Raw genomic sequence first — 56,705 nt, forward strand, 5'->3', positions numbered from 1 at the left:
AGCGCCTCGAAGAGCGCCTTGTAGAGCAGCGTGCCGATGCCGCGCCGGCCGGCGTCGGGAGCGACGTAGACCGTCACCTCCACGGACGTGGAGTAGGCCGCCTTGGGCCGGTAGGGACTGGATGTCGCGTAACCCAGGATCGTCTGTGGGACGCCGTGGATGTCCTGTGAGTCCGTTTCCGTGGCAACCATCAGGCGGTACGGCCCGTCTTCAGGGTGGGAGAGCAGCCAAGGACGTCGCTCTTCCGGACTGAAGACCGCGGTGTCGAATGTGATGGGCGTCTCACGTACGTAGTGGTTGTAGAGGCTGGTGAGGGCTTTGAGGTCACCCTCGACTCCTGGCCTGACCTGCACCTCTGTACGTTCCGACGACATCGGCCCTCCTCGCGTGGTCGGACAGGGTACTGCAAGATCATCAAATTCGGGGTGCGGGTTGGGAATTCTGTCCTGATTCCAGTCGTTGTTTCCATCAGATGCCGGGCACCCGAGGAGAGTCGCAAGTTCCGAGAGTGACCGGGCGTCTGAAGGGCCACCCGCCGAACCTCCATCGCAAGGGAGCACGCATGGCAACCCGTGCCGTCGCCCGCCGCAAGTCCGCCACCGGCGAGACGAGCAGCGCGGCCCGCAGTGTTCGCGCCCATGGCGGCGAGATCGCCGACCGCGACCTGGTCGGCATGTACCTCGACGAGATCGCGCGCACACCCCTGCTCGACGCCGCGAAGGAAGTCGAGCTGTCCCAGATCATCGAGGCCGGCGTGTTCGCGCAGCAGGTCCTCGACGGCGAGGAGGAGTCCAGGGCGGACGCCTCCCGCGAGGAGCTCGAGGCTCTGGTCGCGGACAGCGAGCGGGCCAAGGACATCTTCATCCGTTCGAACCTCCGGCTGGTGGTGGCGGTCGCCCGCCGCTACCCCCGAAGCGGTCTCCCCCTCCTCGACCTCATCCAGGAGGGCAACGCAGGCCTGGTGCGCGCGGTCGAGAAGTTCGACTACCGCAAGGGCTTCAAGTTCTCCACGTACGCCACCTGGTGGATCCGTCAGGCCATCACCCGCTCGATAGCGGACCAGTCGCGCACGATCCGGCTGCCCGTGCACCTGGTGGAGGAGCTCGGCCGGATCCGCCGCGTACAGCGCGAGTTCAACCGTGAGAACGGCCGGGACCCGGAGCCCGCCGAGATCGCCGCCGAGCTGGGCTCGACGCCGGAGCGCGTGACCGACGTGCTGGACTGGGCCCGCGACCCCGTCTCGCTGAACATGTCGGTCGACGACCAGGGCGAGACGCAGTTCGGCGACCTGCTGGAGGACACCTCCGCGGTCTCGCCCGAGCAGTCCGTCCTCACCCTGCTGCGCAGCGAGGAGTTGGACGGCCTGATCGACCGTCTCGACCCGCGCACCGCCTCCATCATCAAGATGCGTTACGGCATCGACGACGGCCGGGAGCGCACCCTGACCGAGGTCGGCAAGGAGCACGGCCTGACGAGGGAGCGCATCCGTCAGATCGAGAAGCACGCCCTGCTGGAACTGAAGAAGCTGGCCCGCGACACGGGCTTCGAGGCGGCGGCGTAGCAGGCCGGATGCAGTAGATCATCCGGTACTGCACGGCAGGGGTGGCCGGCGTCGGCGACGCGGGCACCCCGCCGTCCGCCGACGCGGAAGCCTGCCCCGCCGCGGCAAGTCGGCCGCCGGTGCCGGGCGTTGCGGTGTGGCCGCTGCGCCGACGCGACGTCGTCCTGACGGAAGGCGCTGCGGACGCGGGCCGGCTGGGGGCCGGTTCGTCCCGTCGCCGGTGCGAGGCGTCAGGCGGGTCGGGGCCGGCTCGCATCGGAAACGGGCGAGGACGCAGGCCGGCCGGCTCGCCTCGTATCGGCAAGTGGCGGCGGTGTAGGCCGGTTTGCTTCGGTCGCGCGAGGGGGCCCGAGCTCTGTGAACATGCTGTGGGCGTGCTGTGGTGTGGGGTTTCCGCCCGCGTGCGCCGGGTGGGCGCGGCCCGCGCAAACATGGCGCGGGAACGCCGCTTCAACCGACGGGAGCGGGGAAAAAGACTTCTGAGCACGGGAGTTCGGGCGATCTGGACCCTGTAGCTCTTCCCGAGATCTTCGCACCACGCGAGTGAGCCAAGTCCCGACGCACATCCCCCCGGTGCCGGGACTGTCCAGAGCCGGGCTTCGGCGTCTCTCCCCCCAGGCGCCGGGGCCCGGCTCCTTTGCGACGTGCGGGAGTTGCGGGCGCACACGACCGGCGCCCGATCCCGATGCGCGCGGGCACGTCGAGAGGCGGGGCACCCCGTACCTGAACCACGGGGTGGCCCGCCCGAATGGCAGATTGTGCCACATGGGCATAGCCTGCCGACGTGATCAGCTCGACCCCCTCCGCCGGCTCGGCTTCGCTGACCGAGCGGCGCAAAGCGGCGACCCGGATGGAGATCGCCCGGGCGGCGGCCGGCCTCTTCGTCAGCCGGGGCCTGAAGGCCACCCGCGCCGAGGACATCGCCCAAGCCGCGGGCATCGCTCCGCGCACGTTCTACCGGTACTTCGCGACGAAGGAGGAGGCGGTCGCCCCCCTCTACTCGGCCGGCGCCGAGCGCTGGGCGGAGGCGCTGCGCGAGGCCCCGGCCGAACTGCCGGTGCCGCAGGCTCTCGAACACGCCGTGCGGCACACCCTCGTCACCGGCAGGGGAGTGTCGGCGGCGTCCTGGGAATGGGTCCGCACCCTGATCCGGTTGGCCGGCGCCAGCCCCGCTCTCGGCAAGGTGTGGGCGGAGGTCTGTCACACCTCGGAGACCACGATCGCGGAGGTGCTGGCGGAACGGGCGGCGGCCGCCGAGGCCGGGAGGTCCTCCCCGTCGGCCCCGCCCTCGACCGCCGCGGACACCGCCGACTCCCCTGACACGCCCGGCAGTTCCGACGGGTCCGGTGCTTCGGACGGGTCCGGTGCTTCAGAAGGGTCCGGTGCTTCAGAAGGGGGCGGTGCCTCGGACCGGGCCGACGCCTCCGAGCCGCCCGTGCTTTCCGAAGCGCCCCTCGCCTCCTCGCGCCGGCGCTTCACAGCCGCCGTGGCCAGTGCCGCCGTCCGGGTCGCGGTGGAGAGCTGGGCGGCGACCGACGCCGCGCCGACCGGCCCGCAGGGCCCGGCCGAGCTGGCCCTGCACAACCTGCGGGCTCTGCACGGGTTCGCGTGGGATGCGGGACCGGCGAAGCGGACGTGACGCCGGGGCGGGGGCGACCGGTCGGCCTCTCTGGTCCTGGTCGGCCCCGCAGGGCCCGGCCGGTCCCGCCGGTCCTGCTCCATTCCCCGCCAGACCCCCGGCCCGCCTCCCCCTGACCGGCCCTTCCGGGCCCCCGGCTCGGCTCACCGCCCGTGGCCGGGCTCACCGTCCGCGGCTCGGCTCGCCGGGTCCGCTTCTTCCCTTCCCGCTTCCGCGTCGCTCGGTGGACCGGCTTGTGCCGCACGCCCCAGGCGTCCACTCAACTCCCTTGCGCAGTCCACCAGTTCTTGTGGTTCACGGACCGAGAACTCGTACCCCAGCATCGCGAACCGGACCGCCACCCACTCCACCGGATCGCTCGTGGTCCCCCGCAGCCGGCATCGGCGCGTCCCGCCGTCCGTCCCGCCGTCCGTGCCGCCGTCGTCCCCGTCTCCCGTCCCGGACGGTTCCGGTGCGACCGACGTGCTCAGCCAGGACGGCAGCCGGGACGCCACCAGCTCGGCGGGTGCGTCGAAGGTGACGTCGTACGCGTACTCGTCCGTGTCGGGACGCCGCTGGATGGACCGCCGGAGGTATTCCGCCGCACTGCCCGTGGGCAGCTCGCGCGGCGCGAAACGGGAGCCGGTCGCGAAGGGGTCCCGGACCCGGTCCACGCGGAAGGTCCGCCAGTCCTCGCGGTCGAGGTCGTACGCCACGAGGTACCAGCGCCGGCCCGTCGACACCAGCCGGTAGGGCTCGGTCAGCCGCCGCGACTCCGTGCCGTCCTTCGCACGGTAGGCGAACCGCAGCCGCTCCTGCCCGGCGACCGTCGAGGCCATGACTGTCAGCGTCTCGGGTGCGATGCTCGCGCCGTCCCCGCTGGTCAACGGCGTGGTCGCGGCCTGGAGTGTGGAGACGCGGTGCCGGAGCCTGGCCGGCAGCACCTGTTCGAGTTTGGCGAGGGCCCGTACGGAGGCCTCGTCGACGCCCTCCAGCGCGTGCCCCGCGCCGGCCCGCAGGCCGACGGCGATCGCGACGGCCTCCTCGTCGTCGAGCACGAGCGGTGGCATCGCCTTGCCCGCGACCAGCCGGTATCCGCCGTCCGAGCCCTTGCTGGCCTCGACGGGATATCCGAGTTCGCGCAGCCGGTCGATGTCCCGCCGGACCGTGCGTCGGGAGACCCCGAGCCGGTCCGCGAGCTCGCCGCCTGGCCATTCGCGGGGCGTCTGGAGGATGGAGAGGAGTTGCAGCAACCGAGCCGGAGTGTCCGTCGTCATGCTTCGAGAATGCCGCACCACTAGGACATGATCTGACCTAATGCCGTCCTACAGTCGCACTATGAACGACACGGACACCTCCATCGGGAACGAGAACGAGGCCGCGCCCGCCGCTCGGGCCACCGGCACCGGGACCGCCGCCATGACATCGGACGCGCCGGCGCCGGGCGACCGCCGCCGCTGGTTCGCGCTCGCGATCGTGATGACCGCGGCCTTCATGGACCTCGTCGACGTCACCATCGTCAACATCGCGATCCCCTCCATCCGGGAGGACGCGGGAGCGTCCTGGAGCCACATCCAGTGGATCACCGCCGGTTACGCGCTCGCCTTCGCCGCCGGCCTCATCACGGGCGGCCGGCTCGGCGACATCCACGGCCGTAAGAGGCTGTTCCTCATCGGCATCGGCGGCTTCACCATCGCCTCCGCGCTCTGCGGCTTCGCGGTGAACCCGGACATGCTGGTCGCCTCCCGCATCCTGCAGGGCGGCATGGCGGCGATGATGGTCCCGCAGGTGCTGTCGATCGTGCACGCCACCTTCCCGGCCCACGAGCGGGGGAAGGTGTTCGGGCTCTTCGGCGCGATCGTGGGGCTGGGGGCCGTCTCCGGTCCGCTGCTCGGCGCGCTGCTGACGGAGTGGAACCTGTTCGGGCTGGAGTGGCGGCCGATCTTCCTGATCAACCTGCCGGTCGGCATCGCGGGACTGATCCTCGGCAGCCGGTTCATCACGGAGTCCAAGGCCCCGAAGGCGCTGAAGCTGGACCTGGTGGGCGTCGTCCTGGTGACCCTCGGCCTGCTCATGCTCCTCTACCCGCTCACCCGCGGCCGTGAGCTGGGCTGGCCGGTGTGGGGGTACGTGTCGATGGCGGGTGCGCTGGGCGTGTTCGCGGCGCTGGTCGCCTACGAGCGGCGCAAGGCCGCGCGGGACGGCTCGCCGCTGATCGAGCTCTCCCTCTTCCGGGTGCGGAGCTTCGCGGCGGGCGTCGCCGTGCAGACGGTCTTCGGGATCGGCCTCGGCGTCTTCTTCCTGGTGTGGACGCTGTACATGCAGACCGGCCTCGGCTGGAGCCCGCTCAAGGCGGGGCTGACCGGAGTCCCGTTCTCGATCGCGGTGTCGGTGGCCGCCGGGATGTCCGTCCAGAAGCTGACCCCGCGCTTCGGGCGCAAGGTTCTCCAGGCGGGCGCCCTGACGATGACCGTCGGCGTGCTCCTCTACATCTGGGAGTCCGAGCGCTACGGCCTCGCCATCGCACCCTGGCAGATGGCGCTGCCGCTGGTCGTGATGGGCGCGGGCATGGGCCTGATCTTCGCCCCGCTGACCGACGCGGTGCTGTCGGAGGTGCCGCGCGAGCACGCGGGCTCGGCGTCGGGACTCATCAACACCGTGCAGCAGATGGGCAACGCGCTCGGTCTCGGACTGGTCGCCGTGGTCTTCTTCAGCGAGATCGGCGACCGGCTGGCCCCGGCCGAGGTCGGCCCCACCTTCGTGAACGCCTTCCAGCACGCGCTGGGCTGGGTGGCGCTGGTGATGTTCGGGATCTTCCTGCTGATGTTCGCTCTGCCGAAGCGGTCGGCGCAGCACCTGGAGGGCTTCGAGGACTTCCCGGAGGCGGGCTCCTCCGAGGCGCTGGAGCGGGACAAGGAGCGCGAGTTCGCCGGCTGAGCAGGAATCGCCGGCCGGGTTCGGCCCCGTGGACCGGGTTCGACTCGGTGGACCGGGTTCGGCCCGGTGGGCCGGGCGCGCGTTCCCGGCGAGGGGCCCGTCACCACAACGGTGACGGGCCCCTCCTTCGCGTCGGCGCACCGGAGGCATCGGGCCCGGCGCTGATCGATGCCTGCCCCTGCCCGTTCATGCCCGAATCGCGCCCGAACTTGTTTACTTCTCGGAAATCCGGGCGTAGTCTCCGTGACGAAACCACAAGTTCGGGCATAAACGTGGTAGCGGTCGGAGGAGAACGGACATGTACGCACCGGAGCGGCAGCAGGAGATCCTGCGGCTCGCCCGCGACGCCGGCCGGGTGGACGTCCTGTCACTGGCCGAGGAGTTCCAGGTCACCGCGGAGACTGTCCGCCGCGACCTGAAGGCCCTCGACCGTGCCGGCCTGGTGCGCCGCGTCCACGGCGGCGCCATACCGGTCGGACGCCTCGACTTCGAGCCGGACCTCGCCGAACGCGAGGGCACCTCCATCGACGAGAAGGACCGTATCGCCAAGGCGGCCCTCGCCGAACTGCCGGCCGAGGGCACGATGATCCTCGACGCCGGCACCACGGTGGCCCGGCTGGCCGCGGCCCTGCCGCTGGAGGCCGAGCTCACCGTCGTCACGCACAGCCTGCCCATCGCGGCCCGTCTCGCGGACCACCCCGGGATGCAGCTCCACCTCATCGGGGGGCGCGTACGGCACCGGACGCGCGCCGCCGTGGACGCCTGGGCGCTGCGTGCGTACGGGGAGATCCGCGCCGACGTCCTGTTCCTCGCCGCCAACGGCTTCTCCGCCGAGCACGGGCTGACCACGCCCGACCTCGCCGAGGCCGCGGTGAAGCGGGCGGCCGTCGCCGCGGCACGCCGCGTGGTGCTGCTCGCCGACTCCGCCAAGCACGGCCAGGAGCATTTCGCCCGCTTCGGCGACCTGGGCGACGTGGACCTGCTGATCACCGACGGCGGGCTCAGCGACGACGACACGGCCGCCCTCGAGCGCGGCGGCACGGAAGTGATACGAGCATGAGCGGCACCAGCGGCACCAGCGGCACCAGCGGCAACGTCGGCAGCGCGGGCCCCCGTGGGACCGACGGCAGCGCCGGCCCTCGCCGCGCCGACGCCGGTGCGGGCGTGATCCTCACCGTCACCCCCAACCCCTCCCTCGACCGTACCTACGAGGTTCCGGCCCTCGACCGCGGCGAGGTCATCCGCGCCACCGGGGAGCGGATGGACCCCGGCGGCAAGGGCGTGAACGTGTCGCGCGCGGTCGCGGCCACCGGGCGGCGCACGGTCGCCGTGCTGCCCCTGGGCGGCGCGCCCGGCGCGCTCGTCGCCGAGCTGCTCGCCACGCAGGGCATCGAGGTCGCGCCGGTCCCGGTCGCCGGAGCCACCCGCTCCAACATCGCCCTCGCCGAGTCGGACGGCGTCCTGACGAAGATCAACGCGCCCGGCCCCGAGCTGTCCGCAGAGGAACAGGAACGGCTGCTGGAGACCGTGCGCCGGCAGTCGCGCGGCGCGGACTGGATCGCCTGCTGCGGAAGCCTGCCCCGCGGGCTCACGCCGTCCTGGTACGCCGAGGTGGTCGCACGGGCGCACGCCGCAGGCACGCGCATCGCGCTGGACACCTCGGGACGTGCCCTGCTCGAGGCGCTGCGCGAGCGGCCCGACGTGGTGAAGCCGAACGCCGAGGAGCTCGCGGAAGCCGTCGGACGTCCCCTGGCGACCGTCGGCGACGCGGTGAAGGCGGCGGAGGAACTGCGCGCGATGGGCGCCCGCGCCGTGCTCGCCAGCCTGGGCGCCGACGGGCAGTTGCTCGTGGAGGACACGGGCACCTGGTTCGCGAGCGCCCGCGTGGACGTCGTGCGCAGCAACGTCGGAGCCGGCGACTCCTCCCTTGCCGGCTTCCTCGTCGCCGGCGGCAGGGGCCCGGCGGCGCTCGCCTCCGCCGTCGCGCACGGCGCGGCCGCCGTCCAGCTGCCCGGCAGCGTGATGCCGACCCCGTCCGACCTGGACCCGGCGGCGGTGACGGTCTCGGCGGAAGTGCCGGTGGACCGCCGACTCGAGGAGCCGGTGTCATGACGACGACTCACGCGCGCCCCGCGCCGCGCGGCGGACCGGCGCGTGAACGGCGAGGCGTCCCCTCCCTCGCCGCCTCCCACGGCCGGCAGGGCATCCCGAGCCGCCCTGCCGACCACCGGGGGAAGCAGGACCTCAGCCCTCCTGCGACCCCCCGGAGGCGGGGTTTCCCCGGCCCCGCCTCCGGCCTCCCCGAGCTGCCCGACGCAGCGCACCGAACCCCTGCCCCCACCCGCCTCCCCGTCCCCCCTCCCGCCCACCGCACCACTCCCCGGGCGATACGCGTGCGAAGGAGCCCGCGATGAGCGACATGATCACCGCGGACCTGGTCGATCTCGACCTGTCCGCCGAAACGAAGGAAGCGGCGGCGCGGTCCCTCGCCGAGCGCATGGTGGCCCAGGGCCGGGTGACCGACCTCGAGGGCTTCCTCGCCGACGTGGCCGCCCGCGAGGCGCAGATGCCGACCGGCCTCGACGGCGGCATCGGCATCCCGCACTGCCGCAGCGCCCACGTCACCGAGCCCACCCTCGCCTTCGGCCGCAGCCCGGCGGGCGTCGACTTCGGCGCCGCTGACGGCCCCGCCGACCTGATCTTCCTCATCGCCGCCCCGGCCGGCGCCGACGACGCCCATCTGACGATCCTGTCGTCCCTCGCCCGTCAGCTGATGAACGCGGAGTTCACCGACGCGTTGCGCGCGGCGGGAGACCCGGCGGCCGCGGCGGCGCTGATCCGCGGTGACGAGGCCCCGGCGTCCACGCCGTCCGAGGCAGCCGGCCCCACCTCCGAGGAATCCGGAACCTCTGCGACCCCGCCCGGGGGCCCCGCGACTGAGGCCGCGGACGCCTCCGCAGACTCCGTGCCGGCGTCGGCGGCGGCCTCCGCCGACGCCGGCACGGCCCCCGACGCCGACCAGATCGCCCCCGCTCCGGGGAGCGCCCGCCCCTTCCGGATCGTCGCCGTCACCTCCTGCCCCACCGGCATCGCCCACACCTACATGGCGGCGGAGTCCCTGGAGAACGCGGGCCGTGAGGCGGGTGTCGAACTCGTCGTCGAGACGCAGGGCTCCGCCGGGTTCACCCGGCTCGACCCCTCGGTCATCGCCGACGCGGACGGCGTGATCTTCGCCCACGACGTGCCCGTACGGGAGAAGGAACGGTTCGCCGGCAAGCCGACCGTCGACGTCGGTGTGAAGGCCGGCATCAACAAGCCCGCCCAGCTGATCGCCGACGTGCGCGGCAAGGCCGAGCGCGGCGAGGTCACCGGGAGCGCCAAGGGCGGAACGCCCGTCGAGCGGGCCGGCGAGTCCGGCGACGGCTACGGCACCAAGCTGCGCAAGTGGCTGATGACCGGCGTCAGTTACATGGTCCCGTTCGTCGCCGCGGGCGGCCTGCTGATCGCTCTGGGCTTCGCCGTCGGCGGCTGGGAGATCAACAAGGCGCCGTCCGTCATGGAGCACTTCAGCTGGACCCAGGTCGACAGCTGGGGCGCCCTGCTGTTCCAGATCGGCGGGGTCGCCTTCGGCTTCCTCATCCCGGTCCTCGCCGGCTACATCGCCTACGGCATGGCCGACCGCCCCGGACTCGTCCCCGGCTTCGTCGGCGGAATGATCGCCTCCAACATCGCGGCCGGCTTCCTCGGCGGCCTGGTCGCCGGTCTGCTGGCGGGCGGCGTCGTCCTCACGATCCAGCGCGTCAGGATCCCGCCGGTGCTGCGCGGCATCATGCCGGTGGTGGTGATCCCGCTGATCTCGTCGCTGGTCGTCGGCTTCCTGATGTTCGTGGTGGTCGGCAAGCCCATCGCCGAGGCCCAGAAGGGCATGACGGACTGGCTGGCCGGGCTCTCCGGCGCCAACGCCGTCCTGCTGGGCGTCCTGCTCGGCCTGATGATGTGCTTCGACCTCGGCGGCCCCGTCAACAAGGTCGCGTACGCGTTCGCCACGGCCGGCATCGCCGTCCAGGACCCCAGCGACTCCGCGATGAAGGTCATGGCGGCCGTGATGGCGGCGGGCATGGTCCCGCCGCTGGGCATGGCGCTGGCGACCGTCGTCCGCAAGAAGCTCTTCACGCCGACCGAACGTGAGAACGGCAAGGCCGCCTGGGTCCTGGGCGCGTCCTTCATCTCCGAGGGCGCGATCCCGTTCGCGGCCGCCGACCCGCTGCGCGTCATCCCCGCCTCGATGGCGGGCGGCGCGGTCACCGGCGCTCTGTCGATGGCCTTCGGCGCCACCCTGCGCGCCCCGCACGGCGGCATCTTCGTCGTGCCGCTGATCGGCAGTCCGTTCCTGTACCTGTTCGCCGTCGCGGCGGGCGTGTGCGTGACGACGGCCGTGGTCGTCGTCCTCAAGGGACTGCGCAAGCCGCTCTCCGACGCGGGAACGGCTGAACCCGGGACGCCGGCCGCAGCCGCAACGGAAACCGAGCCGAAGCAACCGGTAGCCGCATAACCCCCGGCCCAGGGCCCCTGCCCCCCGGGGCCCTCGTCCCGGCCCGGCCGCCGGCCTGTGCTCCGTGGCAGAGCCCGGCGGCTTGCGGCCTCGGGCGGGAGGCGCCGGCCCCCTGCCCCGGCCTCCGGCCCCCGAAGCCCTCGCCCCCGGCCTCCGGCCCCCGAAGCCCTCGCCCCCGGCCGCCGGTACCGTCCCCTCAGGAGCGGCCCGGCCGCCGGTGGCCCGCCCCCGGGCTGGCCCCCACGCCCTCGGGTCCTGGGCTACGCGCCCGGTGGCCTGCGGTGGTGGACCGGGGCGGCGTGAGCTTCACGGCCTGTCTGCGGTTCGCCCGTGCATATCCACCGATGTGCGTGACCTGCGAGATACGTCACGGTCCGGGGCCGAAGTCCCGGACCGTGGTGTGTACTGGCGGTATGCCCGTGCATCTCACGCCCGCACAGTTGACGGCCCTGACCGTGCTCGCCGTGGCGTCCGTCGTCTGGCTGCTCGTCCTGACCCGGATCCTGCGCCGTATGCGGGCACGCGCCGCGGCTCACGCGGCGCTGTACGCCGTTCCCGTCCTCCCTGTCCGCCCCGCCGCCCTTCCCGTCCCCCGGAACCGGGAGCGGACCGGCCCCCACCGGGAGAACGTCGAACTGACCGTGGCGGAGGAGGACGCGTTCGCGGGCCTCGTGCGCCGGCTCGGCGACGGACGGTGATCCCCGGCCGGAGGCCCCCCGCTCCTCAGGAGAACTGGGCCGCCCGGCGCTCCATCGCGTCGCGTGCCGCGTCCTCCGACGCGTAGACCTCGCACATGTGACGACCGTCGGGCGTGGCCGTGTGCTCGACCTCCCACAGGGAGATCTCCCGGCCGTCGCGCAGCAGGAAGGCGTGCTCGTAGAGCGAGTAGCCGAGGCCGATCCGGCCCGCACGGCAGGGACGCCCGAACGCCTGGGTGATCTGGTGCGCGAACGCCGACTTCAGCAGGGCGGTCGTGTCCGCGCCGGGCTGATCGGGGTTCTCCGCGCGGCGCAGCAGTCTGCGCGCGTGGTCCGCCGAGTCGTCCGGCACGTACATGTGCCGGGGCGCGGGCACCGGAGACAGCTGTACCAGCACCGGCAGTTCGAAGTCCGGGGTGTCCGACGGCAGCGGCAGCCGGGCCGTGGCGGCGCGCAGCTCCTCCTCGTCGACGTACACCTCGTGCTGCGGCTCGCTGCCCGGCGCCGTGTTGTGCACCAGCTCCCACAGCGTGAGCGCGCAGCCGTCGGCCAGCAGCCAGGTGTGCCGGTAGGTCTCCCGGTGCAGGCCCGCACTGTGGTGCGCCGAGTGCAGGGAACTGTCGTGGGCCAGCGCGCAGTCGAGCCGGCGCAGGGCCTCGTCGGGCAGTTCGAAGGAGTTCAGGGCGCGACCCAGCAGTCGCGCGAGGTGCTCCTCCGGAGACTCGGGCGACTCGGCTGGTTCGTACGCTGTGGTCTCGTACGGAACGCTCAAGGTTTCTCCCGGCGTTGCTGCATGTCACCTTGTGGGTGCATACCGTAGCCCCTCGGTCGGACATCATGTCCGGGAACCGAGAAAACGTACGTCGGGGAAAACGCTCGGGCCGCGCGATCGGTTCCCGCTCGGCCCGACGTACCCTCAAAAACCGCCGGTCATACGGTCAGACCGCACTTCCGGCCGTCCACTCGGCCCACGACATGTTCCATCCGTTGAGCCCGTTGTCCGGGGCCACCGTCTTGTCGGGGGAGTGCTCGACGACCACCACGTCGCCGACCAGCGACTGGTCGTAGAACCACTTGGCGGGCGTGTCGCCCCGCGCGCCCTGCACATCGGCGAGCCCCACGCAGCCGTGGCTGGTGCCCGTGCGTCCGAAGGGCGGATTCCCTTTCCTGTACCAGTAGTTGCCGTGGAGGAAGGTGCCGGACGCGGTCAGCCGCATCGCGTGCGGAACATCCGGGATGTCGTACTCGGAGCCCAGATCGACCGTCCGGCTGTTCATGCGCGTCTGCGTGAACTTCTCGGAGATCACCATCCGGCCGTTGTACGTGGTGTGCTCGGCGTCGCCCGACGAGATCGGGATCGTCTTCAGCGTCCGGCCGTCCCGCACCACCGTCATGGTCTGCGTGTTCACGTCGACCGTGGAGACCTGCGAACGCCCGACCGTGAACGTGACCGTCTTCTTCTGCACACCGTGCAGACCGTTCGCGCCCTCCACCCCGTCCAGGTCGATCTTCATCGTGACCTTGGAGCCGGCCTTCCAGTACTCCTCGGGCCGGAAGTCCAGCCGCTGCGCGCCGAACCAGTGCCCCACCACCTGCTGTCCGCTGCTGGAGGTGACCGTGATGTGCGACTGCACGGCCTTCCTGTCGCCGATGGCCTTGTCGAAGGTGAACGACACCGGCATCCCCACGCCCACCGTCGTGCCGTCGTCCGGCGTGTACGTGCCGATGAAGCTGTCGGCCGAGGAGACCGTGGTGAAGATGGAGTTGGCGGCGGCCGTCCTGCCGTCCGCGTCCTTCGCGGTCGCCGATATCTGATACTTCGTCCCGCGCTCCAGCTGCTCCTTCGGCTTCCAGTCGGCGCCGTCCGTCGACAGGACGCCCTCGACGGCCTGTCCCGACCCCGCCACCGTCATCCGCACCTCGGTGAGCCGGCCGTCGCCGACCTTCACCCCGGTCGTGTTGATGGACGCGCCCGTCGAGCCGTCCTTCGCCGAGATGACGATCTTCGCGGTGGACGTCCGGACGGCGCTCGTGCCGCTCGTGCCGTTCTTGCCGCCCTTGGCGTTCTCGTCCTCGGCGCTGGCGCTGTCCCCGCAGGCGGTCAGGGTCAGGGCGCCGACGATCAGGGCCGCACAGGCTCCCACTGCGCGCCGCGCTGCTTTGTCCGCCGTTGTCACGGGCTGCTCCAACTTCGTCTGGGGTGAGTGATCCGATCCGGTATCCGCGCCGGTACGTGGACAAGGAGGGACCCGGCGCCCGACGGGGTTCCCCCCGGTCACGGTTGACGCCGTCGCGTGACAGAACCCGGACAATCTGCCGGCCGGAACCCGCCCGTGCCGCTCGGCCGACGGGTCCGCAGGCCGAGGCGCCCCGGGCCGACGCGCTCAGGCGTCGCCGTACAACTCCCCGTAGGACGGCCAGGTCCCACCCGGCACGTCCACCGACTCGGCGGCGCGCACGGCCCGCACGATCGCCCGCGTCACCACGTCCGCGCCCGCCGCGAGCACCTCGTTCAAAGCGAGCGGATTGCCGGGGGCGAGCGGACGCGTGCCCGTCGCCAGCGTGAAGACCGTGTCGCCGTCGTGCAGCAGGTGCACCGGCCGCACTGCGCGCGCGATGCCGTCGTGCGCCGTCCCCGCCAGCTTCTGCGCCTGCGCCTTCGACAGGTCCGCGTCGGTGCCCACCACCGCGAGCGTCGTGTTGAGCGGCGCGGGGGCGTTCCTCGCCGCGCTCTCGGCCAGCCGGCGGCGCGCGGTCTCGTGCATCCGCGCAGTCGGGTACGTCACGCGTCCCTGGAACAACTCCCCGTAGAGCACCCCCGTCTCCGGATCCAGTACCGACCCCACCGCGTTGGCCACCACCAGCGCCCCCACCGTGATCCCCGACGCGAGGACGACGGCGGCGGTGCCCACCCCGCCCTTCATCGCCCCGACGGCCGCGCCCGTGCCCGCGCCGACGCAGCCCTGCGGCACCGGCGCTCCGGGCTCGCACGCCGCGGCCGCCTCCACCGCCGCCCGGCCGGTGGCCGCGTCCGGGCGGGCCCGGAAGTCGCCGCCGCGCCCGAGGTCGAACACGCAGGCGGCCGGCACCACCGGCACGACGTGCCGCGGGTCCGGGCCGACCGGGATGCCACGGCCCTGCTCCTCCAGCCAGGCCATCACCCCGGACGCCGCGTCCAGCCCGTAGGCGCTGCCGCCGGTCAGCACGATCGCCTCGACCCGCTGGACCAGGTTGCGCGGATCGAGGGCGTCGGTCTCCTTGGTGCCGGGTCCGCCGCCGCGCACGTCGACGGCGGCCACGGCGCCGCCCTCCGGCGCGAGGACGACCGTGGCGCCGGTGAGCCAACCGTCGCCCGTCCGCGTGGCGTGCCCCACCCGCAACCCGGCGACGTCCGTCAGAGCGTCAACTGTCATGAGGGCAGTCTCGCCCAGCACGCCGCTCTCCCGACCGCACTCAGCTCCCCCGCCTGCCCGACGCCTCCCCGTCCGGCGCCTCCCGGTCTTCCGGCGCCTCCCCGTCGGGCGCCTCCTGGTCCTCCGGCGCCGCGCCGCCGGGCGCTCCCCGGCCGTCCGTCGCCTCCCGGCTCTCCTGCGCCTCCACGCCCTCCCGGGACGCCTCGCTCTGCCCCGCTTTCCGAGGCTCCCGTGCCGGCGTGCGGGCCGTCAGCGTCGTCCCGGTCGCGACGGCCAGCGCCGCCACCAGGCCGGCCGCCAGGACCGCCCACTCGCCGAGGAAGGTGCAGCAGATCACCAGCAACGCGGTGACGGGCAGCACCGACTGCTGGGCGAGGCCCACCTTGAAGTGCCGTGCGTGCAGGACCCAGACCGTCGACAGGAACAGTGCCGTCGGCAGGGTCACGGCGGACGACGCGGCCGTCGTCGAGAGGTGGGCCTCGCCGGTCGCCTGCTCCACGGCGACCTCCAGACCCGCGCCGATCGCGGCGGCGGAGGCGAAGACGAAATAGTGTCCGTACCCCCACAGGAACGCCTGCCCGCTGGTGCGCAGATGGCCGTGGATCGGCACCACGAAGTAGATCCACCAGGCGGCGAAGACGATCAGCAGTCCGCCCACCGCGATCGGCAGCAGCTCGCCCAGCGCGTCGTTCTCGTCGATGCCGGACTTCACCGCGACCGTCGCCGCCGCGATCGTCTCGCCCAGCACGATGATCGTGAACAGCCCGTACCGCTCCGCGATGTGATGCGGATGCCAGGATGTCGCCCGGTCCTTCTCGGCGTAGAGCGGCACGCACATCTCCACCACCGCCATCGCCAGGAACAGCCCGATCCTGCCGCCCTCGGGCAGGATCAGCAGCCCCACCCAGCCGACCTGGCAGACCAGCACGCCGACCGCGTACCGCAGCGCGGCCGTCCGCTCCGCGCCCTCCGTCGACAGCGCCACGCGCAGCCACTGGGAGGACATGGCCACACGCATGATGGCGTAGCCCAGCCAGACGGCCAGGAACTCGTGCTCCTGGAACGCCCGGGACACCCCCGCGGCGAGCACCAGCACCCCGGCGACCTGAACCAACGTGACGATCCGGTAGAGGACGTCGTCGTTGTCGTACGCCGAGGCGAACCAGGTGAAGTTCATCCACGCCCACCAGATGGCAAAGAAGACCATGGCGTAGCTGAGGAGTCCCTCGCCCACGTGCGACTCTGCCAGGGAGTGCACCAGTTGGACGCCCGCCTGGGCGATGGCGACGACGAAGCAGAGATCGAAGAAGAGCTCGAGCGGCGAAGCCACTCGATGCGCCTCGGCCCTCCCACGCGAGGTGAGCCTGCGCACAGGCCTCCTGCCGGCGGGGGTGGGGGCGGGGGCGCCGGAGGGGGAGGCCGGCGGAGTCGTACGGGACGTCATGGTCCCCAGCACAGCAGATGACGGCGGGAAAATCCTCTGCGCGAGCCCCCCGCAGCCGGTCCTCGACGACCGCGCGGCGGAGTCCGCGTGGGACGGCCCGGCCCCGGAGCGGCCCGCTGCCGGGGCCGTACCCTGGACGCATGAGCACCCCCTCCGCCCCCGAGCCGCGCGACCCGAAGACCGCGCTGAACTTCGACGACCCGCTGGACCGGCAGTCCTCCGACGACACCGACCGGGGGTGGGGCGAGCGCCCCTCCGCCGACGGCGACAGCGCCGCCGATCTCAGGCGTTTCCTCGACGAGAAGCCGCCCCACCACATCTGAGGCCGCACCGGTCGCACCGCTGGTGCCGGTCGCACCGGCGGCACCGTCCGCACCGTTGGCCGCCGAGCCTGCCGGACACCCTCTCGCACGGCCCCCGGCAGCGCCGTAGCCGCCGCTGCTGCTACTCCTTGTGGCCGGTGCCCCGCTGAGCGACCAGGGCGTCGCGGATCTCCTTGAGCACCTCCAGCTCGGTCACCTCGATGATCTCCCGCGTGCCCTCCTTGGCCTTCCTGCGGGCCTCGACCCTCGCCAGGTACTTCGCCATGGGCAGGACCATCAGGAAGTAGACGACCGCCGCGGTGATCACGAACGTGAGGGTCGCACCGAGCACGGACCCCCACAGGATCGAGACACCGGTCGCACTGTCTCCCGTCCCGGTGCAGCTGCCCTTGATGCAGGAGCTGTAGGTGTCGAGGTTCTTGGTGCCGACGGCTCCGACGACCGGGTTGATGATGCCCTTCACGATCGAGTTGACGATGTTCGAGAAAGCCGCGCCGATCACCACGGCTACGGCCAGATCGACGACATTGCCTCGCATCAGGAAGGCCTTGAAACCCTGCAGGACGCTTGCCTTCTTTTCGCTCACCTCGGGGACACTCCTCGCATGTACAGGTTGTGGAACAAACAGCTCCGCAACCTACGTCAACGCTCGGCGGGCGTGTCCAACGAGGTCCCTCGAAGGGGGGACTTGACGTCATCCCACGGTCACCGACAGCCGCGCGGCGGCGCTCGCGCCGGCCAGGCGCGCCGCGGTGGACCTGGGCACCGACAGCACGACCAGCGCACCCGCGTCACCGCCCGCCCCAGGGTCCCCGGCCAGGGCGTCCAGCGGCTCGGGCACCTTGGTCACGAACGCTCCGCGGGCCACCACCCGGGCCGTGGTGCCCCGGACCGTCTGTTCGGCGGCGATGACGTCCACCCGGTCACCTGGGCGCAGCAGCCGGACGACTGCGGCGTCGGCGATCCGCACCGGGGCCGACACCTTTCGGACGGCGCGCGGGCCGACGGAGGGGGCGCGCGCTGCCGACTGCGCGCGGTCCGGCGGGTGGGCGCCGCCTTGCTCCGACGGATGCCCGCGCACGGGATCGCCGAGCCGAGGCCCGACCGCCACCAGCGCGACGGCGGTGACGGCGAGACCGACGGCCAGGGCCCGCCTGCGACCTGGGCCCAGTCGGCTCACCGGGCTCAGCCGGTATCGCCCGCCGCGGACGCGGACCGGAGGAAAGGGCGGCACCTCCCGGTTGGCCGGCGCCTCCGCACCCGGCGGTCGCGTGGAGGAGGACGGGGACGGGGACGGGGACGGCCCCGCGGAGCGGGCCGGGGAGGACGCAGGGAAGGGAGCCGAGGGGAAGAAGGGGCGGGCGGGCGACGGATACGAGGGGGAAGCCGTGGGACGGGCCCGCCCGCCGGGAAACGGTGCGGAGGACACGGGTACGGAGGACACGGGAGCGGAGGGAGGCGTAAGGGACATGACGGGGTCACCACCTGCGACGAGGGACGGACTTGCGACGAAGGACGGGCTTGCACAGCCACGATGGCCCTTCGCGCCGCCCCCCGCCGGAGCCGGTGGACGATCCACGGGTTGTGGACAACCCCCTCACCCGAACGAGGAGTTCCGCCCCCGCGCCCCCAGCCCCCGCGCCCCCAGCCCCCCCCGCGCCCCCAGCCCCCGCGCCCCCAGCCTTCCCCAGCCCCCAGCCTTCCCCCCGCCTCCAGCCCTCCGGCCCGCCTACGGCAGCTCGAACCCCGGGTTCATTCCGCCCAGTGCGTTCCCGCACGCGCAGTCGCGGTCCTGTGTCGACGGCAGCGCCGCCACCGCGTCGAACAGCACGCCCCGCAGCCGGTCCACGTTCGCCGCGAACACGCGCAGCACCTCCTCGTGGGAGACGCCCTCGCCGCTTTCGGCGCCCGCGTCCAGATCGGTGACCAGGGTCAACGTGGTGTAGCAGAGCTCGAGTTCACGGGCCAGCGCGGCTTCCGGGTGGCCCGTCATGCCCACCACCGACCAGCCCTGCGCCTGGTGCCACAACGATTCGGCACGGGTGGAGAACCTCGGCCCCTCGATGACGACGAGGGTTCCCGCGTCCACCGGTTCCCACTCGCGGCCGCGCGCAGCCTTGAGCGCCGCCGCCCGTCCGGCTGGGCAGTACGGGTCGGCCAGCGACACGTGCACCACCTGGGGCACCGTGCCGTCGGGCAGCGGCAGTCCGTCGAAGTAGGTCCCGGTCCGCGACTTGGTGCGGTCGACCAGCTGGTCGGGCACGAGGAGCGTGCCGGGCCCGTACTCGGGGCGCAGGCCGCCCACCGCGCACGGGCCGAGGACCTGACGCACACCGACCGAGCGCAGCGCCCACAGGTTGGCCCGGTAGTTGATGCGGTGGGGCGGCAGATGGTGGCCGCGCCCGTGCCGGGGCAGGAAGGCGACCCGCCGGCCGGCCACCTCGCCGAGGAAGAGGGAGTCGCTGGGGGGCCCGTAGGGGGTGTCGACCTGGAGCTCGGTCACGTCGTCCAGGAACGAGTAGAGACCGGAGCCGCCGATCACGCCGATCTCTGCGTTCGCCTTGTTCGCCATGCACGGCACCCTAACCGCACGGGGGAACGCCGAAGACCCCGCCGTCGGACGACGACAGGGTCCTGTAAGAAAGGCGTCCTACGCGGCCGAGCTGCTGCCGGCGGAGGTGCCGCTGCTCGACGACTTGGAGTCCGAGGAGGACGAGGAGCTCGTGCTCGACGACTTCGTGTCGGAACCGGACGTCGACGGCTTCGAGGACGACGACGGCGAGCTGCTCGACGAGGAGCCGCGGCTGTCGTTGCGGTAGAAACCGGAGCCCTTGAAGACGATGCCGACGGCGGAGAACACCTTCTTGAGGCGGCCACCGCAGTTGGGGCACTCGGTCAGGGCGTCGTCGGTGAACTTCTGCACCGCCTCGAGGCCCTCGCCGCACTCGGTGCACTGGTACTGGTAGGTCGGCACTGTCTTCCTCCTGGCACTCTCACTCAGTGAGTGCTAACGACGGTCTATCTTGACGCATTCCCCGGGATCAGTCCACTGTCACCGGCACGCGGTGACCGACGCCACGTGCGACGGTGCGTTCGCGGGGGCGCGTCGCGAGCCGCGAGCGCAGGGCCAGCAGGGTGATCAGGGCCAGCACCGTGCCGCCCATCGGCACCAGGAAGCCGGAGCCGCCCCACAGGCGGTCCTCGAGCTGCCCGGCGATCGTGACGGCGGCCGCCTGGCCGAGCGCCACCGCGCCGGTCAGCCAGGTGAACGCCTCGGTGCGGGCGCCGGCCGGGACCAGTCCCTCCACCAGGGTGTAGCCGGTGATCAGCGCGGGCGCGATGCACATGCCGACCAGCAGCCCGAGACCCGCCAGCACGAGCACCGAGTGCGCCGCCCACAGCCCGGAGGCGACGAGCGCCAGCGCGGCATAGGCGACGACCAGGCGCCGCTGCGGCGCGGCCTTCCAGGCGACGGCGCCGCACACCAGGCCGGAGAGCATGTTGCCCGCGGCGAAGGTGCCGTACAGGACGCCGTTCAGGCCGGGCTCGCCGATCGACTCGGTGAACGCGGCCAGCGAGACCTGCATGCCGCCGAAGACCGAGCCGATGCCGAGGAAGGTCGCGATCAGCACGCGCACCCCGGGGGCGCGCAGCGCCGAGGAGTGCTCCACGCGCGCGTGCCCGGTGGCGGCGACCCCCGGCTGCGTGCTGCGCTGCGCGGCGAACAGCAGCCCGCCGAGCAGGGTCAGCGAGGCCTCGGTGAGCAGACCGGCGGCCGGGTGCACGGCGGTGCACAGGGCGGTCGCCAGCAGTGGGCCGAAGACGAAGGTGAGCTCGTCGGTGACGGACTCGAAGGCCGCCGCGGTGGTCAGCAGGGGCGAGCCCTTCAGCCGCACGCCCCAGCGGGCCCGCACCATGGGGCCGATCTGCGGCACCGAGGCGCCGGTGGGCACGGCCGCGGCGAACACCGCCCACAGCGGCGCGTGGGCGAGGGCGAGGGCGGTGAGCGCGAGGCCGGACACGGTGTGCACGAGGACGCCGGGGACCAGCACGGCGCGCTGCCCGTAACGGTCGGCGAGACGGCCGCTCCAGGGGGCGAACAGCGCCATGGAGACACCGGTGACGGCGGCCGCGGCGCCGGCCGCGCCGTACGAGCCGGTGGTGTGCTGCACCAGCAGCACGATGGAGAGCGTGAGCATCGCGAACGGCTGACGGGCGGCGAAGCCGGGCAGCAGGAACGTCCAGGCGCCGCGGGTGCGCAGCAGTCGCCCGTATCCCGGGCGGGCGGAGGCCGACGAGTCCTTCGACGGCTCGGTGGTGACCGTGGATGCCACGGCCCGTGCCTTTCTGCCGCCTGGTAGCGCGCCCGTGCGGGGGCGCCGAGAGCTGTCCTCTTGCGCGTGCTGCGGTAGATGCCGGTCCGCTGCAAGGGTGTTCCGGCCGCCATACGGTCGCGCCAGCTCTGCGTCAGGCAGAGTTGGTTCGATCAAAGTGCGCCTTCATCGTACAGGGATCAAGACGCTCCTCACCTGTGAAAAGGAGCACCGCCGGGTCGGCTGCCCTCGGAATGCAGGGGGTGTGAACGGTGCGAAACACGCACTTAACGGGTCTCGCCGCCGGTGCCCAGCCATCCGGCGAGCTTGCCGCCGTGCCCGACGGCACGCAACCGCTTCTCCGCCGCGTCCCGCACCGGGTCGGTGGCGACGACGAGGAGTTCGTCGCCGTGCCGCAGGACGGTCGCCGGCAGCGGCACGAACGACGTCCCGTCGCGGACGACGAGGGTGACGGCGGCCCCGGCCGGCAGCCGCAGTTCGTCGACCTCGACGCCGTGCATCTTGGACCCCTCGGGGATCGCCACGGACAGCAGGTGCCCGCGCAGCCGCTCCAGGGGCGCCGACTCGACGCCGAGGTCGGCGGCCTCGGGGTCGCCGCCCAGCCGCAGCTTGCGCGCCAGCCAGGGCAGGGTCGGCCCCTGGACCAGGGTGTAGACGACGACCAGGACGAAGACGATGTTGAAGATGCGGCGGCTGGCGTCGACGCCGTTCACCATGGGGATCGTCGCCAGGATGATGGGCACGGCGCCGCGCAGCCCCGCCCAGGACATCAGCGTCTGCTCCGGCCAGGGCACCCGGAACGGCGTCAGGCACAGCGTGACGCTGAGCGGGCGGGCGATCATGGTCAGCACCAGGCCGATGACGAGCGCGGGCAGCACGTCGTCGCCGAGCTCGTGCGGGGTGACCAGCAGGCCGAGGAGCACGAACATCCCGATCTGGGCGATCCAGCCGAGGCCGTCGGCGAACCCGCGCGTGGCGGGCCAGTGGGGCAGCTTGGCGTTGCCCATCACCATCGACGCGAGGTAGACGCCGAGGAAGCCGCTGCCGTGCGCCAGCGAGCCGGCCGCGTACGCGGTCACCGCGATCGCCATGACGGCGATCGGGTAGAGGCCGGAGGCGGGCAGCGCCACGTGCCGCAGGCCCCAGGAGCCCAGCCAGCCGACCGCGAGACCGATGGCGGCGCCGATCGCCAGCTCCAGCAGTATCTCGGCCAGGAGCAGGTACCAGTGCTCGACGGGACCGGCCGTGGAGAAGGCGACGACCAGGATGACGACCGGGGCGTCGTTGAAGCCGGACTCGGCCTCCAGGGTGCCCGTCACGCGCGCGGGCAGGGGGATCTTGCGCAGGACGGAGAAGACCGCCGCCGCGTCCGTCGAGGACACCACCGCGCCGATGATCAGCGCCTGCCGCCATTCCAGCCCCGTCACGAAGTGCGCGGCCGTGGCCGTGACGCCCACGCTCACCGCGACGCCCGCCAGCGCCAGCACCGTGGCGGAGGGCAGGACCGGATGGATCTCCTTCCACTTCGTGCCCAGGCCGCCCTCGGCGAGGATCACGACCAGGGCGGCGTAGCCGATGACCTGGGTCAGTTCGGCGCTGTCGAAGTGGATGTCGCCGATGCCGTCCTGGCCCATGGCGATGCCGATCCCCAGGTACACGAGCAGGCTGGGGAGCCCGCTGCGCGAGGAGATCCGGACCGCTGCGACGGCGACGAGCAGGACGAGGGAGCAGGCGAGCAGGAGCTGGTTGAGGTGGTGGACGGTCAGCGGCGGTTCCCTTCACCGGCGCGCGCGCCTCGGGCACGGGCGCACATGTGCACTGGTCACATCGGACACGAAGCTGCGCGCCCCGGGTCCAAGTACTTCATTACCTTACCTAACTCTTGACGATTTCTTGACGCTCCGCGACGTGAGATCGAACATCCTTCCGCGCCGGTACCCGACTCCGCGTCAAGTGGCGCGAAGCCCTGCGCCTATGGTTGCTCCAGCGCTCAATCGAAGGACAGCCCGCCTGCCGCTAGCGTGAGGACAGCAAGGACAGCGATGCCCCCCAACACCACCGCCACATCGGGTGACAAGCCCGTCAAGTCCGGCAGGAAGAAGGGGCGCAAAGCCCGTTTGATCGTTCTTGTACTGGTGCTGGCGATCATCGGAGGCATCGCCTACGGCGCCTACTGGTCCATCAGTACGGTCCGCGCGTCCTTCCCGCAGACCTCGGGTTCGCTCACACTCAAGGGTCTCTCCGGGCCGGTGAACGTCCAGCGGGACGGCTACGGGATCCCGCAGATCTACGCGGACTCCGACGCGGACCTGTTCATGGCGCAGGGGTACGTGCAGGCCCAGGACCGGTTCTACGAGATGGACGTCCGCCGGCACATGACCTCCGGGCGGCTGTCGGAGATGTTCGGCAAGAGCCAGGTCGACAACGACGAGTTCCTGCGCACCCTGGGCTGGGACCGGATCGCCAAGACGGAGTACGACAGCAAGCTGTCGGACTCGACCAAGAAGTACCTCCAGGCGTACGCCAAGGGCGTGAACGCCTACCTCCAGGGCAAGGACGGCGCGGACATCTCCCTGGAGTACGCGGCCCTGGGGTTCACCAACGACTACAAGCCCGCCGAGTGGACCCCGGTCGACTCGGTGTCCTGGCTGAAGGCGATGGCCTGGGACCTGCGCGGCAACATGCAGGACGAGATCGACCGCGCCCTGATGACCAGCCGCCTCGGCGCGCAGCAGATCGCCGAGCTGTACCCGGAGTACCGCCCCTCCGGCAGCAACCAGCCGATCGTCCAGGAAGGGCAGTACGACAAGCTGACCCGGACGTTCGAGCAGAGCGACGGCGACGGCGGCCGCGGTTCCGGCAACGGAGGCGGTTCCGGCTCCGGCGGCTCGTCCGGCAGCGGCGACACGTCGGGCGGCTCGGGTTCGGCCCTGCAGAGCCAGCTCTCGGGCCTCTACGACGTCCTGGACGACCTGCCCACCGCCGTCGGAGTGAACGGCAACGGCATCGGCTCCAACAGCTGGGTCGTCGGCGGCGCGCACACGATCACCGGCAAGCCGCTGCTGGCGAACGACCCGCACCTGTCGGCGTCGCTGCCCTCCGTCTGGTACCAGATGGGCCTGCACTGCCGGAAGGTCTCGAGCGCGTGCCGGTACGACGTCGCCGGCTACACCTTCGCGGGGATGCCCGGCGTGGTGATAGGCCACAACGCGGACATCTCCTGGGGCATGACCAACTCCGGCGTCGACGTCACCGACCTCTACCTGGAGAAGCTCTCCGGGGACGACGGCTACGAGTACGACGGCAAGGTGAAGCCGTTCGTCACGCGCGAGGAGACCATCAAGGTCGCCGGCGGCGACTCCAAGAAGATCGTCGTCCGGCAGACCGAGGACGGGATGCCCCTGCTGTCCGACCGTGACGACGAACTCGTCGACGTCGGCAAGCGGGCCAAGGTCGAGGGCGAGGCGCCCGACCGCGGCGACGGCTACGGCGTCGCCCTGAGGTGGACCGCGCTGGACCCGGGCACCACCATGGACGCCGTCTTCGCCATGAACAAGGCGAAGGACTGGAACGACTTCCGCAAGGCGGCCGAGCTCTTCGACGTGCCCTCGCAGAACCTGGTCTACGCCGACACGAGGAACCACATCGGCTACCAGCTGCCCGGCAAGATCCCCACGCGCGCGAAGGGCGTCGACGGCTCGGTCCCGGCGGAGGGCTGGGACTCCAGGTACCGGTGGCGCGGGTACATCAGGTTCGACGAGCTGCCCTACGAGTACGACCCCGCGCGCGGGTACATCGTCACCGCCAACCAGGCCGTGATCGACAAGGACAAGTACCCCTACACGCTCACCACGGACTGGGGCTACGGCGCGCGCAGCCAGCGGATCACCGACCTGATCAAGGGCAAGATCAAGGGCGGCGGCAAGGTCTCCACCGACGACATGCGCCAGATGCAGCTGGACGACGACAGTCAGATCGCGAAACTGCTGAAGCCGTACCTGCTGAAGATCAACCTGAAGGACCCCGACGTCCGTGAGGCGCAGGACCTCCTGCAGGGCTGGGACTACAGCCAGGACGCCGACTCTGCGGCCGCCGCCTACTTCAACGCGGTCTGGCGCAACATCCTGAAGCTGGCCTTCGGCAACAAGCTGCCCAAGGAACTGCGCGTCAAGGGCCAGTGCCTGTGGGTCGACCCGGTCGACACCACCGGTCCCGTCGACAACAGGGACAAGGTCCGCGAGTGCGGGCGGCGCGACGCCGAACAGGCCCAGCCGGACGGCGGCGACCGCTGGTTCGAGGTGGTGCGCAGGCTCGTGGACAAGAAGAACAGCCCGTGGTGGACGACGCCCGCCGTCGGCACCCGCCCCGCGGCCGTCAACGACCGGGACAAGCTGTTCGAGCGGGCCATGATCGACGCGCGCTGGGAGCTGACCGCCAAGCTCGGCAAGGACATCGACACCTGGAGCTGGGGCCGGCTGCACCGCCTGTTCCTGAAGAACCAGACCCTGGGCACGAGCGGCCCCGGATTCCTGCAGTACATCCTCAACCGGGGACCCTGGAAGCTCGGCGGCGGCGAGGCGACGGTCAACGCGACCGGCTGGAACGCGGCCGGCGGCTACGGAGTGGTGTGGGTGCCGTCGATGCGGATGGTGGTCAACCTCGACGACCTCGACAAGTCGAAGTGGATCAACCTCACGGGCGCCTCGGGACACGCCTTCAGCGCCCACTACACCGACCAGACGGGCAAGTGGGCCGCGGGTGAGCTGCTCGACTGGTCCTTCGGCAAGAAGGCGGTCGACGGCAGCACCGTGGACACCCTGGTGCTCGAACCCTGAGTTCGGCCCCGCGGCCGACGGGCTCTCCACGCGCACGCGTGGGGAGCCCGTCGGCGTCTCAGGCGAAGCGACGCACCCCGGACGGTGTGACCGCCGCGTGCACCGGCCGGTCGTGAGGCTCCGTGGGCAGCCCCTCGACGACCTCGCCGTCGTACAGGAGCACCACCAGCGCGGGACGGGCGCCGCGGGCCGCCAGCCGGGCCAGCACGCGGTCGTACGATCCGCCGCCGCGCCCCAGCCGCATGCCGGACGCGTCGACCGCGAGGCCGGGCAGCAGCACCACGTCGGCGTCCGTCACCGCGTCCGGGCCGAGACGCTCGCCGACCGGCTCCAGCAGGGACGTCCTGCCGCCGTGCCGGACGGGCGCGAGGGAGCCCTCCCCGGCGTAGGCGCCCCAGTCCAGGTCGTTGTCCGGCAGCAGTGCGGGGAGCAGGACGCGAACGCCCCGCGCGTGCAGCGCGTCCAGCAGCGTCAGGGTGCCGGGCTCGCCGCCCACGGAGACGTACGCCGCCACCGTGCGCGCGTGCGCCAATTCGGGCAGCTCCGCCGCGTGCTCGGCCAGCGCGAGGGCCGCCGTGCGCACCTCGTCGGTCGTCAACGCGTTCCGTGCGGCGAGGAAACCCCGCCGCAACGTACGTTTGTCAGGCTCCGGTTCACCTTCGAGATGGCTCATGTGTCGCTCCCGTACCGCTTGCGCGCCGCTCGCACGGCACTCCCGCACAGCTTCAATGTGTTCATATGATCATTAATTGAGCAGAGTCACAGATTCCTCACAAAGTCAGCGGATAGTGTTGCCGCCATGACTCAGTCGCACCCACGGATCAGCAAGGCTGTCATCCCTGCAGCCGGTCTGGGCACCCGGTTCCTGCCGGCGACCAAGGCCACTCCCAAGGAGATGCTGCCGGTCGTGGACAAGCCCGCTATCCAGTACGTGGTCGAGGAGGCCGTCTCCGCCGGCCTCGACGACGTCCTCATGGTCACCGGCCGCAACAAGCGCCCCCTCGAGGACCACTTCGACCGCAACTACGAACTCGAGTCGGCCCTGCAGAAGAAGGGTGACGCCGCACGGCTCGCCAAGGTCCAGCAGTCCAGCGACCTCGCGACGATGCACTACGTGCGCCAGGGCGACCCCAGGGGCCTCGGTCACGCCGTCCTGTGCGCGGCCCCGCACGTCGGACAGGAGCCGTTCGCCGTCCTCCTCGGCGACGACCTGATCGACCCCCGCGACCCGCTGCTCCGGCGGATGATCGAGGTGCGGGAGCAGCACGGCGGCAGCGTCGTCGCGCTCATGGAGGTCGCCCCCGAGCAGATCCACCTCTACGGCTGCGCGGCCGTGGAGACCACCGTGGACGGCGATGTCGTCAAGGTCACGGGCCTCGTGGAGAAGCCGGACCCGGCGGACGCCCCGTCGAACTACGCCATCATCGGCCGCTATGTGCTCGACCCGGGCGTGTTCGGCGTGCTGCGCGAGACCGAGCCCGGCCGCGGCGGCGAGATCCAGCTGACCGACGCCCTCCAGCAGCTCGCGCTGGACGAGAAGGTCGGCGGCCCGGTCCACGGCGTCGTCTTCAAGGGCCGCCGCTATGACACCGGCGACCGCGGCGACTACCTGCGCGCCATTGTCAGACTCGCGTGCGAACGTGAGGATCTGGGTCCGGACTTCCGTTCCTGGCTTCGCCGTTACGTCACCGAGGAGATGCAGCAACTTTGAGCACCGCCGCGCCCGCGCCCCGCCCCGCCGGCCAGGACCGCCTCTGGTCGGTGGACGAGCACCTGGACGACATCCTCGCCGCCGTCCGCCCGCTGGAGCCCATCGAGCTGCAACTGCCCGACGCCCAGGGCTGCGTGCTCGTCGAGGACGTCACGGTGCCCGTCTCGCTGCCGCCCTTCGACAACAGCTCCATGGACGGCTACGCGGTACGGGTCGCGGACATCGCGGGCGCGAGCGAGGAGTTCCCCGCGGCGCTGGACGTCGTCGGGGACGTCGCGGCGGGACACCAGGCCGGCCTGCTGCACGTGGGGCCGGGCCAGGCCGCCCGGATCATGACCGGCGCCCCGCTGCCGAGCGGAGCGGAGACCGTCGTCCCCGTGGAGTGGACCGACGGCGGGCTCGGCGAGGGCCCGGTCAGCGGGATGCGGGCCCGCAGCCTCGCCCCCGAGCAGGCCGGCGGACAGGTGCGCGTGTACCGGTCCGCCGAGGCGCGCGCGCACGTCCGCGCGCAGGGCAGCGACGTGCGGGCGGGGGACCGGGCTCTCGAGGCCGGCACCGTCCTCGGCCCGCCCCAGATCGCCCTGCTCGCCGCGATCGGCCGCGGCTCGGTACGCGTGCACCCGCGCCCGCGCGTGGTCGTGATGTCCACCGGCAGCGAACTCGTCCAGCCCGGCGAGACGCTCGGCAGCGGGCAGATCTACGACTCCAACAGCTTCGCCCTCACCGCCGCCGCCCGCGACGCGGGGGCCATCGCCTACCGGGTCGGCGCGGTCGCCGACGACGCCGACACCCTGCGCTCCACCATCGAGGACCAGCTCGTCCGCGCCGATCTCCTGGTCACCACCGGCGGGGTCAGCGTCGGCGCGTACGACGTCGTCAAGGAGGCGCTGGAGCACGTGGGCGACGAGGACGAGGAGGGCGCCGGCGTCGACTTCCGCAGGCTCGCCATGCAGCCCGGCAAGCCCCAGGGCTTCGGCACCGTCGGACCCGACCACACCCCCCTGCTGGCCCTGCCCGGCAACCCCGTGTCCTCGTACGTCTCCTTCGAGCTCTTCGTGCGGCCCGCCATCCGCACCCTCATGGGACTGAAGGACGTCCACCGGCCCACCACGCGCGCGAAGCTGACCGCCGACGAGGCGCTGACCTCGCCGAAGGGCCGCAGACAGTTCCTGCGCGCCACGTACGCCGAGGGCGCCGTCCGCCCGGTCGGCGGCGCCGGCTCCCACCTGGTCGCCGCCCTCGCCCACGCCGACGCGCTGATCGTCGTCCCCGAGGACACGGAGTCCGTCGAGCCGGGCGCCGACGTCGAGGTGGTCCTCCTCGGCTGAGGCCTCCTGGTTGGGGGTACCGTGTCGCGCACAGCAGGCCCCCGCGCCGCACCGCGCCGGGCCCGGACCGGGAGCGCCACACGACCATGAGTACGCACGACCGACTGACGCACATCGACGACGCGGGCGCCGCCCGCATGGTCGACGTCTCCGGCAAGGACGTCACCTCCCGCACCGCCCGGGCCAGTGGGCGCGTCCTCGTCTCGCCCCGCGTGGTCGAGCTGCTGCGCGGCGAAGGAGTCCCCAAGGGGGACGCGCTGGCCACCGCGCGGATCGCGGGCATCATGGGCGCCAAGCGCACTCCCGACCTGATCCCGCTGTGCCACCCGCTCGCCGTCTCCGGTGTGAAACTGGACCTGTCGGTCGCTGACGACGCCGTGGAGATCACCGCCACGGTGAAGACGACGGACCGCACGGGCGTCGAGATGGAGGCCCTCACCGCGGTCTCCGTCGCAGCCCTCACCGTGATCGACATGATCAAGGCGGTCGACAAGAAGGCCGTCATCTCGGACGTGCGCGTGGAGGAGAAGACGGGCGGCAAGTCGGGCGACTGGAGCCGGACATGACACAGGATGCGAACCCCGACGCGTCGGCGGGCGGCGCGCTGCTCGCGCCGTACAGCGCGCTGGTGGTCACCGCGTCCAACCGCGCGGCCGCGGGCGTCTACGAGGACAGGGGCGGCCCGCTGATCGCCGAGGGCCTGCGCGGTCTCGGCTTCGCGGTCGACGGCCCGCAGGTGGTGCCGGACGGCGACCCGGTCGAGGCCGCGCTGCGGGCCGGCGTCGAGGCGGGCTACGACGTGATCGTCAGCACCGGCGGCACCGGCGTCTCGCCCACCGACCGCACGCCGGAGGCGACCCGCGCGGTGCTCGACCTGGAGATCCCGGGCATCGCCGAGGCCGTCCGGGCGTACGGCCGGGACAAGACGCCCACGGCGGCGCTCTCCCGCGGACTGGCCGGCTTGGCGGGCGGCACGCTGATCGTCAACCTGCCGGGATCGACCGGGGGAGTGAAGGACGGCCTCGCCGTCCTGGAACCCCTGCTCGTCCACGCCGTCGACCAGATCCGGGGCGGCGACCACCCCGGGCCGAGCCACGGAGGTGCGAGCTGAACAGCCCGTCCTGGCCCGTGGAACTGGTGGAGGGCGACATCGTCCTGCGGCCGATAAAGCTGCGCGACCAGCGGGTCTGGCGCGAGGTCAACCGGCGCAACCGGGACTGGCTGCGCCCCTGGGAGGCGACCATCCCGCCGCCCGCGCCCAGCGGGCCGATCGCGCACCGGCCGACCTACCGTCAGATGGTCCGGCATCTGCGCACCGAGGCCCACGCCGGACGGATGCTGCCCTTCGTCATCGAGTACCAGGGGCGGCTCGTCGGGCAGTTGACCGTCGCGGGGATCACCTGGGGGTCCATGTGCTCCGGGCACGTCGGCTACTGGGTCGACGAGTCGGTGGCCGGCCGCGGGGTGATGCCGACCGCCGTGGCGCTCGTCGTCGACCACTGTTTCCGCACCGTCGGACTGCACCGCATCGAGGTCTGCATTCGGCCCGAGAACGGCCCCAGCCGCCGGGTGGTGGAGAAACTCGGATTCCGTGAGGAAGGGCTGCGGCCGCGCTATCTCCACATCGACGGGGCCTGGCGCGACCACCTCGTGTTCGCGCTGACGGCGGAGGAGGTCCCGGAGGGGCTGATGGGCCGTTGGCGGCGCGCCCGCTCCGCCGGCGCGCCCCGCGACCACCGCAACGCCTGATCCGGCCCCGGGGAATGCCCACGAGAATCGACCCGCTCACGGGAATTGAATAAGTGTTCGAAAATGATCGCAGGTTGACCGCCTGAGGCGACGAATTCGCGCCCTCGGCAGCCTGCTGATCGCATCGGTCACAAAAAAAGTTCGAAATATCAGCCGGATCGTGCGACACACCGACTCAATTGGCGGATGGCCTCACGCAAACCCCTCTACCGTGTGAGGCGTGAGCAGCAGCGGCCTCATCTACGCAGTCATCGTCGGGGCCTGGGCCGCCTACTTGGTGCCCATGTGGCTCCGTAGGCAGGACGAGCTGAACGAGGCTCGTCCGACGGAACGCTTCAGCACCGCCATCCGGCTGCTGTCCGGACGGGCGGGTATGGAGCGCCGGTACGCCAAGGACCTGAAGTCGCGCTCCGCCGAGGAGGGGGAGCCCGTCGCCGACGCCTCGGACGCCGTCACCGACTCGGTGGACGTCCGGGCCTTCGCCATGCCTCCGACCCGCCCCCAGGTGACGGCACAGGTCCACGAACGCGGCCAGGACCGCGGCGTGGAGCGTGCGCCGGGCCGCTCGGACCCGGCGCGTGAACAGACCCGCGAGCAGGCCCGTGAACAGACCCGTGAGCAGGTGCGCGAACCGGCGGGCAGGCCCGCGCGGGAACAGCGCGACCGCGACCACAACGCCCGGCCGACGCACGACCACGCGCCCGCGGGTCACGCGTCCGCCGCCTCCGCCGCCGCCCGTGAAGGCGGCCAGGCCGCCGCGGGCAGGCGGGTGCCGGACGCCCGGCGTGCGGCCTCCGCCCAGGCGGCCGCGGCCCGCGCCCAGCGCTCGAAGTCGCTCGCCCGCCGTCGGCGCACCACCGTGATGCTCTTCTTCGCCTTCACGATCGGAGCGATCGTCGCCGCGGTCGGCGGGCTCGCCTTCCTGTGGGCGCCCGCCGTGCCCGCCGTCCTGCTCAGCGCCTACATCGGGTACCTGCGCGCCCAGGAGCGCCGCCGCTTCGCGTTCCAGATGGACCGCAGGCGCGCCGAGGTCGCCGCGCAGCGGCTGCGGGAGCGTCAGCCGCGCCGGCGCGCGCCCGCCACGGCGAGCGCGCCGTCCGCGGACCCGGGCCCCGACGCCGGCGCAGAGGAGCCGCACGCGGACCCCGAACCGCAGAGCGACCCGGGCCTGCTGGCGCTCGCCGCGGACCGCAGGGCGCTCGTCGAGCAGACCGACCACGCGGAGTGGATCGACCAGCAGCGCGAGCGGCAGCGCCGCCCCGGCCACGGCGACAGCTGGGACCCCGTCCCGGTGCCCCTGCCGACGTACGTGACCGCCCCGGTCGCGCCCCGGGCGACCTCCGACGTCGATCTCGCGGCGGCGGACGCCTGGAGCTCGGCCCGCTCCAGCTCGGTCGCCCCCGAGCACGACGCCGCGGACGCGGGAGACGCGACGGCCGCCGGACCGGACGACCCCGACCGGGCGCCGCACGACCCGGCGGCCGACGACAGGGACGCGGAGGACGGCGAACGCAGCGACGCCCGGCGCGCGGCCTCGGCCCGGCGCTCCCGCGAGCGCGGACGCACCCCGCTGTTCGATCAGTACGAGGACGGCGAGCGTCCGCGGGCCGCCAACGAATGATCTCCCTTCCCCCGCCTCCGGCCTCGGGGAACGGATTTCCAAGCACGCCTACGGGGATGCTAGAGTTTCACTCGTTGCAAGGGCCTGTGGCGCAGTCCGGTAGCGCACCTCGTTCGCATCGAGGGGGTCTGGGGTTCAAATCCCCACAGGTCCACTGCAGCTCAAAGCCCCGGTCGGGATTCCCGACCGGGGCTTTGGCCATGTCGTACGGTGGTGCAGTGCGGCAACTGGCCTTTCCTGGCGGGTCTGAGGCCGCGTGCGCGGCCCCGGGCGCCGCGGAAGTCGAAGTCCTGAAAGTCGAGCGGCCCTCAGGGGGCGAGCGGCTTGGCGAAGCAGCGGCTCGCGTCGTACGCGCGGTAGTAGCCGAACTTCGTGCACGGCTCGTATCCGCTGGAGACGTACAGGGCGATCGCCTCCGGCTGCTCGGTGCCGGTCTCCAGCACCATCCGGGTACGGCCGGCGTCCCGCGCGCTCTCCTCCAGCGCGGCGAGCACCCGCCGCGCAAGACCGCGCCCGCGCATGTCCCGCACCACGAACATCCGCTTCAGCTCGGCGTCGCCGTCCTGGTTGCCCTCGCCGTTCTCGTCCTGGCTGCGCCAGCCGCCGGTGGCCACCGGGCGGTCGGCCTCGTCGTAGACGATCAGATAGACGCCGTACGGCGGCTGGAAGTCGGAGGGCGCGAGGACGGTGGCGTCGCCGCCGTCGCCGTATCGCTCGTGGTACTCGGCCTGGACCTCGTCGTTGAGCTTGACCGCGTCGGGATGGTCGAAGGGGACCGGACGTATTCTCACGCGGACACAGTACGTGGCGGCGCCACCGGACCGCCGACGTCCCCGCGCGGCCCCCGGCACGTCCGCGAAACGGGACCAGGTCCGGCGCGGCGACCCGCGGCCGGTATCGTGCCCGGGTGCTGACCGTGACCTCCGTGAACGTGAATGGACTCCGCGCCGCCGCGAAGAAGGGCTTCGTCGAGTGGCTCGCGGACACCTCCGCCGACGTGCTGTGCCTCCAGGAGGTGCGAGCCGAGCCGGAGCAGCTGCCGGAGGCGGTCCGGGCCCCCGAGGGCTGGCACGTCACCCATGCCCCGGCCGCCGCCAAGGGCCGCGCCGGCGTCTCCCTGTACACCCGCCGCGAGCCGGACGCCGTCCGCGTGGGCTTCGGCTCGTCCGAGTTCGACGGGTCCGGCCGCTACCTGGAGGCCGACCTGCCCGGTGTGACGGTCGCCTCCCTGTACCTGCCGTCCGGTGAGGTGGGCACCGACCGGCAGGACGAGAAGCTGCGCTTCATGGGCGAGTTCCTCGCGCACCTCAAGGAGCTGCGCGCCCGCGCCGCCGCCGACGGCCGCGAGGTCCTCGTCTGCGGCGACTGGAACATCGCCCACCAGCAGGCGGACCTCAAGAACTGGCGCGCCAACGCCAAGAGCTCCGGCTTCCTGCCCGAGGAGCGTGCCTGGCTCACCCGGGTCCTCACCCCGACGGACGGCGGCTACGTCGACGTCGTCCGCGAACTGAACCCGGAGGCGACGGGCCCGTACACCTGGTGGTCGTACCGGGGACGTGCCTTCGACAACGACTCGGGTTGGCGGATCGATCTCCAGGTGGCGACGCCCGGTCTTGCGGCCAGGGCCGTCAAGGCGCTGGTGGAGCGGGCCGCCACGCACGGCGAACGCTGGTCGGACCATGCCCCGGTGACGGTGGTCTTCGACCTGTAGAGCGCCCCGTGACCGCCGAGGCCCCGTCAGTTCTCCTTGCGCAGTCGCCGGTCGAGGGCCAGGGAGACCTCCGCCTCGACGACGCTGCGGGCCAGGGGGCGCAGGCGGGGGAGTTCCTGTTCGGTGGCGTGGCGCAGGATCAGTTCGGTGAAGAGCTCGGCGAGCGCGTCGGCGTGGGCGCGCACCCGCACGCCCGCCGCCAGGACCTCCGCGAGCGGGATGCCCTCGCGGACCAGGGCGGCGGAGACGTCCAGCAGGCGGCGGCTGATGTGGACGATCTCGTCGCCGTCGGTGCCCAGGTAGCCGAGTTCGAGGGCGGCGGCGAGGTTCTCGGGGGTGACCTGGCCCTCGAAGCGGGCGGCGAGCTCCTCGGGGGTGAGGCGGACCGGCTCCTCCTCGGTGGGGCCGCCGACACCGATGAGGTCGGCGACGTCGCGGCCCTGGTCGAGGGCGTCCGCCAGCTCCGCGATGCCGGTGAGGGTGTGGCCGCGTTCCAGCAGGGCGGCGATGGTGCGCAGCCGGGCCAGGTGGTGGTCGTCGTACCAGGCGATGCGGCCCTCGCGGCGGGGCGGTGCGAGCAGTTTGCGTTCGCGGTAGAACCGCAGGGTGCGCACCGTGATGCCGGCCTTCGCGGCCAGCTCCTCCGTTCGGTACTCCCTCTTCTCCGTCACGGCCGAAGCCTATGTTGTACCGCGGGTAACTTTCCTTCCCAGGGCCTACCCATCAGTACGGAGCTGCTCTACGCTCCCACTGCGCCAGTATTCACTGGCAGAGTCGCGAGAGTCGCACGGCAGGAGGTGTCGGGATGACCGAACACGTACGGGTGGCGGTGATCGGGTCCGGCTTCGGCGGGCTGGGGGCCGCCGTGCGGCTGCGCCGGGAGGGGATCACCGACTTCGTGATCCTGGAACGGGCGAGCAGCGTCGGCGGGACCTGGCGGGACAACAGCTACCCGGGGTGCGCCTGTGACGTGCCCTCCCACCTGTACTCCTTCTCCTTCGCCCCGAACCCCGACTGGCCGCGCACCTTCTCCGGGCAGGAGCACATCCGCGCCTATCTGGAGCACGTCACCGACGTGTTCGGGCTGCGGCCGCACCTGCGGCTCGACTCCGAGGTGCTGCGGATGACCTGGGACGCGCAGGAGCTGCGCTGGGACGTCGAGACGAGCGCCGGGCGCTACTTCGCCGACGTCGTCGTGTCGGCCACCGGACCGCTGTCCGACCCGAAGATCCCGGAGATCCCCGGCCTGGACTCCTTCCCCGGCAAGGTCTTCCACTCGGCCCGCTGGGACCACGACGCCGACCTCGCCGGGAAGCGCGTCGCCGTGGTCGGCACCGGCGCCTCCGCCATCCAGATCGTGCCCGCCCTGCAGCCCGACGTCTCCCGGCTGACGTTGTTCCAGCGCACCCCGCCGTGGGTGATGCCCCGCGTCGACCGGGCGATCAGCGGCGCGGAGCGCGCCCTGCACCGGGCCCTGCCCGTCACCGCGCAGGCGCGTCGCGGGCTGCTGTGGGGCATCCGGGAGCTGCAGGTCCAGGCGTTCACCAAGCGGCCGAACCAGCTCGGTCTCGTCGAGAGGCTCGCCCGGCAGAACATGGCCCGGGTCATCAAGGACCCGGCCCTGCGGGCCAGGCTCACCCCGGACTACCGCATCGGCTGCAAGCGGATCCTGCTGTCCAGCGCCTACTATCCGGCCCTCGCGCAGCCCAACGTGGACGTCGTCGCGAGCGGGCTGAGCGAGGTGCGCGGGTCCACCCTGGTCGCGGCCGACGGCAGCGAGGCCGAGGCGGACGTGATCGTCTTCGGCACCGGCTTCCATGTGACCGACATGCCGATCGCCGACCGGGTGGTGGGCGCGGACGGGCGGACGCTGGCGGAGAGCTGGAAGGACGGCATGGAGGCCCTGCGCGGCGCCTCCGCCGCCGGCTTCCCCAACTGGATGACGATCATCGGCCCCAACACGGGCCTCGGGAACTCCTCCATGATCCTCATGATCGAGTCCCAGCTGAACTACCTGGCCGACTATCTGCGCCAGCTGGACGTCCTCGGAGGCCGGGCGGCCCTGGACGCCCGCCCGAGCGCCGTGCACGCCTGGAACCGCCGGGTGCAGGACCGGATGCGGCGCACGGTGTGGAACACCGGCGGCTGCACCAGCTGGTACCTGGACGCGAACGGCCGCAACACCACCGTCTGGCCGGGCACGACCTCCGAGTTCCGGCGGGCGACGCGACGGGTGGACCTCGCCGAGTACGAGGTCCTGCGCGCGTCCGTGGCCCCGGCCGGCCCCCGCACGGCCGACAGCGGGGTGACGGCGTGAGCGCCCGCCGCGACCTGACGGCCGTCTCCGCCGACGGCACGTCCCTGCACGTCGAGGTGCACGGCCCGCAGGGCGCGCCCGCCGTCGTCCTCGCGCACGGCTGGACCTGCTCGACCGCGTTCTGGGCGGACCAGATCAGGGAGCTCGCCGCCGACCACCGAGTCATCGCCTACGACCAGCGCGGCCACGGCCGCACCCCGGCGAGCCCGGCCTGCAGCACGGACGCGCTGGCCGACGACCTGGAGGCGGTGCTCACCGCGACGCTCGCGCCCGGCGAGAAGGCCGTGATCGCCGGGCACTCCATGGGGGGCATGACGGTCATCGCGGCGGCCGGCAGGGACGCCCTCCGGGAGCATGCGGCGGCTGTCCTGCTGTGCAGCACCGGCGCCTCGGGCCTGGTCGCCGAGTCCACCGTGCTGCCCCTGCGGGCGGGCCGGCTGCGGACGTGGCTGACCGGGCACGTCCTCGGCTCGAGGGCGCCCCTCGGACCGGTCACGCCCGTCGCGAAGCGGATCCTCAGGTACGCCACGATGGGCGCCGGTTCCGCCCCGCACATGGTGGACGCCTGCGCCCGCATCGTGCACGCCTGTCCGCGCAAGGTGCGGCACGCCTGGTCGCACGTGCTGAGCCTGCTCGACCTCGACCACCGGGTACGGGAGTTGAGCGTGCCCACGGCGGTGATCGTCGGCACCGGCGACCGCCTGACCCCGCCGGTGCACGCCCACCGCATCGCCGCGGCGCTGCCGCACTGCCTGGGCGTCACCGAACTGCCCGGCCTCGGCCATATGACGCCCATCGAGGCGCCCGCGCTGGTCACCGGCCGTATCCGGGAACTCGTCAGCACTTACTCGCAGTTGAAGGAGGGCGCATGAGCAGGGTGAGCCTGGAGGGACAGGTCGCGGTCGTCACGGGGGCCGCGCGCGGCGTGGGCGAACTGCTCGCCCGCAAGCTCTCGGCGCGGGGCGCGAAGATCGCGCTGGTCGGTCTGGAGCCGGACGCGCTGAAGCAGGTCTCCGAGCGCCTGCACGGCGACAGCGGCCACTGGTACGCCGACGTCACCGACCACGAGGCGATGACCCGGGTCGCGGCGGAGGTGAAGGAGCGCTTCGGCAAGGTGGACGTCGTCGTCGCCAACGCGGGCGTGGCGAGCGGCGGTCCGTTCGCCGACTCCGATCCGCAGTCCTGGCGGCGGGTCGTCGAGGTGAACCTGATCGGCTCGGCGGTCACCGCGCGCGCCTTCCTGCCGCTGCTGCAGGCAAGCCGCGGCTATCTCCTGCAGATCGCCTCGCTGGCCGCGATCACCCCGGCGCCGATGATGACCGCGTACTGCGCGTCCAAGGCGGGCGTGGAGGCGTACGCGCACTGTCTGCGTGCCGAAGTGGGCCACCAGGGCGTGCGGGTGGGCGTCGGCTATCTGTCGTGGACCGACACCGACATGGTGCGCGGGGCCGATCAGGACGAGGTGATGCGGGAGTTGCGGCAGCGCCTGCCCTGGCCGGCGAACAAGACGTACCCGCTCGGTCCGGCCGTCGACCGGCTCGTGGCGGGCATCGAGCGGCGCTCGGCGCATGTGTACGGGCAGGGGTGGCTGCGCGGCATGCAGGGCGTGCGCGGCTACCTGCCGGGTCTCATCGGGACCGTCGGGCAGCGCGAGATGCGGCGGTTCGCGCCCCGGCTGCAGGGGATGCGGACGGGGCTGGTGGGCGCCGGCGGGTCCGCCGACGAGGAGACCAGGACTACACAGCGTAGTTGATCGACATGCGTGCGGTGACCGCCCGTGTGAATCTGGTCGAGGCCCCACCAAGGGGCCACGAACCCCCTCATCTCCTACAGGAGTGAACCCACATGGGTATGAAGGACAAGTTCCAGGACCAGACCGAGCACATGGCGCAGCAGGCCAAGCAGAAGGCCCAGCAGGCCAAGGAGCAGGTGCAGCAGCGCGGCAAGCAGCGCCCGGGCGAGCGCCCCGGCGAGCGGCCCGCGGACCGCTCCGGCGACCGCCCCGGTGAGCGTCCGGGCGAGCGCTCCGGTCAGCGTCCCGGTCAGCGTCCCGGTCAGGACACCGAGCGGATGCGGCGCGAGGACGAGGACCGTCTCGCGCACGACTACGACATGTAGTCGCTGCTGACGACTCGGCCCAGGCCGGTGATTCGGGGCGTCCTTCTTCGGAAGGGCGCCCCGAGCGCTGTGCGCATCGGCTCCCCGTGCCGCGCATCGGCGTCTCTCCGTGCCGCACGCCGGCGTCAGTTCTCCGTGCGGCGCGGCGGCAGTGGCGGCCGGGACCGGTCGGGGACGCCGGTGAGGTCCGGCGGGGTCGCCGGAGGAGTGAGGGTGAGCAGGTCGAGAGCCAGCCGTACGGCGTCGTCGAGTTGGGCGTACCGGCCCTCGGCCCAGTCGAGCGGGGTGCGCATGGCCTCCAGGTCGGGGGCGACGCCCCGGTTCTCCACCGACCATCCGTAGGCGTCGAACCAGGCCGCGTTCATCGGGACGGTGATGACGGTGCCGTCGCCGAGCCGGTGGCGCCCGGTCATGCCGACCACGCCGCCCCAGGTGCGCTGGCCGACCACCGGTCCCAGCTTCAGCAGTTTGAAGGCGGCCGCGATCATGTCGCCGTCCGAGGAGGTCGCCTCGTCGGCGAGCGCGACCACCGGGCCCCTCGGCGCGTTCGAGGCGTACGACACCGGCTGGGCGTCGCGGGTGAGGTCCCAGCCGAGGATCGTGCGCGTCAGTTTCTCCACGACCAGCTCGCTGATGTGGCCGCCCGCGTTGCCGCGCACGTCCACGATCAGCGCGGGCCTGGACACCTCCATGCGCAGGTCGCGGTTGAACTGGGCCCAGCCCGAGCCGCCCATGTCGGGGATGTGCAGATAGCCGCAGCGGCCGCCGCTCAACTCGCGTACGACGGAACGGCGTTTGGCGACCCAGTCCTGGTAGCGCAGGGGGCGTTCGTCGACCAGCGGGACGACGGCCACCCGGCGCGGGCGGCCCGCCTCGCCCTCGGCCGGGGCGAAGGTGAGCTCGACCGTGGTGCCGCCGGCTCCGGCCAGCAGCGGGTACGGGCCGGTGACCGGGTCTACGGGCCGGCCGTCGACGTGGGTGAGCACCGCGCCCTCGCGGATGCCGGTGCCCGCCAGCGGTGAGCGGGCCTTGGAGTCGGAGGAGTCGCCGGGCAGGATCCGGCGGACGGCCCAACCGGCGTCCCTGCGGACGAGGTTGGCGCCCAGCAGGCCCTGGAGGCGCTGGTAGTGGGGCGGCCCCTCGTTGCGGCGGGCGGCGGTGACGTAGGCGTGGGACGTGCCGAGTTCGCCCAGCACTTCGCGCAGCAGGTCCGCGAACTCGTCGGGGGACGCGACGCGTTCGACGAGCGGGCGGTACTGGTCGAGCACCGCGTCCCAGTCGATGCCGCACATCCCGGGGTCCCAGAAGTAGGCGCGGATCAGCCGGCCGGCCTCCTCGTACGCCTGTCGCCATTCGGCGCCGGGGTCCACCTCGTGCAGGATGCGCCGCAGGTCGATCCAGACCGTGGAGTCCGGGTCCCCGGTCTCGGCCGACGGCACCGCCCGCAGATCGCCCTCGTCGACGACGACCAGCCGGGTGCCGTCGCCGCTGAGCGCGAACCAGTCGAGGTGGTCGACGAGTTCGGACCTGCGGGCCTTGCCGATGCTGAAGTGCTCCAGCGTCGGCCGGCCGCTGGTGTCGTCGGGGTTCGCGAACGTCTCGCCCAGCGCGCCGGAGATCGGCCAGCGCAGCCACACCAGTCCGCCGCCCGCGACCGGGTGGAGGGCGGAGTACTTGGACGCCGGCACGGGGAAGGGGGTGACGCGGCTCTCCAGGCCCTCGGCCTCGACGGTCACGGTCCCGTCGCCGGCCTCCCCGCCCTCGCCGTCCTGCAGCGGGTCCAGGCCGCCGGCGGCCGGACGGCCCTCCGGGGTCAGCGCGAAGGGCGAGGGGGTGGCCGAGGACAGCGGCACCAGGTAGGGGCGGCAGCCGAGCGGGAAGGACAGGTCGCCGGTGTGCACGTCGTACACCGGGTCGAAGCCGCGCCAGGACAGGAACGCGAGATAGCGGCCGTCCCGGGTGAAGACCGGGTTCTCGTCCTCGAACCGTCCGTCGGTGACGTCGACGATCAGCCGTTCGTCCGTCGCCATGCCGGGGACGCGGGCCATCTTGATCTGCCGCAGGGAGCGGCCGATGCCCGGGTGCGACCAGGTCAGCCAGCCGCCGTCCGGCGAGAACGCCAGATCGCGCACGGGTCCGTTGACCGACGCGATCAGCTCGGTGACCTCGTCCTTCGCGTCCTTCGTGACCTCCGCGGGCTCGGCGTCCTCCGCGGGCTCGGCGTCCTCCGCGAGGGAGCCCCCCTCCGGGTCCTGGCGCACGTCGACGAGCAGCAGCCGGCCGTCGTGCGAGGCGATCGCGAGCCGTTCGCCCTCCGGGTCGGCCACCATCTCGAGCACCCGTCCGAGTCTTCCGGAGGCCAGCCGGCGCGGCGCACGGTCGCCGCTGGCGCGCGGCAGGTAGGCGACCTCGACGGCGTCCTCGCCGTCCGCGTCGGTGACGTAGGCGACCTGGCCGCCCGAGCCGAGCATCTCCGGCAGCCGCACCCGCACCCCGGGCGTGTCGGTGATCGTCCGGGCGGGCCCGTCCCGGTGGGTCAGCCAGTAGAGGCTGCCGCGGACGGCGACGGCGCTCGCGCGTCCGGTCTCGTCGACGGAGATGCCGTCCACGTGCTGGGCGGCCGGGATCTGGTACGGGCGCCGTCCGGCCCGCGGCCCGCCGAGGCGCACGTCGACGCGGCGCGGCGCGGAGCCGGCGGCGAGGTCGTCGACGATCCACAGCTCGCCGGCGCACTGGTAGACGACGCGGGAGCCGTCGCCGGCGGCGTGCCGGGCGTAGAAGGCGTCGTGGTCGGTGTGCCGGCGCAGGTCGGAGCCGTCGTGGGCGCAGGAGTACAGGTTGCCGACGCCCTCGTGGTCGGAGAGGAAGGCGATGCGGTCGCCGACGAAGAGCGGACAGGCGAGGTGTCCGTCGAGGCCTTCCAGCAGGCGTCGCCCGTGCAGCCACAGGCGGCCGGTGGCGCCGCCGCGGTAGCGCTTCCAGGCGGCCGGCTCGTGCGGCGGGGTGCCGGTGAGCAGGAGGGTGCGGCGCTCGCCGCCGAGGTCGGCGACCTGGAGGTCGGAGACCGGGCCCCAGGGGAGCTTGCTGCCGGGCGAGCCGTCGGTGGGGACCTTGTAGGACCAGGTGAAGTAGGAGAACGGCTCACCGTGGGAGGCGACGGCGAGGATGTCGGCGTTCCCGTCCGGGTCGGGGGGCGTCCAGCCGCGGACCTGGGTGTCGGCGCTGCCCCAGTACGTGAGGCGCCGCCCCGGGCCGCCGTCCACCGGGACCACATGGATCTCCGGGACGAGGCTGCGCCAGCTCGTGTACGCGATGTGGCGGCCGTCGGGGGAGAAGCGCGGGTGGCCGGCCTTGGTGCGGTCGACGGTGAGCCGCCACGCCCGCCGGGGGTCGTCGAGAGGGGTCAGCCAGAGGTCGTCCTCGGCCACGAAGCACAACAGGTCACCGCTGAGATGGGGCAGACGCAGATAGCTCACCTCCCCATGCTTTTCCGGGGGATGGACCGGAGCAACTTATGACAAAGGCGTGTCATGGACGATCACGCAGGCGACGGCGTGAGCCAGGACACGTACGAAACAGTTTCGTTTCGCAGCGCGATGCGCTACATTCGGCGTGTAAGAACAGGAGACTGTGGCGGTGCGGAGTGGGAAGGTGAGCGCAATGACCGAGGTCGCAACGGCACGTCGCAGCCGCATCACCCCCGAGCGCGAGGCCGAGCTGTACGAGGCCGTGCTCGAACTCCTCCGTGAAGTCGGCTACGACGCCCTCACCATGGACGCCGTCGCCGCCCGCACCAGGTCCAGCAAGGCGACGCTCTACCGCCAGTGGGGCGGCAAGCCCGAGCTGGTGGCGAAGGCGGTCCGGCACAGCAAGCCGGGCGGCTCCCTCGGTGAGATCGACACCGGGTCCCTGCGTGGCGACCTGCACGCCCTCACCCTGCGTTCGGACGACTGCCAGATGGAGCAGAACTCCGCGCTCATGCGGGGGCTCGCCATGGCCGTCCACGACAATCCGGACCTGCTGAAGGCGTTCAAGGAACACCTCATCGAACCGGAGCTGGCCGAGTTCCGCCTGCTGCTGTCACGGGCGACCGACCGGGGGGAAGTCCGCGCGGACAACCCCGCGGCCGAGTTCATGATGCACATGATGATCGGGGCGTTCGCGGCCCGGACGCTGCTCGACGAGCAGCCCCCGACGCAGGAATTCCTCCTCAAGTACATCGACGCCGTGGTGCTCCCCGCCCTCTGCGCGCCGAACCCCGCCACCTGACCGTCCCCACGGTCCGCCCAACCTGACGTCACCGCTCACGTCGTCGGGCCGATCACCCCTGCCTCCCCGCCGGGTTGGTCAACCCTGCCCCCGGGGCCCGTGCCGCAGCCGCGGCCCCTACACCACGACCTGACCGGGAGTACGCCTCCGTGGCCACGTTCCTTTACCGACTCGGCCGGCTCGCCTTCCGCCGCCGCCACTTCGTCGCCCTCATATGGGTGGCGCTGCTGACCCTCGCCGGCGTCGGCGCCGCCTCCGCGCCCGCCGCCGGGACAACCTCCTTCTCCATACCGGGAGTCGAGGCCCAGAAGGCCTTCGATCTGCTGGAACAGCGCTTCCCCGGGGCCAGCGCCGACGGCGGGACCGGGCGCATCGTCTTCAAGGCGCCCGAGGGCCAGAAGATGACCGACGCCGCCAACCGGGCGACCGTCGACAAGGCCGTCAAGGCCCTCCGTGACGGCTCCGAGGTCACCTCCGTCACCGACCCCTTCACGACGCACGCCGTGAGCAAGGACGGGACGGTCGCCTACACCTCCGTCAAGTACGACGTCCCCGGCATGGAGCTGCAGGACTCGACCCGGGACGCCCTCGAGGCGGCGGGCGACACGGCACGGGCCACCGGGCTGACCGTCGACGTCGGAGGCGACGCCCTCCAGGCCGGCGCCGAACCCGGTGCGATCGGCGAGGTCATCGGCCTGGCGATCGCCGCCGTCGTCCTCGTCCTCACCCTGGGCTCGCTGGTCGCGGCCGGGCTGCCGCTGCTCACCGCGATCATCGGCGTCGGCATCGGCGTCTCCACCATCACCGTCCTCGCCAAGGCGCTCGACCTCGGCGACACCACCTCCACCCTCGCGCTGATGATCGGCCTCGCGGTCGGCATCGACTACGCGCTGTTCATCGTCTCCCGCTACCGCAGCGAGCTCGCCGAGGGCCGCGACCGCGAGGAGGCCGTCGGCCGCGCCGCCGGCACCGCAGGCTCGGCCGTCGTCTTCGCCGGCCTCACGGTCGTCATCGCCCTGGCGGGCCTCGCGGTCGTCAACGTGCCCATGCTGACCAAGATGGGCCTCGCCGCGGCGGGCACGGTCGTGGTCGCCGTCCTCATCGCGCTGACCATGGTCCCGGCACTGCTCGGCTACGCGGGCAGGAAGGTCCGCGCCACCGGCGAGAAGCGCAGGCCGGCCGCCGTGAAGGGCGAGCAGGACAAGCCCGGGCCGGGCGTCCGCTGGGCCAGCTTCGTCGTCCGTCGTCCGGCCGTCGTGCTGCTGCTCGGCGTGGTCGGTCTCGGCGCGATCGCCCTCCCGGTCGCCCAGCTGGAGCTGGGTCTGCCCGACGACGGCTCGCAGCCGACGTCCACGACCCAGCGCCGGGCCTACGACCTGCTGTCGGAGGGCTTCGGCCCCGGGTTCAACGGCCCCCTGCTGATCGTGGTCGACGCCGCGAACAGCGACGACCCCAAGGCCGCGGCCACCTCGGTGACCGACGGGATCAAGAAGCTCGGGGACGTCGCCACGGTCACCCCGGCGATGTTCAACAAGGCCGGCGACACCGCCACCATCACCGTGATCCCCGGCTCCAAGCCGTCCTCGACCCAGACCGAGGACCTGGTGCACGCCATCCGTGACCAGGGCGCCGACGTCAGGGCCGACACCGGCGCGCGGGTGCTGGTCACCGGCACCACCGCGATGAACATCGACTTCTCGCAGAAGCTCAACGACGCGCTGATCCCGTACCTGGGCCTGGTCGTCGGCCTGGCCTTCCTGCTGCTGATCGTGGTCTTCCGCTCCGTCCTGGTCCCGCTGAAGGCGGCCCTCGGCTTCCTGCTCAGCGTGCTCGCCGCGCTCGGTGCCGTGGTCGCGGTCTTCCAGTGGGGCTGGCTCGGCGGCCTGATCGGCGTCGAGGAGACCGGCCCGATCATGTCGATGACGCCGATCTTCATGGTGGGCGTGGTGTTCGGCCTCGCGATGGACTACGAGGTGTTCCTCGTGACCCGGATGCGGGAGGCGTACGTCCACGGCGAGAGCCCGAGCCAGGCCATCGTCACCGGCTTCCGGCACAGCGCCAAGGTGGTGGTCGCCGCCGCGATCATCATGATGGCCGTGTTCGGCGGCTTCATCAGCTCCGGCGAGTCCATCATCAAGACGATCGGCTTCGGCCTCGCGATCGCCGTCTTCTTCGACGCGTTCGTCGTCCGCATGGCGATCGTCCCGGCGGTGCTCGCGCTGCTCGGCAAGAGGGCCTGGTGGCTGCCGAAGTGGCTGGACCGCGCCCTGCCCAACGTGGACGTCGAGGGCGAGGGACTGCGCACCCCGTCCGACGCGGGCGAAGAGGACCGCGAACTGGTCCGCGCCTGACACGTCGGGCTGTCCGAAAGACCGCCGGTGAGGGCTCCGTGGGGACGGGGCGCCCTCACCGGCTTTTTTCTTGACGACCCGTCTCGTGACCCACTATCGGGTGACGGCGTCACGCGCTCAGACCCCACGGGGCCGGTGGCCCAACGGATCCGGTGTGTTCAGGACATAGATGGACATGGAAGGCTACTGTCACCGGAATGTGCATGATTCGTAACGTGCAGCGGTATTGAGCCACTTGGGACGGGCCCGGTGGGCAATCTGGTTCTGCGGCCGAGGGGCCGCACACCGCACCAAGCAAGGAGACCTTGTGTCCGTTTCCTCTGTTTCCGCCCGTCGTCTCACCGCCGTCGCGATCGTCGCCGCCGCTGTGACCGGAGCGGCGACACTGCCGGCGTCGGCCGCCACCGCCGCCTCGCGTCCGAACCGGCCGCAGGTGGAGATCAGCGCCGTGCGCTACGACGCACCGGGTCGCGACGACCGCTCGGCCTTCTCCCTGAACAAGGAGTGGGTGGAGCTGACCAACACCACCCGTCACGGCGTCAACCTGGACGGGTGGACGCTCTCCGACGACCGCGGCGACAAGTACACCTTCCGCAACTACCGGCTGGCCCCGCGCTCCACGGTGCGCGTCCACACCGGCATCGGCCGCGACACCCGCACCGACCTGTACCAGGACCGCCGTCGCGAGGTGTGGGACAACCGCTCCGACACCGCCACCCTGCGCGACGACCACGGCCGCCGCGTGGACCAGGAGTCCTGGGGCTTCAACCGCCACCACGGCGACGACCGCCACCACGGGGACAACCGCCACCACGGCGACAACCGCCACCACGGCGACAACCGCCACCACGGCGACGACCGCCACCACGGGGACAACCGCCACCACGGCGACGACCGCCGCTGACCCCGCCCCATCACGCGCGACGCGCCCGTCCCCTTCCGGGGCGGGCGCGTCGCCTTGTCATGCCGCGGATCCGCCCGCGGCCCGTGCTCAGTTGGTGAAGACGATGTACTTCCAGGCGCCGTGCGTCGTCGCGTTGACGTTGTCGCCGGAGGAGCCGTCGATGTACGACGAGCGGATCCGGGCGCGGATGCCCGCCTCGCCCGGGGCCTCCAGCGTGACGGCCGACTTCCCGTTGGCGCCCACCGGGAAGTACTGGGACCCGGAGTCGTACCAGGAACCCTGGTAGTAGACCTGGACCTGCAGGCGCTGCTGGCGGCCGGCGTAGTAGTTCATGGTCGTGGTGAACAACGGGTCGGTGTTCTTGCGGAAGTAGGAGTACGTCGTGGAGCCGATCCGCGCCGTCTTGTAGTGCCGGGAGACGGCGGTCGAGACCTGCGCGTAGGCGCCCGCGGTGGACTTCGCGGTCTTGTCGGCGCTGCGCGCGTCGCCCGCGAAGACGGCGGTGACAGCCGTGTCGCGGGTCATGTCGACGACCACCGACAGGTTGCCCTGCGAGTTGACCCGGGCGTTCTTGACCAGCTTCTTCGGCTTGTCGGAGCCGGCGGGGTCGACGTAGATCGCCACCGTGCGGTTCCGGTACGTCGCGCCCAGGTGCGCCGTGAACGTGACGTCCTTGCCGTACGCGTACAGCTTGCCGTTGTTGGTGATGCTGAGCGCGGTCGCCTTGCGCGAGACGGCCACCACGTCGGAGCCCACGGTGGCCGCGTGAGCGGCGTCGCCCGCGAAGAACACCCGGTAGGTGACCTTGCCGCCGGCGGGCGGGACGTCCGTGAACGCGAACGAGCCGTCGGCCTTGGTCTTGACCGGGGCGAGGACCTTGCCGCCCGGCGACTCGAGGTCCGCCCGGGTCACCTTGAGGGCGGTGCCGGCCGGGAGCGGCGTCGCCGAGGTCAGCCGGCCGGTGACGGTGAGCTGCTTGGCGCGTTCCGCCTTGACCGGAGCCGTCACCTTCAGCGCCGGAACCTCCTTGGTCGGGTCCGTCAGCGCGCGCAGGGTGAAGACGTCCGCGGTGTTCACGGAGACCGCGAACACCCGGCTGCTGTCCGGCGCCCAGGCGAGCGCGCCGTCGACGAGGGTGTCGGCGCCGCTGCTGTTGCCGGTGTTGGGGAAGTCGTACTCGCGCACCGGCGTCGTCGCGCCCGGCCGGATGACGTGGACGTCGGGGTCGTACCAGGAGAAGCTGCCGCCCGCGATGCTGCCGTCGGATGCGACCCGCACGGCGTTCGGGTACGCGTCGATGGGGTAGCCGGACTGCTCGGCGAGGTCGGAGGTCGAGTAGGCGCCGATGCCGTAGCCGAAGCCGGGCGAGCCCCACGAGGTGAGGACCTGCTTGCCGTCGGGCGTCAGGTCCAGCTGCTTCACGGACCCGTCCATGTCGCCCTTGGCCCGCAGCGTGGCCCCGTCGGCCGAGAGGTCGTAGACGGCGACCCGGCCGCCGTTGCCGGCGACGAGGACGCCCGGGACGGCCGGGTCGGCGCCCAGGAGCGCGGTGCCGGAGAAGTCGCCGTCCCCGCGCTGGGAGAGGCGGACGACGGGTTCGGCGCCGGAGACGTCGAGCGAGCCGAAGTCGGAGCCGTAGCCGAACCAGATCCGGCCGTCCACGACCTCCAGGTCGCCCGGAGCCGCACCCACCGGGTAGCTGGCGGTCTCGGTGTACGTCCCGGTCTCCACCGAGACGATCCGGCCGCCGTTCGTGACGGCCGCGTACACGTGCCCGGAGTCGGCGGACAGCGCGAGGCCGCTCACGCCGGACAACCCGGTCAGGGTCGCCTTGACGGCGCCCGCGTAGTCGGTGACGACGATCTTGCCGCCGCGCGGGTCGGAGACGTAGACCCGCTGGTGGGCGCCGTCCACGACCATGTCGCCGACCGACTCCACCGGAAGGATGTTGGCGGAGTCGGCCACGGCCACTCCCGCCGAACCCGCGGCGAGTACCGCGGAGCTGAGGACGACCGCGAGCGTCGTCGCGGCCGAGATGCTGCGCCTGCGCACAGAAATGGGAACCCCCAGGAAAAGAGCCCGGTGTGTCCGCCGGGCGTGATGAACGCCTGCGTCCCCCCTTCGCACCCGCAGCGGGCGCGTGAACGCGGCAGAGCAGCAGCGTATGGCATGCCAATGACAACGGGGACGGGATTTCGCGCCGCCCCGGACGCTTACCGGACAATTCCGCTCGCGCGCCCGTCGCCACCCTCGCTAGCGTGCCGCGCATGACGACCACCGGCGCCCACCCCCGCTTCGCCCAGGCCCTGAGCGAGCTCGGCCTCGACGAGCTGACCCCGCGCGTCCGCCGCTTCCCCGACGCGACCCGAACCGCCGCGGAGGCCGCCGCCGCGATCGGCTGCGAACCGGCCGAGATCTGCAAGTCCCTCGTCTTCGCGGCGGACGGCGCGCCGGTCCTCGTGCTGATGGACGGGGCCTCCCGGGTCGACGTCGAGCGCGTGCGGCAGGAACTCGGCGCGCAGCGCGTGACGCGGGCGGCCGCCGACGTCGTGCGGGAGACGACGGGGTACGCGATCGGCGGGGTGCCGCCCTTCGGGCACCGCACGCGCACGCGTGTCCTCGCCGACCGGGGTCTCCTGGCGCACGGCGTCGTCTGGGCGGCGGCCGGCGATCCGCACGCCGTCTTCCCCATCGCTCCCGACGCGCTGATCCGGCACGCGGGCGCGGCCCTCGTGGACGTCCGCGAACGCACCGCGTGACCCCCCTGGTCACCGCCGCCGTCCTGCTCGCCGCCGTCACCCACGCCGGCTGGAACGCCATCGCGCACCGGATCACCGACAAGCTCGCCGGGTTCGCGCTCATCGCCGGCGGCGGCATGCTCATCGGCCTCGTGCTCGCGCCGTTCACCGCGTGCCCGGCGGCACGTGCCTGGCCGTACCTGATGTGCTCCGCGGTGATCCACATCGCCTATTACGCGCTGCTCATGCGCGCGTTCCGGCTCGGCGACTTCGGGCAGGCGTACCCGCTGGCGCGCGGCTCGGCGCCCCTCGTCGTCACCGTCCTGGCCGCCGTCTTCGCGCACGAGACGCCCGACGGCCCGGCGGCCGCCGGGATCGCGCTGTCCTGCGCGGGGCTGACCGGCGTCGCCCTCTGGGGGCTGCGCGGGCGGCGGCCCGACGGGGCGGCCATCGGAGCCGCCCTCGCCACCGGGGCGACCATCGCGGCGTACACGGTCGTCGACGGCCTCGGCGTCCGCGCCTCCGGCTCCTCCCTGGGGTACATCGCCTGGCTGATGGCCGTGCAGGGAGCCGTCGTCCCGGCGTACGCCGTGCACCGGTGGCGCGGCCGGACCCTCGCCGTCCTGCGCCCCTTCGCCGCCCTCGGCCTGCTCGGCTCGGCCCTGTCCGTCCTCGCCTACGCCCTCGTGCTGTGGGCGCAGACCCGCGCCGAACTCGCCCCGGTCGCAGCGCTGCGCGAGTCGTCGGTGCTGGTCGGGGCCGCCATCGGGGCGCTGTTCTTCAAGGAGCGGTTCGGCGTGCCCCGCCTCGTCGCCGCCGGGCTGCTGGTCGCCGGCATCGGTCTGATGCTCCACCCGGGCTGACGCCCGCCGGCCCGGGCCGTCCGCTGGGTGCGGCCGCTCGCTCCGAGGCGCACCCTGGAACCACAGGCTTCGGAGGTGACCGTCATGACGCACACCGCAACACGCACCACGGTCGGATGGCATGTCGAGCTGGAGTTCGAGGAGGACGACCGGCACACGCGCGCGGTCGCGCTGGTGCGGCTGCCCGACGGGACCGAGGTGCGGTCCCAGGGGCACGCCAGCCGGCACACCGTGGACGCGGACCAGCCACGGGTCGGCGAGGAGATCGCCGGCGCCCGCGCGCTCAACGAGATCGCCATGCAGCTGCTGACCAAGGCGCACACCGAGATCGACGACGCCTCGGGACGGACGTCGCACCCGATCAACGTCTAGACGCCGTCACCCGGCATCCCGCATCCCGCATCCGGCATCCGGCATCCGGCATCCGGCATCCGGCATCCGGCATCCGGCACCGGTGTCCGTCACCGTGATGCCGATGCCGATGCCGATGCCGGCGCCGTCACGACGTCGCCGCGGTGGCCGTCCGCAGCGCCCGCAGCAGTGCCTGCGCCCGCGGGTCCGCCGTCACGCTCGTCCGGAAGCCGTTGGTGACATAGGCGAAGGCGATCCCCGACTCCGGGTCGGCGAGGCCGAGGGCGCCGCCGCGGCCCGGGTGGCCGAAGGCGCGGGGCGACAGCAGCGGGGAGGCGGCGCCGTGCAGCATGGGGCCGAGGCCGAACCGCGTGTTCACCACCAGGACCCGGTCCGGTCCCGACGACTGCTCGCCGCGCGCGAGTTCCACCGTCTCCGGCCGCAGCAGCCGCACCCCGCCCTCCACGTCACCGATCAACGACGCGTAGAAGCGGGCCAGGCCCTCGGCGGTCGCGATGCCGTTGGAGGCGGGCAGGGCGGCGGCCCGGTACGCGGCGTCGTTCTCGTCGGGCAGCGGGGTGATCGCGGCGAAGGCGCGGCGGGTGAGGGAGGCCGGATCGGCGTACGCCGCGGTGACGGCGGGCTTGGGCCGGGTCCGCAGCGCGCCCGTCTGCGCCGGCGTCTCCACCTGGCCCACGCGCCCCGCCCGCCCGCGCTCCGCCGCCGGCAGCCCGAGCCACAGGTCGGCGCCGGCGGGCCGGGCGATCTCGTCGGCGATCCACTCGCCGACCGGCCGCCCGGTGATCCGCCGCACCAGCTCGCCGGTGAGCCAGCTGTAGGTCTGCGCGTGGTAGCCGTGGTCCGTCCCGGGCTCCCAGACGGGGGCCTGCGCCGCGACCGCCGCCGCGCCCAGGTCGGGGTCGGCGGCCTCGGCGGGCGTCAGCGGCCGGTCGAGGACCGGCACGCCCGCGCGGTGCGCGAGGACATGCCGCACGAGGGTGCGCTCCTTGCCGGCCGCCTTGTACTCGGGCCAGTACGTGCCCACGGGCGCGTCCAGGTCGAGCTCGCCGCGCTGGTGCAGCAGCAGGAGCGCGGCGGCGACCACGCCCTTGGTCGCCGAGCGCACGATCTGGGCCGTGCCCTGCTCCCAGGGGGCCGTGCCGTCGACGTCCTTCGTGCCGCCCCACAGGTCGACCACCTTGCGGCCGTCGCGGTAGACGGCGACCGCCGCGCCCCGGTCGCCGAGCGCCGCGAAGTTGCGTGCGAACGCCTCCCGGACCGGCTCGAAGCCCTCGGCCACCGCACCGTTCACGTCCACGCCCGTACGTCCTCTCGCAGATCGCCTTCAACTCATCGGGCAACGCGCGCGGCGAGCCTGCGATTCCGTCGTCCCGTCAGCCGAGAATGATCGTTACATCGATGTTGCCGCGCGTGGCGTTCGAGTAGGGGCACACCTGGTGCGCCGCGTCGACCAGCTTCTCCGCGAGGCCCGGGTCCAGCACGGGCAGCGAGACGCTGAGCGCCACCGCGAGCCCGTAGCCCTTGCTGCTGTTCGGGCCGATCCCGACCTTCGCCGCCACCGTCGACCCCGTCAGGTCGTAGCCCGCCCGGTTGCCGACCAGGATCAGCGCGTTGTGGAAGCAGGAGCTGTAGCCGGCCGCGAAGAGCTGCTCCGGGTTGGTGCCGTCGCCGTCGCCGCCGAGCTGCGGCGGCATCGCCACCTTCAGCGCGATCTGGCCGTCCTGACTGGTCACGAACCCGTCGCGGCCCCCGTGCGCGGTGGCCTCGGCGACGTACATGATCTTCGTCGGACGGGTGTCGGCGGTGCCGGCCGTCCCGGCGGTCTCTTTCGTGCCGACTGCGGCGCCCTCTGTCACGGCGGTCCCTCCCCAAACATCTTCCCCAATTACATCGTGCACAAGGTACCGGCCGGTAGGTAGGTGCGTCCCGGGCAGGGAGGAGTAACCTGCGGTAACTTTCGTGCGGGCCGCGGAGCTGTGCGGCCGGCCGGACGGTCCGGCGCCCGAGCCGGTCCTAGCGGGCGCGGTCCGCCGTCGGGTGCGCGCGCTCCGCGAGACCCCACAGCTCCTCGCGCAGCCGCGCGATCTCCGCCGTCTCCAGTCCCGTCGACGCGAGCAGCGACCCGGGGACGCGCTCCGCCCGCTCCCTCAGCTTCTCGCCGGGGCCGGTGCACGCCACCAGCACCGAACGCTCGTCGTGCGCCGCGCGCTCCCGGCGCACCAGCCCCGCCGCCTCCAGGCGCTTCAGCAGCGGCGACACCGTGCCGTAGTCCAGCCGCAGCGCCGACGCCAGGTCCTTGACCCTCGTCTCGCCGCGCTCCCACAGCACCAGCAGCACGAGGTACTGCGGGTAGGTCAGGCCCAGCTCGTCCAGCAACGGGCGGTAGGCGGCCGTCACCGCGCGCTGGGCCGCGTACAGCGCGAAGCACAGCTGCTCGTCGAGGAGCAGCAGCGAGCGGTCGGCGGCGGGTTCCTCGTCAGTCACGCGCCCATTGTCGCGGAGCGCGGGTCGAACCCGAAGGGCAGCTCCAGGCGATGGGCGCGCATCAGGGCCTCGTCGGCGAGCAGCTCGCCCGTCGGGCCGTCCGCCGCGATCACGCCCTCGCTGAGGACCAGGGCGCGCGGGCAGAGCTCCAGGGCGTACGGCAGATCGTGCGTGACCATCAGCACCGTGACGTCCAACGCCCGCAGGATGTCGGCCAGTTCGCGACGCGAGGCGGGGTCGAGGTTGGAGGACGGCTCGTCCAGGACGAGGATCTCCGGCTCCATCGCGAGGACCGTCGCGACGGCCACCCGGCGCCGCTGCCCGAAGGAGAGGTGGTGCGGAGGACGGTCCTTGAACTCCGCCATGCCCACCTGCGTGAGCGCGTGGTCGACCCGCGCCTCCAGCGCGGCCCCCTTCAGTCCGGCCGCCGCCGGCCCGAACGCCACGTCCTCGCGGACGGTCGGCATGAACAGCTGGTCGTCCGGGTCCTGGAAGACGATGCCGACCCTGCGCCGGATCTCGGCCATGTGCCGCTTGTCCACGGGCAGTCCGGCCACCGTCACCGTGCCGGTCCCGCCGGTCAGGATGCCGTTGAGGTGCAGCACGAGGGTCGTCTTGCCGGCGCCGTTCGGCCCGAGCAGCGCGACCCGCTCCCCGCGCGCGACGCGGAAGTCCACGCCGAACAGGGCCTGGTGGCCGTCGGGGTAGGCGAAGGCGAGGCCGGCCACGTCGAGGGAGGCCGGCACGCCGGAGGGCGCCGTCGCGTCGGGGGAGCTCGTCACATCGGTCATAGGGCCCATCCCAGCACGCAGACGACGAGAGCGGCGAACGGGAGGGCCAGCGCGTACGACCACTGGGCCCGGGACGCGCTCACCTCGTCGATCACCGGCATGGAACCGGCGTACCCCCGGCTGAGCATGGCCAGGTGCACGCGTTCGCCGCGCTCGTAGGAGCGGATGAAGAGCGCGCCCGCCGACTTCGCGAGCACCCCCCAGTGCCGCACCCCGCGGGCCTCGAAGCCGCGTGACTCCCGGGCGATCCGCATGCGCCGCATCTCGTCCGTGATGACGTCGCCGTAACGGATCATGAAGGAGGCGATCTGCACGAGCAGCGGCGGCAGTTTCAGCCGCTGCAGCCCGAGCAGCAGCTCGCGCAGTTCGGTGGTGGACGCCAGCAGCACGGACGCGGCGACGCCCAGAGTGCCCTTCGCGAGCACGTTCCAGGCGCCCCACAGCCCGTCGACGCTGAGGGACAGTCCGAGGACGTCGGCCCGCTCGCCCTCCGCGACGAACGGCATCAGCACGGCGAACGCGACGAACGGCGCCTCGATCAGCAGCCGCTTCAGCAGGAGGCCGGCGGGCACGCGCGCGCGATGCGCGACGAAGGCCAGCAGCAGCGCGTACAGGCCGAACGCCCACATCGCCTCCCGGGGCGTCGACACGACGACGACCACGAACGCGAGGACGGCGGCCAGTTTGGTGTGCGGCGGCAGACCGTGCACGGGGGAGTGCCCGTGCAGGTAGAGCCGGTGGGCGTGGCCTGCTCCCATGGCCTCAGACGTTCTCTACGGCCGTGGGGGACACGTCGGCGCCGCGTCGCCTGCGCACCGCCCAGAACACCGCGCTGCCGCCGACGACGGTCACGCCGACGCCGATGACGCCGGCGAGGCCGCCGGACAGGCGGGCGTTCGTCACGTCCTTGACGCCGTAGTCGGCGAGCGGGGAGTCGGAGGTCGCGTGCTTCCCGGTCTTCGCGTCGATGCCCTTGTCGGCGGCGACCTTCTCCAGGCCGTCGGGGCTCGCGGAGGCGTAGAAGCTGACGAATCCGGCCAGCACGAGCGAGGTGACCAGGCCCGTCACCCACAGTGTGCGCCGCGACGTGCGCGCCGCCGCCGGGAGGGCGGAGCCGGCGGGCGCCGCGTCGGCCGCCGGGGCGTCGACGAGTTCGCCGTTCACCCGCAGCCGGAGCGTCTGCCGCAGGCCGCGGGCGCCGTGGACGAGGTCCGGCCGCACCGCGAGCACGGCGCCCACGGTCAGCGCGGTGATCACGGCCTCGCCGACGCCGATCAGCACATGCACGCCGATCATGGCGGTGGCGACCTTGCCGATGGCCACGTCGGTGGTGCCGCCGATCCAATACAGGAACGTGAAGGCCACGGCGGCGGCGGGCACGGACAGCGCGGCGGCGAGGAAGGACGCGACCGTGACGGACCGGCGACCGTGCGGCAGCAACTTCACCAGGCCGCGGAAGACGGCGTACGCGACGACCGTCGTCACGATGGCCATGTCGGTGATGTTCACGCCGAGGGCGGTGAGTCCGCCGTCGGCGAAGAGGACGCCCTGCATGAGCAGGACCACGGACACGCACAGGATGCCGGTGAAGGGACCCACGAGTATCGCGGCGAGCGCACCGCCGAGCAGATGGCCGCTGGTCCCCGCCGCGACGGGGAAGTTGAGCATCTGCACGGCGAAGATGAACGCCGCGACGAGGCCGGCCAGCGGCGCCGTGCGGTCGTCGAGCTCGCGGCGCGCACCGCGCAGGCTCACGGCGATGGCGCCCGCTGCGACGACTCCGGTCACGGCGGAGGTCGGGGCGTTGATGAATCCGTCGGGTACGTGCACCCGACGATGATAGTGGCTTGATGCGAACGGTTCGCAAGAGCGAGGAGCTTGTGCATCGAAGCGCGTTGCAGTGCGCTCCCGCGGGCGCGCCGCATCGCACAGATGAGATATGCCTGCTCGAAGGAGCGCGTCGCGGAAAATGTGGGACATTGGAAGGGAGTGGACGCACAGCTTCCGCACAGGTCACGCTGCGTGAGAGGGTCGGCCGATGTCTGTAGTCGAACAGTACGCGCGAGCCCATATCGTCACGGACGCCGACCAGGTCGACGAGGAACGGACGGCGGTTCCCGTCGTCCTGCGCTACGACCCGGACAGCGACCCCCGCTCGGTGCGGGTCGGACTGCCCGACCGGCACGAGTGGACGTTCTCCCGCAACCTCCTCGAACAGGGCCTGCGCGCCCCGGCCGGCACCGGAGAGGTCCGGGTGTGGCCGTGCGGGCGGGTCCAGGCCATCGTGGAGTTCCATTCCGCGCACGGCGTCTCGGTCGTCCAGTTCGAGTCGAAGACCCTGGTGCGGTTCCTGCGCCGCACCTACACGGCCACGGCGCATCAGCGGCCCGTCAGCCACCAGGCGTACTGATCACGCCGCGGGCCGTCAGCCGCCCAGCCGCAGCAGCGACGCCACGATCGGGCCCGCCGTGTCCCCGCCGTGGCCGCCCGCCTGGACCACGCCCGCGGCCGCGAGGTCGCCCCGGTAGGCGGTGAACCAGCCGTTGGGCTTGTCCTGGTTGTCGACCTCCGCCGAGCCCGTCTTGGCGCCGTAGTCCGGGCCGAGGCCGGACATCGCCTCGGCGGCGGTGCCGGCCGCGGCGGTGTAGTTCATCAGCTCCCGCAGCTGGGACAGTGTGGACGCCGACATCGTGCGGGAGGCCTTCGCCAGCGTGCGGTCGTCCACGGACGGGGCGACCAGGTACGGCTGGTGGAAGGAGCCCGACTTCACGGTCGCGGCGACCGACGCCATGTTCAGCGGGTTCATCCGGACCCCGCCCTGGCCGATCAGCGAGGCCGCCATCTGCGCCTTCGACTGCACCGGCACCGAACCGTCGAAGGACGGGACGCCGATCGACCAGTTGTTCATCGACAGACCGAACACCTGCTGGGCCTGCTTGGTCAGGCTGTCGTCGTCCAGCTCCGGCGCCTGGCTGATGAAGGCGGTGTTGCAGGAGCGGGCGAAGCTCGCCTTGAACGTGCCGCCGGTGATCTCGAAGTCGTCGTCGTTGTGGAACTTCCAGCCGCCGTAGGTGAACGTCTTCGGGCAGGGGTGCGTCTTGTCCGCCGACGCCAGGTCCTTCTCGATGAGCAGCGACGACGTGACGACCTTCATCGTGGAGCCGGGCGCCAGCGAGCCGTTGAACGCGGTGTTGAAGCCGTGACCGGCGTTGGCCACCGCGAGGATCTCGCCCGTGGAGGGGCGCAGCACGACGACCGACGACTTCGCGGTCTTCGCCACCTGCTGCTCGGCGGCCGTCTGGAGGGCCGCCTTCAGCGTGGTCTTCACGGTGCCCGGCGTGCCCTTGCTGAGCTCCAGCAGCGTCTTGTCGGAGGCCTTCTTCGCCTTGGCCGCCTTGCCCCGGACGATCTGGAGCTCGACGCCCGCCTTGCCGCCGGCCTTCTTGCCGTACTTCTCCCGCAGCCCGTCCAGCACCGGGGCCAGGGAAGGGTACTTCGCGACCGTCAGCTCGCCGCCGTCGCGGTCGACGGCCTTGACCGGCGGGGTGCCCGACGCGCCGGTGACGAGCCGGTCGCCGTCCTGCAGGTCCGGGTGGACGACCGAGGCGTGCCAGTCGACCTGCGCCTTCCCGTTCTTCGGATTGCGGACCACGGTGAGCGCGC

Annotated in this window: 51 protein-coding genes and 1 tRNA gene (2 of these 52 cut by a window edge); 28 read left to right on the forward strand and 24 right to left on the reverse strand. The window is 72.4% G+C overall.

Annotated features, from left to right (window positions below):
• A protein-coding gene (locus ACH4ZA_RS07640) for a GNAT family N-acetyltransferase (protein WP_319276268.1) crosses the window boundary here: on the reverse strand, positions 1 to 374 show its 5' portion. Its footprint begins 166 nt before the window's first position; 374 of the gene's 540 nt are visible here — the first part of the coding sequence; it begins with the start codon at positions 372 to 374; its stop codon lies off the left edge, out of view.
• A gap of 188 nt (positions 375 to 562) precedes the next feature.
• Between ACH4ZA_RS07640 and ACH4ZA_RS07645 the strand changes: the two genes are divergently transcribed.
• On the forward strand, positions 563 to 1,561 hold the full coding sequence (locus tag ACH4ZA_RS07645) for a sigma-70 family RNA polymerase sigma factor (RefSeq protein WP_319276269.1): 999 nt from the start codon (positions 563 to 565) through the stop codon (positions 1,559 to 1,561).
• 850 nt (positions 1,562 to 2,411) lie between these two features.
• On the forward strand, positions 2,412 to 3,200 hold the full coding sequence (locus ACH4ZA_RS07650; protein ID WP_398428566.1) for a TetR family transcriptional regulator: 789 nt from the start codon (positions 2,412 to 2,414) through the stop codon (positions 3,198 to 3,200).
• Between the two features lie 143 nt (positions 3,201 to 3,343).
• Here ACH4ZA_RS07650 and ACH4ZA_RS07655 read toward each other — a convergent pair whose 3' ends face one another.
• On the reverse strand, positions 3,344 to 4,456 hold the full coding sequence (locus tag ACH4ZA_RS07655) for a helix-turn-helix transcriptional regulator (RefSeq protein WP_398428453.1): 1,113 nt from the start codon (positions 4,454 to 4,456) through the stop codon (positions 3,344 to 3,346).
• Positions 4,457 to 4,598: 142 nt separating this feature from the next.
• Here ACH4ZA_RS07655 and ACH4ZA_RS07660 point away from each other — a divergent pair, with 142 nt between their 5' ends.
• The 5 genes from ACH4ZA_RS07660 to ACH4ZA_RS07680 all read left to right on the forward strand — a co-directional run bounded on the left by ACH4ZA_RS07660 (position 4,599) and on the right by ACH4ZA_RS07680 (position 11,366).
• Positions 4,599 to 6,116, forward strand: coding sequence for an MFS transporter (locus tag ACH4ZA_RS07660; protein ID WP_319276362.1), 1,518 nt, complete (start codon positions 4,599 to 4,601; stop codon positions 6,114 to 6,116).
• Positions 6,117 to 6,414: 298 nt separating this feature from the next.
• Positions 6,415 to 7,176, forward strand: a complete 762-nt coding sequence (locus ACH4ZA_RS07665; RefSeq protein WP_398428455.1) for a DeoR/GlpR family DNA-binding transcription regulator — start codon at positions 6,415 to 6,417, stop codon at positions 7,174 to 7,176.
• 104 nt (positions 7,177 to 7,280) lie between these two features.
• Positions 7,281 to 8,228, forward strand: a complete 948-nt coding sequence (gene pfkB, locus ACH4ZA_RS07670; protein ID WP_398428568.1) for a 1-phosphofructokinase — start codon at positions 7,281 to 7,283, stop codon at positions 8,226 to 8,228.
• Positions 8,229 to 8,526: 298 nt separating this feature from the next.
• The gene (locus tag ACH4ZA_RS07675; RefSeq protein WP_398428456.1) at positions 8,527 to 10,668 is read left to right on the forward strand and encodes a fructose-specific PTS transporter subunit EIIC; all 2,142 of its coding nucleotides are present in this window, start codon (positions 8,527 to 8,529) and stop codon (positions 10,666 to 10,668) included.
• A 413-nt stretch (positions 10,669 to 11,081) separates the two neighbouring features.
• On the forward strand, positions 11,082 to 11,366 hold the full coding sequence (locus ACH4ZA_RS07680; protein WP_398428457.1) for a hypothetical protein: 285 nt from the start codon (positions 11,082 to 11,084) through the stop codon (positions 11,364 to 11,366).
• Between the two features lie 25 nt (positions 11,367 to 11,391).
• On the opposite strand, the gene ACH4ZA_RS07685 is transcribed toward ACH4ZA_RS07680, so the two are convergent.
• The 4 genes from ACH4ZA_RS07685 to ACH4ZA_RS07700 all read right to left on the reverse strand — a co-directional run bounded on the left by ACH4ZA_RS07685 (position 11,392) and on the right by ACH4ZA_RS07700 (position 16,223).
• Positions 11,392 to 12,138 carry a DUF6227 family protein gene (locus ACH4ZA_RS07685; RefSeq protein WP_319276274.1) on the reverse strand — a complete coding sequence of 249 codons (747 nt, stop codon included), beginning with the start codon at positions 12,136 to 12,138 and terminating at the stop codon, positions 11,392 to 11,394.
• A 166-nt stretch (positions 12,139 to 12,304) separates the two neighbouring features.
• Positions 12,305 to 13,543 carry an Ig-like domain-containing protein gene (locus tag ACH4ZA_RS07690; RefSeq protein ID WP_319276275.1) on the reverse strand — a complete coding sequence of 413 codons (1,239 nt, stop codon included), beginning with the start codon at positions 13,541 to 13,543 and terminating at the stop codon, positions 12,305 to 12,307.
• 207 nt (positions 13,544 to 13,750) lie between these two features.
• Positions 13,751 to 14,779 carry a P1 family peptidase gene (locus tag ACH4ZA_RS07695; protein ID WP_319276276.1) on the reverse strand — a complete coding sequence of 343 codons (1,029 nt, stop codon included), beginning with the start codon at positions 14,777 to 14,779 and terminating at the stop codon, positions 13,751 to 13,753.
• A 40-nt stretch (positions 14,780 to 14,819) separates the two neighbouring features.
• Entirely contained in the window at positions 14,820 to 16,223 is a 1,404-nt protein-coding gene (locus ACH4ZA_RS07700) for a low temperature requirement protein A (RefSeq protein WP_398428459.1), read from the reverse strand.
• Between the two features lie 140 nt (positions 16,224 to 16,363).
• On the opposite strand from ACH4ZA_RS07700, the gene ACH4ZA_RS07705 reads away from it, so the two are divergent.
• The gene (locus tag ACH4ZA_RS07705; RefSeq protein ID WP_319276278.1) at positions 16,364 to 16,546 is read left to right on the forward strand and encodes a hypothetical protein; all 183 of its coding nucleotides are present in this window, start codon (positions 16,364 to 16,366) and stop codon (positions 16,544 to 16,546) included.
• Between the two features lie 121 nt (positions 16,547 to 16,667).
• Here ACH4ZA_RS07705 and mscL read toward each other — a convergent pair whose 3' ends face one another.
• From mscL to ACH4ZA_RS07735, 6 genes are all read right to left on the reverse strand, one after another.
• Entirely contained in the window at positions 16,668 to 17,132 is a 465-nt protein-coding gene (mscL, locus tag ACH4ZA_RS07710) for a large conductance mechanosensitive channel protein MscL (RefSeq protein ID WP_319276279.1), read from the reverse strand.
• Positions 17,133 to 17,240: 108 nt separating this feature from the next.
• Entirely contained in the window at positions 17,241 to 17,780 is a 540-nt protein-coding gene (locus tag ACH4ZA_RS07715; RefSeq protein WP_319276280.1) for an RcpC/CpaB family pilus assembly protein, read from the reverse strand.
• Positions 17,781 to 18,275: 495 nt separating this feature from the next.
• A complete protein-coding gene (locus ACH4ZA_RS07720) occupies positions 18,276 to 19,118 on the reverse strand; it encodes an S-methyl-5'-thioadenosine phosphorylase (protein WP_319276281.1) in 843 nt (280 codons plus the stop codon).
• A 78-nt stretch (positions 19,119 to 19,196) separates the two neighbouring features.
• Complete coding sequence (locus tag ACH4ZA_RS07725; RefSeq protein ID WP_057578806.1) at positions 19,197 to 19,520, reverse strand: FmdB family zinc ribbon protein; 324 nt, start codon at positions 19,518 to 19,520, stop codon at positions 19,197 to 19,199.
• Between the two features lie 67 nt (positions 19,521 to 19,587).
• Positions 19,588 to 20,880 carry an MFS transporter gene (locus ACH4ZA_RS07730; RefSeq protein ID WP_398428462.1) on the reverse strand — a complete coding sequence of 431 codons (1,293 nt, stop codon included), beginning with the start codon at positions 20,878 to 20,880 and terminating at the stop codon, positions 19,588 to 19,590.
• Positions 20,881 to 21,146: 266 nt separating this feature from the next.
• Positions 21,147 to 22,646: a potassium/proton antiporter gene (locus ACH4ZA_RS07735; protein WP_398428569.1), complete on the reverse strand. Its 1,500-nt coding sequence runs from the start codon at positions 22,644 to 22,646 to the stop codon at positions 21,147 to 21,149.
• 276 nt (positions 22,647 to 22,922) lie between these two features.
• On the opposite strand from ACH4ZA_RS07735, the gene ACH4ZA_RS07740 reads away from it, so the two are divergent.
• On the forward strand, positions 22,923 to 25,715 hold the full coding sequence (locus ACH4ZA_RS07740) for a penicillin acylase family protein (RefSeq protein WP_319276283.1): 2,793 nt from the start codon (positions 22,923 to 22,925) through the stop codon (positions 25,713 to 25,715).
• Between the two features lie 58 nt (positions 25,716 to 25,773).
• On the opposite strand, the gene ACH4ZA_RS07745 is transcribed toward ACH4ZA_RS07740, so the two are convergent.
• Positions 25,774 to 26,388: a 5-formyltetrahydrofolate cyclo-ligase gene (locus tag ACH4ZA_RS07745; RefSeq protein WP_319276284.1), complete on the reverse strand. Its 615-nt coding sequence runs from the start codon at positions 26,386 to 26,388 to the stop codon at positions 25,774 to 25,776.
• Between the two features lie 126 nt (positions 26,389 to 26,514).
• Between ACH4ZA_RS07745 and galU the strand changes: the two genes are divergently transcribed.
• The 7 genes from galU to ACH4ZA_RS07780 all read left to right on the forward strand — a co-directional run bounded on the left by galU (position 26,515) and on the right by ACH4ZA_RS07780 (position 32,278).
• Positions 26,515 to 27,426 carry a UTP--glucose-1-phosphate uridylyltransferase GalU gene (gene galU / locus ACH4ZA_RS07750; protein WP_057578796.1) on the forward strand — a complete coding sequence of 304 codons (912 nt, stop codon included), beginning with the start codon at positions 26,515 to 26,517 and terminating at the stop codon, positions 27,424 to 27,426.
• On the forward strand, positions 27,423 to 28,754 hold the full coding sequence (gene glp, locus ACH4ZA_RS07755; RefSeq protein ID WP_319276285.1) for a gephyrin-like molybdotransferase Glp: 1,332 nt from the start codon (positions 27,423 to 27,425) through the stop codon (positions 28,752 to 28,754). Before galU ends, glp begins: the two co-directional genes overlap by 4 nt.
• 86 nt (positions 28,755 to 28,840) lie before the next feature.
• Positions 28,841 to 29,320 carry a cyclic pyranopterin monophosphate synthase MoaC gene (gene moaC / locus ACH4ZA_RS07760; RefSeq protein ID WP_319276286.1) on the forward strand — a complete coding sequence of 160 codons (480 nt, stop codon included), beginning with the start codon at positions 28,841 to 28,843 and terminating at the stop codon, positions 29,318 to 29,320.
• Entirely contained in the window at positions 29,317 to 29,865 is a 549-nt protein-coding gene (locus ACH4ZA_RS07765; protein WP_398428464.1) for a molybdenum cofactor biosynthesis protein B, read from the forward strand. The genes moaC and ACH4ZA_RS07765 overlap by 4 nt, the downstream gene beginning before the upstream one ends.
• Positions 29,866 to 29,882: 17 nt before the next feature.
• Positions 29,883 to 30,503 carry a GNAT family N-acetyltransferase gene (locus ACH4ZA_RS07770; RefSeq protein WP_398428466.1) on the forward strand — a complete coding sequence of 207 codons (621 nt, stop codon included), beginning with the start codon at positions 29,883 to 29,885 and terminating at the stop codon, positions 30,501 to 30,503.
• 220 nt (positions 30,504 to 30,723) lie between these two features.
• Positions 30,724 to 32,124 carry a gephyrin-like molybdotransferase receptor GlpR gene (gene glpR, locus ACH4ZA_RS07775; RefSeq protein WP_319276289.1) on the forward strand — a complete coding sequence of 467 codons (1,401 nt, stop codon included), beginning with the start codon at positions 30,724 to 30,726 and terminating at the stop codon, positions 32,122 to 32,124.
• 80 nt (positions 32,125 to 32,204) lie between these two features.
• Positions 32,205 to 32,278: transfer RNA gene (locus ACH4ZA_RS07780), tRNA-Ala, on the forward strand.
• 154 nt (positions 32,279 to 32,432) lie between these two features.
• Here ACH4ZA_RS07780 and ACH4ZA_RS07785 read toward each other — a convergent pair.
• Positions 32,433 to 32,915 (reverse strand): GNAT family N-acetyltransferase, encoded by a 483-nt coding sequence (locus ACH4ZA_RS07785; protein ID WP_398428467.1) that lies wholly within the window; start codon positions 32,913 to 32,915, stop codon positions 32,433 to 32,435.
• A gap of 116 nt (positions 32,916 to 33,031) precedes the next feature.
• Here ACH4ZA_RS07785 and ACH4ZA_RS07790 point away from each other — a divergent pair, with 116 nt between their 5' ends.
• On the forward strand, positions 33,032 to 33,835 hold the full coding sequence (locus ACH4ZA_RS07790) for an exodeoxyribonuclease III (RefSeq protein WP_319276291.1): 804 nt from the start codon (positions 33,032 to 33,034) through the stop codon (positions 33,833 to 33,835).
• A gap of 26 nt (positions 33,836 to 33,861) precedes the next feature.
• Here ACH4ZA_RS07790 and ACH4ZA_RS07795 read toward each other — a convergent pair whose 3' ends face one another.
• Complete coding sequence (locus tag ACH4ZA_RS07795) at positions 33,862 to 34,506, reverse strand: MerR family transcriptional regulator (protein ID WP_319276292.1); 645 nt, start codon at positions 34,504 to 34,506, stop codon at positions 33,862 to 33,864.
• Positions 34,507 to 34,640: 134 nt separating this feature from the next.
• Between ACH4ZA_RS07795 and ACH4ZA_RS07800 the strand changes: the two genes are divergently transcribed.
• The 4 genes from ACH4ZA_RS07800 to ACH4ZA_RS07815 all read left to right on the forward strand — a co-directional run bounded on the left by ACH4ZA_RS07800 (position 34,641) and on the right by ACH4ZA_RS07815 (position 38,270).
• Entirely contained in the window at positions 34,641 to 36,152 is a 1,512-nt protein-coding gene (locus tag ACH4ZA_RS07800; RefSeq protein ID WP_398428470.1) for a flavin-containing monooxygenase, read from the forward strand.
• A complete protein-coding gene (locus ACH4ZA_RS07805; RefSeq protein WP_319276294.1) occupies positions 36,149 to 37,024 on the forward strand; it encodes an alpha/beta hydrolase in 876 nt (291 codons plus the stop codon). Before ACH4ZA_RS07800 ends, ACH4ZA_RS07805 begins: the two co-directional genes overlap by 4 nt.
• The gene (locus ACH4ZA_RS07810; protein WP_319276295.1) at positions 37,021 to 37,905 is read left to right on the forward strand and encodes an SDR family oxidoreductase; all 885 of its coding nucleotides are present in this window, start codon (positions 37,021 to 37,023) and stop codon (positions 37,903 to 37,905) included. The genes ACH4ZA_RS07805 and ACH4ZA_RS07810 overlap by 4 nt, the downstream gene beginning before the upstream one ends.
• Before the next feature lie 92 nt (positions 37,906 to 37,997).
• A complete protein-coding gene (locus tag ACH4ZA_RS07815; RefSeq protein ID WP_319276296.1) occupies positions 37,998 to 38,270 on the forward strand; it encodes a hypothetical protein in 273 nt (90 codons plus the stop codon).
• Positions 38,271 to 38,395: 125 nt separating this feature from the next.
• Here the strand turns inward: ACH4ZA_RS07815 and ACH4ZA_RS07820 are convergent, their stop codons facing one another.
• The gene (locus tag ACH4ZA_RS07820) at positions 38,396 to 41,746 is read right to left on the reverse strand and encodes a S41 family peptidase (RefSeq protein ID WP_398428472.1); all 3,351 of its coding nucleotides are present in this window, start codon (positions 41,744 to 41,746) and stop codon (positions 38,396 to 38,398) included.
• Between the two features lie 184 nt (positions 41,747 to 41,930).
• On the opposite strand from ACH4ZA_RS07820, the gene ACH4ZA_RS07825 reads away from it, so the two are divergent.
• From ACH4ZA_RS07825 to ACH4ZA_RS07835, 3 genes are all read left to right on the forward strand, one after another.
• On the forward strand, positions 41,931 to 42,539 hold the full coding sequence (locus ACH4ZA_RS07825; protein ID WP_319276298.1) for a TetR/AcrR family transcriptional regulator: 609 nt from the start codon (positions 41,931 to 41,933) through the stop codon (positions 42,537 to 42,539).
• Between the two features lie 149 nt (positions 42,540 to 42,688).
• Positions 42,689 to 44,890, forward strand: coding sequence for an MMPL family transporter (locus ACH4ZA_RS07830; protein ID WP_398428474.1), 2,202 nt, complete (start codon positions 42,689 to 42,691; stop codon positions 44,888 to 44,890).
• A 307-nt stretch (positions 44,891 to 45,197) separates the two neighbouring features.
• On the forward strand, positions 45,198 to 45,794 hold the full coding sequence (locus ACH4ZA_RS07835; protein WP_398428475.1) for a lamin tail domain-containing protein: 597 nt from the start codon (positions 45,198 to 45,200) through the stop codon (positions 45,792 to 45,794).
• Positions 45,795 to 45,881: 87 nt separating this feature from the next.
• Here ACH4ZA_RS07835 and ACH4ZA_RS07840 read toward each other — a convergent pair whose 3' ends face one another.
• Positions 45,882 to 47,846 carry a YncE family protein gene (locus ACH4ZA_RS07840; protein ID WP_398428477.1) on the reverse strand — a complete coding sequence of 655 codons (1,965 nt, stop codon included), beginning with the start codon at positions 47,844 to 47,846 and terminating at the stop codon, positions 45,882 to 45,884.
• Between the two features lie 215 nt (positions 47,847 to 48,061).
• Between ACH4ZA_RS07840 and ACH4ZA_RS07845 the strand changes: the two genes are divergently transcribed.
• The 3 genes from ACH4ZA_RS07845 to ACH4ZA_RS07855 all read left to right on the forward strand — a co-directional run bounded on the left by ACH4ZA_RS07845 (position 48,062) and on the right by ACH4ZA_RS07855 (position 49,767).
• Entirely contained in the window at positions 48,062 to 48,553 is a 492-nt protein-coding gene (locus tag ACH4ZA_RS07845) for a YbaK/EbsC family protein (protein ID WP_398428479.1), read from the forward strand.
• On the forward strand, positions 48,550 to 49,395 hold the full coding sequence (locus tag ACH4ZA_RS07850; RefSeq protein ID WP_398428481.1) for an EamA family transporter: 846 nt from the start codon (positions 48,550 to 48,552) through the stop codon (positions 49,393 to 49,395). The genes ACH4ZA_RS07845 and ACH4ZA_RS07850 overlap by 4 nt, the downstream gene beginning before the upstream one ends.
• An 84-nt stretch (positions 49,396 to 49,479) precedes the next feature.
• Positions 49,480 to 49,767, forward strand: a complete 288-nt coding sequence (locus ACH4ZA_RS07855; RefSeq protein ID WP_319276304.1) for a DUF1876 domain-containing protein — start codon at positions 49,480 to 49,482, stop codon at positions 49,765 to 49,767.
• Between the two features lie 127 nt (positions 49,768 to 49,894).
• On the opposite strand, the gene ACH4ZA_RS07860 is transcribed toward ACH4ZA_RS07855, so the two are convergent.
• The 6 genes from ACH4ZA_RS07860 to ACH4ZA_RS07885 form a co-directional block, all read right to left on the reverse strand.
• On the reverse strand, positions 49,895 to 51,064 hold the full coding sequence (locus tag ACH4ZA_RS07860) for a serine hydrolase domain-containing protein (protein WP_398428482.1): 1,170 nt from the start codon (positions 51,062 to 51,064) through the stop codon (positions 49,895 to 49,897).
• 76 nt (positions 51,065 to 51,140) lie between these two features.
• The gene (locus ACH4ZA_RS07865; protein WP_398428484.1) at positions 51,141 to 51,623 is read right to left on the reverse strand and encodes an organic hydroperoxide resistance protein; all 483 of its coding nucleotides are present in this window, start codon (positions 51,621 to 51,623) and stop codon (positions 51,141 to 51,143) included.
• A gap of 157 nt (positions 51,624 to 51,780) precedes the next feature.
• Positions 51,781 to 52,251, reverse strand: coding sequence for a MarR family transcriptional regulator (locus tag ACH4ZA_RS07870; protein WP_319276306.1), 471 nt, complete (start codon positions 52,249 to 52,251; stop codon positions 51,781 to 51,783).
• A complete protein-coding gene (locus ACH4ZA_RS07875) occupies positions 52,248 to 53,051 on the reverse strand; it encodes an energy-coupling factor ABC transporter ATP-binding protein (RefSeq protein ID WP_398428486.1) in 804 nt (267 codons plus the stop codon). The genes ACH4ZA_RS07870 and ACH4ZA_RS07875 overlap by 4 nt, the downstream gene beginning before the upstream one ends.
• Entirely contained in the window at positions 53,039 to 53,800 is a 762-nt protein-coding gene (gene cbiQ / locus ACH4ZA_RS07880) for a cobalt ECF transporter T component CbiQ (protein ID WP_319276308.1), read from the reverse strand. Before cbiQ ends, ACH4ZA_RS07875 begins: the two co-directional genes overlap by 13 nt.
• A 4-nt stretch (positions 53,801 to 53,804) precedes the next feature.
• The gene (locus ACH4ZA_RS07885) at positions 53,805 to 54,872 is read right to left on the reverse strand and encodes an energy-coupling factor ABC transporter permease (protein ID WP_398428487.1); all 1,068 of its coding nucleotides are present in this window, start codon (positions 54,870 to 54,872) and stop codon (positions 53,805 to 53,807) included.
• A 208-nt stretch (positions 54,873 to 55,080) separates the two neighbouring features.
• Here ACH4ZA_RS07885 and ACH4ZA_RS07890 point away from each other — a divergent pair, with 208 nt between their 5' ends.
• Complete coding sequence (locus ACH4ZA_RS07890; RefSeq protein WP_319276310.1) at positions 55,081 to 55,452, forward strand: SsgA family sporulation/cell division regulator; 372 nt, start codon at positions 55,081 to 55,083, stop codon at positions 55,450 to 55,452.
• Positions 55,453 to 55,467: 15 nt separating this feature from the next.
• Here the strand turns inward: ACH4ZA_RS07890 and ACH4ZA_RS07895 are convergent, their stop codons facing one another.
• On the reverse strand, positions 55,468 to 56,705 hold the 3' portion of the coding sequence (locus ACH4ZA_RS07895; RefSeq protein ID WP_398428488.1) for a penicillin-binding transpeptidase domain-containing protein. 439 nt of this gene lie beyond the right edge of the window; only the last 1,238 of its 1,677 coding nucleotides appear in the window; the start codon falls outside the window, past its right edge; the stop codon is at positions 55,468 to 55,470.

Source organism: Streptomyces sp. NPDC020597 (assembly GCF_044335095.1).
Classification (GTDB): domain Bacteria; phylum Actinomycetota; class Actinomycetes; order Streptomycetales; family Streptomycetaceae; genus Streptomyces.

Excerpts from the sequence above, each read along its gene's own strand:
- ACH4ZA_RS07665 (WP_398428455.1), top strand. The coding sequence starts at position 6,415 with ATGTACGCACCGGAGCGGCAGCAGGAGATCCTGCGGCTCGCCCGCGAC.
- ACH4ZA_RS07650 (WP_398428566.1), top strand. The coding sequence starts at position 2,412 with ATGGAGATCGCCCGGGCGGCGGCCGGCCTCTTCGTCAGCCGGGGCCTG.
- ACH4ZA_RS07675 (WP_398428456.1), top strand. The coding sequence starts at position 8,527 with ATGAGCGACATGATCACCGCGGACCTGGTCGATCTCGACCTGTCCGCC.
- ACH4ZA_RS07810 (WP_319276295.1), top strand. The coding sequence starts at position 37,021 with ATGAGCAGGGTGAGCCTGGAGGGACAGGTCGCGGTCGTCACGGGGGCC.
- moaC (WP_319276286.1), top strand. The coding sequence starts at position 28,841 with ATGAGTACGCACGACCGACTGACGCACATCGACGACGCGGGCGCCGCC.
- ACH4ZA_RS07815 (WP_319276296.1), top strand. The coding sequence starts at position 37,998 with ATGGGTATGAAGGACAAGTTCCAGGACCAGACCGAGCACATGGCGCAG.
- ACH4ZA_RS07855 (WP_319276304.1), top strand. The coding sequence starts at position 49,480 with ATGACGCACACCGCAACACGCACCACGGTCGGATGGCATGTCGAGCTG.
- ACH4ZA_RS07800 (WP_398428470.1), top strand. The coding sequence starts at position 34,641 with ATGACCGAACACGTACGGGTGGCGGTGATCGGGTCCGGCTTCGGCGGG.
- ACH4ZA_RS07740 (WP_319276283.1), top strand. The coding sequence starts at position 22,923 with ATGCCCCCCAACACCACCGCCACATCGGGTGACAAGCCCGTCAAGTCC.
- ACH4ZA_RS07680 (WP_398428457.1), top strand. The coding sequence starts at position 11,082 with ATGCCCGTGCATCTCACGCCCGCACAGTTGACGGCCCTGACCGTGCTC.
- ACH4ZA_RS07875 (WP_398428486.1), bottom strand. The coding sequence starts at position 53,051 with ATGGGCCCTATGACCGATGTGACGAGCTCCCCCGACGCGACGGCGCCC.
- ACH4ZA_RS07765 (WP_398428464.1), top strand. The coding sequence starts at position 29,317 with ATGACACAGGATGCGAACCCCGACGCGTCGGCGGGCGGCGCGCTGCTC.
- ACH4ZA_RS07645 (WP_319276269.1), top strand. The coding sequence starts at position 563 with ATGGCAACCCGTGCCGTCGCCCGCCGCAAGTCCGCCACCGGCGAGACG.
- ACH4ZA_RS07890 (WP_319276310.1), top strand. The coding sequence starts at position 55,081 with ATGTCTGTAGTCGAACAGTACGCGCGAGCCCATATCGTCACGGACGCC.
- ACH4ZA_RS07695 (WP_319276276.1), bottom strand. The coding sequence starts at position 14,779 with ATGACAGTTGACGCTCTGACGGACGTCGCCGGGTTGCGGGTGGGGCAC.
- ACH4ZA_RS07655 (WP_398428453.1), bottom strand. The coding sequence starts at position 4,456 with ATGACGACGGACACTCCGGCTCGGTTGCTGCAACTCCTCTCCATCCTC.
- ACH4ZA_RS07825 (WP_319276298.1), top strand. The coding sequence starts at position 41,931 with ATGACCGAGGTCGCAACGGCACGTCGCAGCCGCATCACCCCCGAGCGC.
- galU (WP_057578796.1), top strand. The coding sequence starts at position 26,515 with ATGACTCAGTCGCACCCACGGATCAGCAAGGCTGTCATCCCTGCAGCC.
- ACH4ZA_RS07845 (WP_398428479.1), top strand. The coding sequence starts at position 48,062 with ATGACGACCACCGGCGCCCACCCCCGCTTCGCCCAGGCCCTGAGCGAG.
- ACH4ZA_RS07660 (WP_319276362.1), top strand. The coding sequence starts at position 4,599 with ATGACATCGGACGCGCCGGCGCCGGGCGACCGCCGCCGCTGGTTCGCG.
- ACH4ZA_RS07705 (WP_319276278.1), top strand. The coding sequence starts at position 16,364 with ATGAGCACCCCCTCCGCCCCCGAGCCGCGCGACCCGAAGACCGCGCTG.
- ACH4ZA_RS07745 (WP_319276284.1), bottom strand. The coding sequence starts at position 26,388 with ATGAGCCATCTCGAAGGTGAACCGGAGCCTGACAAACGTACGTTGCGG.
- cbiQ (WP_319276308.1), bottom strand. The coding sequence starts at position 53,800 with ATGGGAGCAGGCCACGCCCACCGGCTCTACCTGCACGGGCACTCCCCC.
- ACH4ZA_RS07700 (WP_398428459.1), bottom strand. The coding sequence starts at position 16,223 with ATGACGTCCCGTACGACTCCGCCGGCCTCCCCCTCCGGCGCCCCCGCC.
- ACH4ZA_RS07720 (WP_319276281.1), bottom strand. The coding sequence starts at position 19,118 with ATGGCGAACAAGGCGAACGCAGAGATCGGCGTGATCGGCGGCTCCGGT.